Origin of the sequence: Amycolatopsis sp. NPDC058986 (assembly GCF_042741125.1) — a bacterium.
Lineage (GTDB): Bacteria > Actinomycetota > Actinomycetes > Mycobacteriales > Pseudonocardiaceae > Amycolatopsis.
In genome coordinates this window covers 112656-168144 of sequence record NZ_JBHYJW010000006.1, presented here as the reverse complement: position 1 = coordinate 168144, position 55489 = coordinate 112656, and the positions used below count along the sequence as shown (strand labels likewise).

The following is a 55489-nucleotide window of genomic DNA, read 5'->3' as shown; positions in this document are numbered from 1 at the left end:
GGCCCCCCTCAAGTTCTCACTGTAGCCAAAGTTGAGGCTGCTTTCAACTTAGCTATACTCGACCCTGTGAGCACTGATCAGCGCCCGTTGCGCCGGGACGCCCGGCGCAACCGGGAAGCGCTGGTCACCGCCGCCCGCGAAACCTTTGGCACCAAGGGGCTCGACGCTCCACTGGAGGAGATCGCCCGCCGCGCCGGCGTGGCGATCGGCACGCTGTACAACCGCTTTCCCACCCGTGACGCCCTCGTCGAGGCCGCCTTCCTGCCGACATTGCGGACGTCCCTCACGCACACCGAGGAGGCACTGGCCGCCGACGATCCCTGGGACGGTTTCGTGCTCTTCCTGGAACGTTCCATCGCGATGCAGGTCGCCGACCGGGGTTTCACCGAGGTGTGCGTCCGCACCTTCGGGACCGAGTCCGAACTCGGCGCGACCAAGCTCGCGATCGGGGAACGGATGGGCCGGATCATCGCCCGCGCCCAGGAATCCGGCGCCCTGCGCGCCGATTTCCGGCTCGAAGACCTCGGCACGGTGTTCGCGGCGACGACCGGGTCACCGCGGTGGCGGCGTAGCCTCGGCCTGCTGCTCGACGGGTTCCGCGCCGAGGCGGCCCATCCGCTCCCCGAGGACTGATGCTTCGTTGGGCGCTGCGCGGGTGTCCTGAACGACGCGCAGGGGACGCCGATCGTCCCCAACGACGCGTTCGCGACATGCCCGCGTTCTGGCCACGCACTGCCAGGAACACCGAAAGCCGTGAGGGTCCTTCATAGCACTCAACGAACTGAAGAATCCCTTGGGCAACACCAGAGTCCATAAAGGACAGCAATGCGAGACATGAGTTTCCGCGACGAAACGCGAGAACCCCGCTACCTGCAGGGCTTGTGCGAAGATTTTTCCTTCGGCGATGGAAATTTTCGCCGGCTCAGGACAGGCGCTCGCCGACGAAGCGCAGCGCGTCGGGCAGGACCTCGCGCCAGTAGTCGTCGGTGTGCGCGCCGGCCGAGATCTTCCCGCCCGCCGGCTGAACGGCCTTGATGAGCTTGCGGTCCGCGGTCACGAACGGATCCCCGGTTCCGCACCACACCCCGGTGCGGGAGCCGACCAGGCCCTCGGTGTGCAGCAGCGGCTCGTTGTCCTCCCACTGCCGCTGGTCGGCGAACACCTTGCGCGAGCGGGCATCGGGCCAGCTGAGGAACAACGCGGCGCTGCACACGGCGACCGCGCTCAGTTCGCGATGGTCACGGGCGTAACGCAACGCGCCGAAGCCGCCCATCGAAATCCCCAGCGCCCCGGCGATCGGGCGCAACCCGCGCTGGGCGATCCAGCCCGGCATCTCCTCGGTCAGCATCCGCTGCGGATCGTCGCCGGAACCGAGGTCCACCCAGTAGTTGTCCCCGTCCACCGCGGCGATCGCGAACGGCTTCGTTCCACTGTGGACGATCTGCTTCAACGCCTCGGGCAGTCCCAGCTCGAGGAACGTACGCGCGCTCGCGCCCCGGCCGTGCAGCGCGAGGCACACCGGCAGCCCGGTCGTCGGCGTGCCTTCCGGGGCGATGAGCACGAGGTCGACGTCTCTGCCGCGGGCTTTGGACCGCACGCGCTCCACCGTCACCGGGCTGCTCAGCGGCGTCGGGCCCACCGGCGCCGACGACGCGGGCGGGCCCACCACCGGCGTGGTGTCCGGCGAACAGCCCGAGGCGAGCAGTGCCGCGGCACCGCCGAACAGCAGGCCGCGGCGGGAGAGCCCGGAAACCCGGTCAGGCTCGGTGCTCTCCTTCGGCGAACTCGTCATCGTCGACCTCTTCCCGAGGCGCCTTGTACGGGTCGACGTCCCCGGCGTGCCGCGCCCCCGTCGCCCGCCGAGCCACCTCCGCGTCCGCCTCGCGAGCCTTCTCCAAGAGGTCCTCGATGCGCTTCGCGTCCTCGGGAATGCTATCGGCCACGAAGGTCAGCGTGGGCGTATACCGGACACCGGTGCCCTGCCCCACCTTCGACCGCAGCACCCCGCGGGCGGACTCCAGTGCCGCCGCGGCGCCGGCGAGGTCCGGCTTCGCGTCGATGGTTTCGCCCAGCACCGTGTAGTACACCGTGGCGTCGTGCAAATCGGCGGTGATCTTCGTGTCGGTGATGGTCACTGAGTTCAGCCGCGGGTCCTTGACTTCGTGTTCGATCGCGGACGCCACGATCTGCGAGATCCGCTTGGCGAGCTTGCGCGCCCGAGCCGGATCGGCCATGTCTTTCTCCTTGCAGGAAACTTCTGTGCTAATCGTCCGGTCCGAGCAGCCTGCGGTGCGCGGAGAGCAGTTCGAACTCCGGCCTGCCCGCGACGTAACGCTCGCACGAGTCGAGCACGTCACGCACGTGCGTGCCCTCCGCGGCGACCACGGCCACTCCGATCAGGGTCCTGCGGTGCAGGTCGAGATGACCGGCCTCGGCCACCGAAACCGAGAACCGCTTGCGCACCTCGGCGAGCACCGGACGGACCACGGATCGCTTCTGCTTCAGCGAATGGACGTCGCCGAGCAGGATGTCGAGCTCCAAACTGCCTACGAACATGTCTCCTCGAAGGCCGAACGCGACCACAGCGGGGGTCCAGGGGGCTTGCCCCCTGGCGGGGGTTTGGGGGTTCGACCCCCAAAGGACACCGTGACGGCGGGGAGGGGCGAGCGCAGTGTGAGCACGCCCCTCCCCCAAACCAGCCGTCACGCGCGGGGCTTTTCCCGCTGCTCGTAGGTCTCGATCTGGTCGTCGACCTTGATGTCGCTGTACGAGCCCAGCGTCAGACCGCACTCGTACCCGTCGCGAACCTCGACCACGTCGTCCTTGAACCGCCGCAGCGAGCTGACCGGCAGGTTCTCCGCCACGACGGTGCCGTCGCGGAGCAGACGCGCCTTGGCGTTGCGCCGGATCTCGCCCGAGGTGACGAGGCAACCGGCGATGGTGCCGAACTTCGAGGACTTGAAGACCTCGCGGACCTCCGCCCTGCCGAGTTCGACCTCCTCGTACTCCGGCTTGAGCATGCCCTTCAGCGCCTGCTCGATCTCGTCGATCGCCTGGTAGATGACCGTGTAGTAGCGGACGTCGACACCCTCGCGGGCGGCCCGCTCGGTCGCCTTGCCCTGTGCACGGACGTTGAACCCGAGGACGATCGCGTCGGACGCGGTCGCCAGGTCGATGTCCGACTCGGTCACGCCACCGACACCGCGGTGCACCACGTTCAGCTCGACGTCGTCGCCGACGTCCAGCTGGAGCAGCGAGGCCTCCAGCGCCTCGACCGTACCCGAGTTGTCACCCTTGATGATCAGGTTGAGGCTGTTCGTCTCCTTCAAGGCGGAGTCGAGGTCCTCGAGGCTGACCCGCTTGCGGCGCGACGCGTTGAGCGCGTTCCGCGTCCGGGCCGAACGCCGCTCGGCGATCTGCCGGGCGACCCTGTCCTCGTCGACCACCAGGAAGGTGTCGCCCGCGCCGGGCACCGAGGTGAACCCGATGACCTGGACCGGACGCGAGGGCAGTGCCTCGGTGACGTCCACGTTGTGCTCGTCGACCATCCGGCGCACGCGGCCGTAGGCGTCACCCGCCACGACCGAGTCACCGACGCGCAGCGTGCCGCGCTGGACCAGGACGGTGGCCACCGGACCGCGGCCGCGGTCGAGGTGCGCCTCGATCGCGACGCCCTGGGCCTCCATGTTCGGGTTGGCCCGCAGGTCCAGAGCGGCGTCCGCGGTCAGCAGGATCGCCTCGAGCAGACCGTCGATGTTGATGTTCTGCCGCGCGGAGATCTCGACGAACATCGTGTCGCCGCCGTACTCCTCGGCGATCAGGCCGTACTCGGTGAGCTGCTGCCGGATCTTGTCCGGGTTCGCGCCCTCCTTGTCGATCTTGTTGATCGCCACCACGATCGGGGCCTTCGCGGCCTGGGCGTGGTTGATCGCCTCCACCGTCTGCGGCATGACACCGTCGTCGGCCGCCACCACGATCACCGCGATGTCGGTCGAGTTCGCACCGCGGGCACGCATGGCGGTGAACGCCTCGTGACCCGGGGTGTCGATGAAGGTGATCAGGCGCGGGGTGCCCTCGAGCTCGGTCTCGATCTGGTAGGCGCCGATGTGCTGGGTGATGCCACCGGCTTCACTCTCGCGCACCTTCGTCTTCCGGATCGTGTCCAGCAGCCGGGTCTTACCGTGGTCGACGTGACCCATGATGGTCACGACCGGCGGCCGGACCTGCAGGTCCTCCTCGCCACCCTCGTCCTCACCGTAGGTGATGTCGAAGGTCTCCAGCAGCTCGCGGTCCTCCTCCTCGGGGGACACGACCTGGACGACGTAGTTCATCTCGCCGCCGAGCAGCTCGAGGATGTCGTCCGACACCGACTGCGTCGCGGTGACCATCTCGCCGAGGTGGAACAGCACCTGGACCAGGGAGGCCGGGTTCGCGTCGATCTTCTCCGCGAAATCGGTCAGCGAGGCACCACGCGGCAGCCGGATCGTCTCGCCCTGGCCCTTGGGCAGGCGGACGCCGCCGACGCTGGGCGCCTGCATGTTGTCCATGTACTCCTGGCGCTTCTGCCGCTTCGACTTGCGGCCCTTGCGCGAGGGACCACCCGGGCGCCCGAAGGCACCCGCGGTACCGCCACGGCCACCGGGGCCACCACGGCCACCGCCGCCGCCACGGAAACCGCCGCCACCGGCCGGGGCGCCGCCACCGGGGCCACCGCCACCGGGACGGAAACCGCCACCGCCGCCGCCCCCACCGGGACCGCCGCGGAACCCACCGCCGCCGCCACCGCCACCGGGGCCGCCGCGGAAACCGCCGCCGCCACCGGGACGACCGCCGCCACCGGGACCGCCACGAGCGCCGCCACCGGGACCACCACGGCCGCCACCGGGACCGCCGGCCGGACGGGCCGGGCGGCCCGGCATCATGCCGGGGTTCGGGCGCGGGGGCATGTTGCCCGGGCTCGGGCGGTTGCCACCGCCGGAACCGCCACCGGGACGCGGTGCCGGCCGGTCGCCGCCACCGGGACGCTCCGAGCCACCACCCGGACGGGGCGCACGGTCACCGGAGGGACCCGAACCCGGCCGCGGTGCGGGCGGGCGCGGGGCCGGCGCGCCGGAACCGACGCCGAACGGGTTGTTGCCGACCCGCGGCGTGCGCGGACCGGGCTTGGGGCCACCGGGCTTGGGGCCCTGCGGCTTGGGCGGGACGACCGTGCCGGAGGACTGCTGGCCGGACGGCGCGGGGGTGTCCTGCTTGGGCGCGGCGGGCTCGGCCTTCGCGGCCGGGACCTGCTGCTGCGGTTGCTGCTGGGGCGCCGGGCGCGGACCGGGCCGCGGGCCGGGACGGGCACCGCCCGGCTTCGGCGCGGACGGCGCGGGGGCCTGCTGCTTGGCCGCCGGGGCCTGCGGAGCGGGCGCGGCGGGCTTCGGCGACGCGGGGGCCGCGCCGTTGGCCGCGGGCGGCGCGGGACGCGCCGGCGGGCCGGGGGTGGGCGCGGGCTTCTTGGCCGCGCTCTTCGGGGAGTACGCGTCCCGCAACCGGCGGGCGACCGGCGCCTCGACCGTGGAGGACGCGGACTTCACGAACTCGCCCTGCTCCTTGAGCTTGGCGAGAACTTCCTTGCTGGTGATGCCGAGCTCCTTAGCGAGCTCATGTACACGGGCCTTGCCTGGCACAGCTCTCCTCATCTAGGGGAGGCCAGGCGGCGGACCCGCTGACCTCGTCCTTATCGTCGCGCGTTCATGGCTTCAGCTTCACGGCTGACTCATGACGGGTCGACCTGCTTCCTTCATTCCGTGCGGACCCGGGGATGTCCCGGCTCCGTGTCTCGCTCGGTGCGCCGCCTAGGTGCCCGTGAGGTACTCGCGGACCGCTTGGGCGTCGAGCGCCCCAGGATCGCGTAACGCCCTGGGGAAGGCTCGCCGCCGCTCGGCCTTGGCCAGGCAGTCCGGCCCGGGATGCAACCACGCTCCCCGGCCCGGCAGCCGCCGACGTTCGTCGACGACCAGCCGCCCGTCCTTCACGACCACTCGGAACAGCTCACCGATCAAGGCCCGCTGCCGACAACCCACACATGTGCGCACCGGAGATTCCCGGTGCGCCTGGTGCTCGGATGCCCGCCGCGGACTTCGAACCACTCCTGAGTCTAGCGCTTCGACCTTCACTCAGCCGAACCGGTTGTCGCGGCGGGCCGCGGATCTTCGGAGTGGCCTTGATCACCCGCCTCGGCGGGGGCCGCGTCGCTGCGGATGTCGATCCGCCAGCCGGTCAGCCGGGCGGCGAGGCGGGCGTTCTGCCCCTCCTTGCCGATGGCCAGCGACAGCTGGAAATCGGGCACCACGACACGGGCGGCCTTCGCCCGCTCGTCCACGACCGTCACCGACACAACCTTCGCCGGGGACAGGGCATTCCCGACGAACGTGGCGGGGTCGTCCGAGTAGTCGATGATGTCGATCTTCTCGCCTGCCAGCTCGCTCATCACGTTGCGCACGCGCGCGCCCACGGGCCCGATGCAGGCGCCCTTGGCGTTGACGCCCGAAACGGTGGACTTGACCGCGATCTTCGTCCGGTGTCCCGGCTCGCGCGCCACCGCGGCGATCTCGACGGTGCCGTCGGCGATCTCCGGGACCTCCAGCGCGAACAGCTTGCGCACCAGGTTCGGGTGCGAGCGGGACAGGGTGATCTGCGGGCCGCGGTTGCTGCGGGAGACGACGAGGACGTACGCCTTGATGCGGCTGCCGTGCTCGTAGGGCTCCCCCGGCACCTGCTCACCCGAAGGCAGGACGCCCTCGGTGTCGCCCACCTGGACGACGACCATGCCGCGCGCGTTGGCGCGGGCGTCGCGCTGCACGACCCCGGCGACGATCTCGCCCTCCTTCGCGGAGAACTCGCCGAAGGTCTTCTCGTGCTCGGCGTCGCGCAGGCGCTGCAGGATGACCTGGCGCGCGGTGGTCGCGGCGATCCGGCCGAAGCCCTCGGGCGTGTCGTCCCACTCCTCGTCGACCTGGCCGTCGGGAGTGAGGGTGTGCGCGAGGACGCGGACCAGGCCGGTCTTGCGGTCGATGTCGATCCGCGCGTGCGGCTGGTGGCCCTCGGTGTGCTTGTACGCGGTCAGCAGCGCCGTCTCGATGGCCTCGATGACCGTTTCGAAGGGGATGTCCTTGTCCCGCTCGATGGCGCGCAGGGCGGCGATGTCGACGTTCACTTCTGCCCCTCCTCAGGTGCGGTCGGGGCGGGTTCGCCGCCGGTGGCACGGATCATGCCGGACGCGTCCTCCTCCAACAGTTTCAGTTCTTCGGCCGGTGGTTGCTTGAATTCGATCTCGACAACGGCCTTGGCCACCGAGGCGTAGCCGACGTCGGTGAGCTCGCCGCCGACCAGCATCCGCGCGGCCTTCTCGCCCGCGTGGCCGACGCGGCCGACGAACGCGGCGCCCTCGTGCGGCGTGACACGCACCAGGCGGAACCGGGCGCGGCGCCAGTGGCGCGGCAGGGTCAGCGGCCGGTCGAGGCCCGGCGAGGTGACCTCGAGGGTGTAGGCACTGGCCAGTACGTGATCGTTGTCGTCGAGTGCGGCCGACACGGCACGGCTCACCTCGGCGACCTCGTCCAGCCCGACGCCGTCGTCGGAGTCGACGACGACCTTGACCAGCCGGCGGCGGCCGGCCTGCTGCACCTCGAGGGCGTCGAGGTCGAAACCCGCGGTGCTGACGGCTTCGGCCACTATCGGCTCCAGCCGGCTGGCGAGTTCGTTGGGCACGTGGAGCACTCCTGTTCGGCTGGGTGAGCGGGCGGGCTGGTCACGACTGCGGTCGTAGTGGACCAGCTTATCTGGTGGGGCCGCCGTCACGCGCGAGCGGCGGTGCCGTGGGCGGACCTGGCAGGATGGGCCGACGTGACCGCAAGATCGATCGAGTTCAGCCGACGTGCCGCCCTGCGAGCGGGGGCGCTGGCCGCACTGGCCGTGCCGCTGGCCGCCTGTTCGGGGGGCAACGACGAGAGCCCCGATCCGCTGGCCCCGCTGCTCGCCGCCGCCGAGGCGGACGCCGCGGCCGCCAGGGCGCTCGCGACGGACGCCGTCGCCACTCAGGTCGCCGAAGCCCGTGCCGCGCACGCCGCGGCGCTCAAGTCCGAAGTGGACCGATTGAACCGGCCGAAGGCGGCCGCGCCGTCCTCCACGCCGGTCCCGCCGAGCGGTGTCGACGGGTTCCGCGACCGGCTGGCGGAGGCACGCAAGCAGGCCGCGGACCTCGTCGGCGGGCTGCCGAGGTACCGAGCGGGCCTGGTCGCGTCGATCGCGGCGGGCTGCGCGGCGCTCCAGCGTGTCGCCCCGCCGCTGGGCCCCGGTGAGGACGCCCCGGACCCGGCCGCGCCCACCGGCGCGCTCCCGCCGGAGGCGATCGACCCGCTGCAGAAGGCCCTCGCCGCCGAGCACGCGGCGGTCTGGGTGTACGGGCTGGTCAGTGCCTTCCTCCCGGCCGCGTTCGGCGACGCGGAGAAGAGCGGGATGGCCGAGCACGCCGAGCGGCGCGACCTGTGCCGGAAGATGATCTCCGCCGCCGGGACGTCCCCCGTGGCGCCGGAAGCGGCGTACGTGCCGCCGAAGCCGGTCACCGACAGCGGCTCCGCGGCCGTGGTCATCGCCACGGCCGAGTCGGACACGGCGGCGGCCTGGCTGAACGTCCTCACCCGCACCGATGACGCCGCGCTGCGCGGAATGGCACTGGCCGCGATGGTCGCGGCCGCCCGCCGGGGCACGCCGTGGCGAGCCGAAGCGGGCGAGAAACCCACCGCCGTCGCCATGCCGGGCCAAGCCCAGTCACGCTGAGACCGTGTAATGCCGTTAAGGCCACCTTGCGGGCATCTGACGCCCGCAAGGTGGCCTTAACGGCACTCGGGCCCAGGGAGGCGGCGAGGTCGGGCGCTACTGGCGGAGTTGGGTGGAGAGGCGGACGGCGTCGTTCGCGATGCGCTTGAGCAGCGGGGCGTCCTTGTGCCCCGCGAAGAAGTCGGTGAGCACGATGGTCACGTCGGTGCCATCGGCCTTCGACGCGTACGCCGCCTTCTCCGCGCTCACCCGGGGCGCGCCCGGCGCCTTGTACGTGCCGTCCTTCACCAGATCGGTGACGTTCCCGGTGCCGTCGTTCTCGGTCAGCGTCTTGAGCTGGGCAGCCGAGGCGGCGTCCGGCATGGTCACCAGCACGACCGACACGAGCGCCTTCGCCCCGCCGCTTTCGGTGGTGTACAACGCGCGGGACAACGACACACACGGCGTCTGCTGGAAGAGCTTCTGCGTCGTGCCGTAGGACTTCGCCGCGCAGTCACCCGACTTGAGCGGGCCGTTGACGAGGCCGAAGGTGAACTCGCCGGTGTTCGCGGGCGGCTGGGCGACCTGCTCCGGGGCACTCTTGTGCCGGATCAGGAACCAGATCAGCCCGGACACGATCGCGATCGCGACCAGCCCGGCTCCCTTGAGCAGCAACGCGCGCCTGTCCCGCGCGGGAGCGGGCGACGGCCCCGGACGGGCGCCGACCGCGCCCAGCGGGGCGGTGTCCGAAGGTCCGGGGGTAAAGGGTGCACCAACCACGGGCACATACGGTAGTTCACCGCCCCTGCCGGGTTCACTCGAAGGCGCGAAGTACGCGTTCGACGTCGTCAGCGGTGTTGTAGAGGTGGAAGCCGACCCGGACCTTGCCGTCCCGCACGCCGGACACGACTCCCGCCGCGGCCATCCGCCCGGCGTCGGCGGCCAGCGACACGATCGCGGTGTCCCGCGCGGGCAGGCCGAGCGCGCCCAGCAGCGAGTTCGCCAGGCCGACGTTGTGCGCGCGGACCTCGGCGAGGTCGAGCGAGCCGAGGTAGTCCAGTGCCACGGCGGCGCCGACATGGGCCAGCCACACCGGGGAGAGGTCGAACCCGCGCGCGTCCCCGGCCAGGCGCAGCGGCAGGCCGTAGATGCTGTTCCACCGGTCGTCGCCGCCCGCGTACCAGTTCGCCGCGGCGGGGCGGGTCCGTTCGTGTGCCCGCGGGTGCACCGCCATCCACGCCGAGCCACGCGGCGAGAGCAGCCACTTGTACCCGGCGGCGATCACCCAGTCGGCCCACGCGACGTCGAGCGGGAGCCAGCCGGCGGCCTGGGTGGCGTCGAGCAGCACGGCGGCGCCGGTGGCCTCGGCGGCGGCACGCAGGGCGGCGAGGTCGGCGATGCTCCCGTCGGCCGACTGGACGACGCTCACCGCGACGAGGTCGTGTCCCTCGACCCGGCTCGCCAGCTGGTCCGGCTGGACCTCGGTCACGGTGATCCCGCGGTCGGCGTGCGCGGCGAACGGGAAGGTGACGCTGGTGAAATCGCCCGCGGCGACCAGCACCCGCGCGTCGTCCTTCAGCCCGGCGGCGACATTCGCGATCAGCTGGGACACCGACGCGCCGATCGCGACCCGGTCCGCCGGGACGCCGGCCAATCGCGCGAAACCCGCGCGGGAGCTGTCGACGATCGCGTCGAAGTCGTACGGCCGGGCCTCACCGCGACGCCATTTCTCGACGCTTTCGGCGACGGCGTCGGCGGCAGCGGCGGGCGGGACACCGATGCTGGGTGTGTTGAGATATCCGGGCGGGGCGGCGAATTCGGCTCCGAAGGCGTGCATGGCCCCGACCCTAGACAGCCACCCCGCCCGGATTCACCCCCTTATCCCACCAGCGCGGCGATCTCGTCGAAGGTCAGCGGCTTCGCGGGAAGCTCGCCGCCGTCCCGGACCGCGCGCACGGTTTCGAGCGCCGAGACCAGCGCTACCCGGTACGGCAGCGAGCCGACACTCACGCGTGCGACGCCCAGATCTGCCAGCCCGGCGAGCGTGACCGCCCCCGGGATGAACAGCAGGTTCACCGGGACCCCGGCCGCGGAAACCACCCGCTCGACGTCCTCGGGCGCGACGAGCCCGGGGACGAACACGCCGTCCGCGCCCGCACCCGCGTAGGCCCGTACGCGCTCCGCCGCGGTGTCCGCCGAGTGGTCGCCGCCGAGGTGGGTGTCGGTGCGCGCGTTGAGGAACAGGTCCGGCACGCGGTCCTTGACCGCACGGATCAGCGCGCACTGGGCGTCGACGTCGGCCAGCCGCCCGTCCGCCACCCGCCAGTCTTCGAGGTTCACGCCTGCGACGCCGATTCCGGCGAGTTCCTCGACGAGGTCGGCCACCTCCCCGGGATCGGCGCTGAACCCCTCCCCGATGTCGACCGTGAGCAGGACGTCCAGCCTCGCGAGGGTCCGTGCGAGGGCGACCGTGGCCGCACGGCCCGAGGGCACGCTGTCCGGCTCCCCCGCCGCAGCCGCCACCCCGAGACTCGTCGTGGCGATGGCCGGGAACCCTTGCTGGGCAAGGAGAGCGCCGAAGCCGAAGTCCCAGGTGTTCGGCAGCAGCAGCGGGGTGCCGGGAACGTGCAGGTCGCGGAACGCGGTGAAGTCGGTCATGCCCCGAACCTAGAACCTGGACCGTTCGGCGGCGGCCGAACCTTCGGGCGCGGCGAGGAACGGCGTCAGGATGCCGGGAGTGGCGGTGTCCGCGAACTCCAGTGCTTCGTCCGTGGCGGCGTCGAAGACCGAGTACGCGCCGGAGCCCGCCGCCGTCGTCGCGGTCAGCGTCACCAATCCCTTGCGCCGCTGGAAAACGGACTGCTTCACGACGAGGCCGATCACCCCGTCCCGTTCCAGTGCGACGGTGCTGCGCCGGACGGCACCGCTGCGCGCGACCAGATAGCGGCCGGTGATCCCGTGTCCCAGGTTGCGATAGGCCTCGAACGCGAGCAGCACCGCCACCGGGAACGCGACCACGGCCAGCGCCACGCCGATGATCAGCAGGACGTCGGTGAGCAGCAGGCCGAGCACCACGAGCACGAGTACCGGCAGCGCGGCCCCGATCAGCGCCCACCGCAGCCGCCGTCCCCTGGCCGCCACCGGATGCGACCGCAGTCGCACGGTTTCGGTCGGCGACACCGGTTCCCGCAGCACCAGCGCGGCGACGCGGTGGGCCTCCGCGCGCGGCGCCGCGGGCAGCAGTGTGTGGTAGTCGGTCTTGTCGTCGTCGTTCTTCTGCCGCATGCCCGTCGCGACGGCGTCCACCCGCGCGGCCCCGACGAGCCGGTTGCCGAGCGGCTCGACCAGGTCGATCCCGCGCAGCCGCCGCTCCTCGACGGTGATCGACCGCGTGGTCAGCAATCCGCGTCGCACTCGCAGCGTGCCGCCCGGTTCACGCTCCAGCCGGTAGTTCCACCACATCTCGACGAACAGCGCGAGCGCGCCCACGACGCCGACCACCAGCGCGGCCGCGAGCAGGACCAGGATCGTGACCACCAGCGGGAATTCGCGGAACCGCTCGAAAACCCACGCGATGAAGCCCTTCTGCGCGCCGAACCAGTCGGCGACCTTGAACAGCGCGCCGAACGCGGCGAGCCCCAGCGTGGGCGCGAGGAACGACATCGGCGCGTACCGCAGCCACTGCCAGTCGAGCTGTGCGAGGACGTTGTCGTCGGCCACCGCTGCCGGTTTGCTTTCCGTGCGGTGCAACAGTTCCGTGCGCAGGCTTTCGGCGTCGGCGCGGGCGAGCGGGTCGAGCTTGATCCGGCCGTGGCCGGACTTCTCGTGCTGCCCGGTGCCGATGGTGAGCACCGCGACGCCGAGCAGCCGGTGCAGCGGGTTCGCGGTGAGATCGACACTGCGGATCCGTTCGCGCGGCAGGGATTTCCGCGAGTGGATCACCAGGCTGAACACCACTTCGAGGCGTTCGGGCGTACACCGGTAACGGGTCCCGCGCCAGCGCAGGTAGTCGCCGAAGACGATCGCGCCGACGAACACGATCGCCGCGGGCACCACGAACAACAGCGCCAGCCACCACCGCGTGCCGCCGCCGATGATGCCGATGGTGGTCGGGATCGCCGCGCCGAGGGCGACTCCCGCCATGGTCAGGGCGCTGACGCCGAGCGTGCGCCGGTCGAGACGGTGCCAATCGGCGAACTCCTGGCTGTCGAACCGCGCGGTCACGTGGCATCACCCGGCGTCGCCTGGGTGAGCTCGGTGAGCTGCTCGGCCACCCGCGCGGCGACCTCCGCGTCGAGACCGCGGATCTTGATCGCGCCGCGTGCCGAAGCGGTGGTGACGGTGAGCGTGGCGAGACCGAACAGCTGCTCCAGCGGCCCGCGCAGCGTGTCGACGGTCTGGATGCGGGACAGCGGCGCGACCCGCCACTCCTGCCAGACGAACCCGGACCGGGTGTAGACGGCCGTTTCGGTGTTCTCCCACCGGTGCACCCGGTACCACCACAGCGGCAGCGCGATCACCCAGGCCGCCCCGAGCACCGCCAGCACGACACCGGGGACCAGCAGCGGCACCCTGGCGTCCGGGAGCAGAAGGCCCAGTACCACCAGCGCCACCACCGGGATCCCGAAGACCAGCGCGCTCTGGGCACGCCACCAGGCGATGGCCCGCCGGTCCAAGGCGTGCCGCGGTGGCCGCAGCGCGACCCGCTTTTCAAGAGCAGAGTTTGTGTTCACCATTCCCCCCGAAGAGCTGGTTACAATGCGATCGCATCGTAACGGACAGCGGGAAAGCTTCGCAATGCGGTCGCATGGTGAAGCCGGACGGTAACTTTCAAGAGGGCAGGACACACCGTGCCGAAACAGGTGGACCACGACGAGCGGCGGTCGCAGATCGCCGAAGCCTTGCAGCGGCTGACCACCCGGCGCGGGCTCGAGGGCGTGAGCCTGCGTCAGGTCGCGGCCGAGGCCGGGATGTCGATGGGCCTGGTGCAGCACTACTTCAAGAACAAGGACGAGATGCTGTTGTACGCCCTCGAACACCGGGCGAAGCTGCGCGAGGCCCGCATCGCCGAGAAGGTCACCGCCACCGGCGACCCGAGCCCGCGGACCATCCTGCGGACCTGCCTGCTCGAAATGCTCCCGCACGACGAGCGGACCGAGGGCGACTACCTGATCGGGATCGCCTACTTCGTGCGCGCGCTGGCCGACCCCGCGATGGCCGCGGTGTTCAGCGAGGGAGTGCCCGACGTGTTCCGCTTCTTCGCCGACATGATCCGCCAGGGCCAGGCCGCGGGCGACGTCGCACCGTCGATCGATCCCGACCAGGAAGCCGCGATCCTGTGGGCACTGGCGGACTCGCAGGGCTCCAACATCCTCCTCGGCCATCGGACCGCGGCCGAAGCGGTGTCCACAGTGGACTACCACCTCGACCGCGTCTTCACCCCGCCGGGCTAACTTCGCGAGTCCCGCATTCGCGCGCCCGAGTTCAACACTCGCGTGCCGAACCGAACGTCCGCGTACGCCGACTATTCGCGATGTCGCGAACGCTCCGTTGCCGACGATGAGCGTCCCGAACGGAGCGTTCGCGACACACCGGCCGGGCCCACCGCATACTGTGAAGGCCTCCTTCACCGCACCACAACGACCCCGGGAAAGCACCCACCAGCGAAGCCGCACCCCCACCTACCGAGACACCTCAACGTGGAACTCGGGCGCAGGAATGCGGGACTCAGCCGCCGTGGTTCGAGGCGTTGGACACCGCCGCCGCGCGGGCGGCTCGCAGCTCCCGGAACACCTTCCGGAGAGCGGGAACGGCGGCACCGGCCCGCTCCTCCAGCTCGGCGATCCGGGCCCGGTGACGCCGCCGATCGCGGCGGGAGACCACCGTGCGCAGCTCCGCCGCGGCGACGAGCGCGGCCAGCGCCGCGGCCGCCGAGTCCACTTCGGACACTGCTGTCGCGCCACGCACCGCGTCGTCGACGGCGCCGCGAAGCCGGTCCGCCGCACCTCGATCCAACACCAGCGGACGCCGTACCGTGAACAGCCCGAGTGCGCGGGAGACCTTCAGCTCGATCGTGCCCGCCGCGTCCAACTGGGTTTCGAGCGACCGCACCGTATCCCTCGCGCCCCGCCGGACCCACGACCGCCATGAACGCCGCCGATCCCCCGCCACCTCGGCGAGTACGTCGTCGAGGACGAGATCCCCCGTCCCGCGTTCGTCGACGGCGACGGCCTTGCCGTCATCGTCGGCGATCCGGCCACGCTGCACCAGATCCGTGAGCGCGGCTGCGCGGACCAGCAGGCTCACCCGCTGCCGGTCGCGCAACCGCCCGCCCCCGGGATCGCAGGCCAGCAGATAGGCCTTGGCCGGTAACGACAACTCACTCATCGCGTTCCTTCCGTTCACTGCCGTTTCACCGACGGCCAGATCTCCGGCCACGGCACCTTTCTGCCTTCGTACCGCCACACCAGCCCGTCCACGACCGGGGTCACGCGGTCGAAGTACGGCCGTAACAACTCCGGGTCGAATCCCACGAAGACCACACTCGTCACCGATTCCGGCGGCCGGTCGAAGCACCAGTACCCTCGGTGTCCACTGTAGACATCCGGGACGCCGTACTGCCTGCCGTAGTACTCGACGGCCGCCGCCATCGGGTAGATCTCGGCGAACACCGCGGTGTGTTCCCGTTCCCCGGGCGGCAGGCCGGCATACAGCTTCCCGATCTGCTCGCCGAGTTGGGCCTGCGGCAGCTCGCCGGGCGCGAAAACGCTGCCCAGCGGCAGGAAACCGATGCTGGTCTTCGCCATCGTCGCCGGGAAGACCGGAAGAGCGGAGACAGTGATCACGGCCGAGAGCACGAACACCGGCCAGACCACCGCGCGCCACCAGCGCACCAGGTTCCGCCGCGTCAGTTCGGTCGCCGCGGCCGCGAACGGCAACGCGAGCACGCTGAACACGTAGTACGAACGTCCTTGTGCCACAGCGAAAGCGACGATCACCGCGAGCAACGCGACGCCGAGAAACCGATACGCGCGCAAGTCCGGCGAGCGCAGCAGCCGCCAGAAACCGTACAGCAACGCCAGCATCCCGGCGCCGATGCCCGCGCTGGTCAGCACGTCGCGGAAGAAGGCCCCGTAGCCAGGGAATTCGGCGGCCACGACGTCGCTCATCCGCGCGTACGGCCAGCCGTGCGTCGCCTGCCAGAGCAGCGTCGGAATCGTCGCGATCACCGCGATCGCACCACCGAGGTACAGCTTCGGCCGGGTCAGCAGTTCCCGCGGCCCGAACACCGACGCGCTGAGCAGCACCAGCGCCCACAGCGCCGGGATGAGGAACTTCGTCTCCAGCGAAACCGCCGTCACCACACCGGCCCAGACGAGCAGCCCGTCGCGGCGCGTGCGAACCCAGCGGACCAGCAGCCACACGACGACCGTCCACAGGAACGGGTCGAGCGTGTACGTCGCGATCCAGTGGCTGAGGATCACGAGCCCCGATGTCGCGTACGCACCTGCGGCCATCGCTTGCGCGGCCCGTCCCCCGCCGAGCTCCCGCGCGATGAGCGCCGTGACGACGACACCCGCCGCGGCGGCCAGCGTCACCGGCAGCCGCAGCGCGATCAGCGAGCCGGGGAACAGCGCGTCCATTCCGCCTGCCAGCAGCGGGACGAGCGGTGGCTGGTCGAAATACCCCCAGGCAGGATGATCTCGACCGGCCACCAGGAAATACAGCTCGTCGAACCCCCTGGCGTACCGGCTGCTGGTCACCAGCAGCACGCCGCCCGCGAGCGCCGCGATCACCAGCACGGGCACCCGGGCGAATCCGGGCAACGGCGGCGTCCCGAGTCGTGTTCGGACGGTCTGCATCTCCCTGGCCCCTCTCCCTCGCCGGTACCGCCAGTCCACCGCGCCGGGCGGGGTGCGGATAAGCGGGCAAGGAGGGTGATCACGGCGACGAAAGTTGCCGATCCCGTCGCGAGTCGCAACTTTCGTCGGCATCGGGATCGCCGCGGATGCGGATCGGGCGCGCCGGGACACGCCAGCCGTTACCGTGACGACGTGGCGGAGAGAGCGGGGCACCGGCCGTTGTGGCCGAGTCGGAGCGACGGCTTCTGGCTCGTTTTCGCCGCGCTGGCCTTCTGCGGCCTCGACGTCGTGATGTACATCTTCGACCCGCCCACGACGGGCGCGCTCGGCCCGGCGGCGGGGCTGGTCCTCCAGCTGATCTCGGACCTGTCGCTGATCCTGTTGTTCCGGTTCCCGGCGCAGGTCGCGGGATTCGTCGTCGTGGTGGCGCTGCTGATGCTCGCGTCCAACCTCTTCACCCCCGGCCTGCTCGTGCCGGTGGATCCGGTGGTGACGTCGCGGACGGTGCCGACCATCACGCCGGTGGTGCTCAGCCAGCTCGCCAAGGTGCTGGACCGGCGAACCGTGCTGATCGTCGCCGGGATCCTCGCGGTGATCGCGACCCGGCCCTGGCAGCCGAGCTGGAACATCACGCCGTTCGGCCTGCTCAGCACCGCGCTGCCCGCCGTCGTCTCGCTGTACTTCGAGGCGCGGAAGCAGCTGCTGCGTTCCCTGCGCGACCGCGCCGAGCGGGCCGAACGTGAACAGCATCTGCTCGCCGAACAGGCCCGCGCCGAGGAACGGCGACGGCTGGCGAGCGAGATGCACGACGTCGTCACCCATCGCTTGAGCCTGATGGTGCTGCACGCCGGCGCGCTCGGCGTGACCTCGCAGGACGACGCCGTGCGCGGTGCCGCCGAGGACATCCGCCGGGAAGGGGCCCTCGCGCTGGACGAGCTCCGAGATCTCGTCGGCGTGCTGCGCAACGGCGCGAACCTCGACGCGCGCACGCTCAGCCCCGCGCCGACCGGCGATCCGGCGACGCTGGCCGAGGAATCGCGGTCGGTGGGCGTGCCGACGGAGCTTTCGGTGACCGGCGATCCGTCGCAGCTTTCGCCGACCATCGCGCGGACCGCGTACCGGGTCGTGCAGGAGGCGCTGACGAACGTCCGCAAGCACGCGCCCGGCTCGTCCGCGACGGTGGACCTGCGGTATCACACCGGCGGGCTGGAGGTATCGGTCCGGAACACCGCGGCGGCGTCCCCGCCGGATCCGGCGCTGGCGGGCAAAGGCTCCGGCGCGGGTCTCGCCGGGCTCCGCCAGCGGGTCGAGCTCATCGGCGGGCGGTTCGACGCGGGCCCGGTACCCGGCGGCGGGTTCCGGGTCGGTGCGATACTGCCCGCCTACGTCCCGACGACGGAAGGCGCGCACAGTGATCCCGGTGGTCGTGGTCGATGACGAGCCGATGGTCTGTGCGCATCTCCGCTCGATCCTCGGCTCCGCGGACGACATCGACGTCGTGGCACAGGCGCAGGACGGCGCGGAGGCGGTCGAGGCGGTGGTCCGGTACCGGCCGCGCGTGGTGCTGATGGACCTGCGCATGCCCGGTGTCGACGGGTTGACCGCCATCGAACGCATCGCGGCCCTGCCGGACGCGCCCGCGGTGGTGGCGCTGACGACGTTCGACGCCGACACGTACGTGATCCGGGCGCTGCGCGCGGGCGCGGCCGGGTTCCTGGTGAAATCGACGCCGCCGGAGGATCTGATCGGCCTGGTCCGGGTGGCGGCGGACGGGCACACCGTGCTCTCGCCGGAAGCCGCGCGGCGGCTCGTCGCGTTGTCGTCCGACGGCCGCCAGCGCGGTGAGGACGCGCGGCGCAAGACCGCCGGGCTCACCGAACGCGAGACGGATGTGCTGGCGTGCCTGGGCGAAGGACTGTCCAATGCGGACATCGCGGCGCGGCTGCACCTCGCCGAGGCGACCGTGAAGAGCTACGTGTCGCGGATGCTGGTGAAACTCGACTGCACGAACCGCACCCAGGCGGGCCTGCTCGCCCACGAAGCCGGTCTCGTCCCCCGTTGAGAGGCTCAGGCCGAGACCGGGGTGTTTTCGCGGTCGTAGGCGTCGCGGGCGCGTTCGACCTCGCCCATGTGGCTGCGGGCCCAGCGATCCAGCATGTCGAGCGGCTCGGAGAGGTTGCGCCCCAACGGAGTCAGCTCGTACTCGACACGCGGCGGGATGACCGGGTAGGCGGTGCGCGTCAGGATGCCGTCGCGGACCAGGCTGCGCAGCGTCTGGGTGAGGACCTTCTGCGAGATGCCGTCCACCCGCTTGCCGATCTCGGTGAACCGCAGCGGACCGTCGACGAGAGCGCCGACGATGAGCACCGTCCACTGGTCGCCGATGCGGTCGAGCAGCTGGCGGGTCGGGCAGTCCCGGTTGAACGGGTTCGGGCTGAGGTCCACGGCAACCCCTCCTCACTCTCCCAGAGAGAGTAACACCCCCGCGCGCAGGTCAGTGTGACGTCGCGGGTGCCATGAGCGCGGTGAACAGCACCCGCAGGTGCCCGCGCGCCCGGTCCCAGCGTGCCTCCAGCTCGGCCTGGTCCCGCGTGGCCCAGCTCGCGATGAGGATGCCCCGCACGACGTCCATCGCCGTGTACACCGCGTGCAGGAACTCCGGGTGTCCCGAATAGTCCGGCAGCAGCGCCTTCCCGAACTCGATCAGGCTGCTGGTGGCGATCGGTTCGACCAACGCCATCTGCCGCCGCAGTTCGGGGTCGGTGCGCGAAGCCACCCACAGCTCGACGGTCGCGGAGAACACCGGCCCCTGGTGCATCTCCCACAGCAGTTGCAGCGCGTCGCCCACCGGATCGGACGACGCGCGGAGCCGGTCCAGCTCGGCCATCGCGACCTGGGTGCGCTTGGCCGCCAGATGCCGGATCGCGGACGTCACCAGATCGGCCTTCGTCGGGAAATGGTGCACCTGCGCGCCGCGGGTGACCCCGGCCCGGTCCGCGACGCGGGTCGTCGTGGTACCGGAGTAGCCGTACTCGACGAGGCAGTCGACGGTCGCGTCGAGCAGGCGCGTCCGCATCGCGGCGCTGCGTTCCTCCTGGGTCCGTCCGGTCGATCCCCGTCGTGGCGCTGACATGCGCCTACTCTATGGGGCGGGCCGCACCCCGGTCGCGCTGGTCGCCGCGACCAGCCCGTCGACGCACCGCCGGATGAACGACGCGAGCGTCCGCCGGTACAGCCATCCCGTGCCGGGGATCTTCGCCGTGAACGCCGAATGCCAGTGGATTTCGGTGCCGCAGTCGTCCGGCGTCAGGTCGACGTCGGCGCGGTAGCCGCGCAGCGGCAGGCCCGAGCGCAGCGCGTACGAGAACCGGCGAGCCGGCACGAGTTCGACGATCTCCTCGCAGCTCTTGATCCGCCCGGTGCGGAAGAGGCGGAGCGCGCCGAGGCCCTCGGGCGCGTCCTCCCCTTCCCGGGTCAGGCGGAACGAGCCGAGCGGAGACCACTCCGGCCAGCTCGCTCCGTCCCTCAGCAGCGCGTAGACCTCCTCGGGCGACGCCGTCGTGTGACCCCGCACCGATATCCGCTGAATCCCCATCGGACCCTCTCCCTCGCCGTACCACATGGTACACGTACCATGTGGTACATGATTGCGGCAAGCGCCGATCCCCGGGCGAAGCTCCTGGAGGCGGCGATCGAGCACATCGGACGGCACGGCGGCGCGGACCAGAGCCTGCGGACCCTCGCCGGCGCGCTCGGCACGAGCCACCGGATGCTGATCTACCACTTCGGCTCCAAGGAAGGCCTGCTCACAGCGGTCGCGAGCGAGGTCGAGCGGCGTCAGCGCGAGGTGCTCGCCGATCTCCCGGCCGACGTCCCGATCGTCGAACTCGGCCGCCGGTTCTGGCGCCGGCTCACCGACGACACCCTGCGGCGTAACGAAAGACTGTTCTTCCAGCTCTACGGCCACGCGCTCGGCGGCACGCCGGGAACCACCGCATTGCTCGACGGCGTCGTCGACGACTGGCTGCCGCCGCTGACCGAGCTGCTCGCCCGCGCCGGTGTCCCGGAAGGACAGTGCGCGGCGCAGGCCCGGCTCTGCCTGGCCGTGGCGCGAGGCCTCCTGCTCGACCTCGTGACGACCGGTGACCGCCGTGCCGTCGACGAGGCGATGGACCTGTTCGTTTCGACGCATTTCGCGGCGTTCGAACAGGCGCGCTGACCTGCCCCGGCTAGGCTGGCTCGGATGGAGATGCTGCACCTGCGCTACTTCGTGGCCGTGGCCGAGGAGCTGAACTTCTCCGCGGCGGCGCGCAAGCTGCACATGGCCGCGTCCCCGCTGAGCCAGCGCATCAAGGACCTCGAACACGAACTCGGCCGGCAACTGTTCGACCGCAGCACGCACCACGTGACCCTCACCCCCGCCGGGAACGCGCTCCTGCCGATCGCGCGGGACATCCTGGAGCAGGTCAACTCGATCCCGTGGCGGCTGCGGGAGGCAACCAAACCGCAGCGCAGCACGCTGTTCCTCGGCATACCCGCCGGGGTGCACCCGGATCTGCGCGAGCGGGTCAACGAGCTGGCCCGGCGCTGCGGCGACCGCTACGAGCTCAAACGGTGGCCGGGCAGCTCGGCCGATCTCGTCGCCGCCGTCCACGACGGAAAGCTCGCGTTGTCGGTGGTACGGCTGCCGGTCGCGGATCCCGCGCTGGACGTGCTCACGGTCATGTCCGAACGCCTGGGCGCGGTGGTGCCCGCCGACCGGTTCGCCGGGCGGGATTCGGTCAGCCTGGCCGAACTGTCCGAATTCGCCTATGTCGCCTCCCCGGAGGAAACGCGGCCCGCGTATTTCGAACAGCTCGACCACGAGCTGACGTCGCGGGGCATCAAAAAACGTATCCGGCTGACCAACACCGGCTACGGCGGCGTCACCGAAATCATTTCCAGTGAAAAGGCTTTCTCGGTTTCGATGCTCGACGAACGCAGCCCGATGCACGGCTACCGGCTGGAGAACGTGACCGTCCTCCCGTTCACCGACTTCCACCCCCAGCTGGACACCGGGCTGATCTGGCGTGCCGACCGCGCCGACGGCGGCGATCTCGAAGAGCTGATCGGCATCGTCCACGACGTCTTCGGCGACCCCATCGCCCACTGAGATTCGCGCGCACAATTCGCCGAAACTGCGTCCACCAATGGTATGACCGCTGCGATCATACCATTGTTCGCCACTTGATCATTCCGTTTTCCCGAATGCGCCACTAACTTCGAAAGCAGAGAACGAAGCAAGGCGCAGGAGGAGAAATGACGGACGGCACGACGAAGGCGGGCCCGCTCGACGGGGTCCGCGTGATCGACCTCTCCACCGTGGTCATGGGCCCGTACGCGGCGCAGATCCTGGGCGATCTCGGCGCCGACGTGATCAAGATCGAGTCGCCTGCGGACACCGTCCGAAACGGACGGTACCGCACCACACCGGGCATGACCCCGCTCAACCTGAACGTCAACCGCAACAAGCGAAGCGTGGCATTGAACCTCAAGGACGACGCGGAACGCGAGCGCGCACTCGAACTGATCGACGGCGCCGACGTCCTGATCACCAACATGCGCCCCGGCGCACTGGCCCGGCTCGGCATGACCTACGAGGACCTCGCCGATCGCAACCCCGGCCTGGTCTACGCCCACGCCCAGGGTTTCCGCGGCGATTCGGACCGTGCCGGGAACGCCGCCTACGACGAGACCGTGCAGGCCGCGTCCGGGCTGGTCGACATCGCGAACCGCGCGCTCGGCAAGCCGGTCTACCTGCCGACGATCCTCGGCGACAAGGTCTCTTCGCTCACCATCGCCTACAGCGTCCTCGCCGCGCTGGTGCACCGGAACAAGACCGGCGAGGGGCAGTTCGTCGAGATCCCGATGACCGACACGTTGATCGCGTTCAACCTCGTCGAACATCTCGCCGGGCACGTGTTCGAGCCACCGCTGGCCGCCACCGGGTTCCCGCTGTCGATGTCGCCGGGTCACCACGCGGTGCGCACGAAGGACGGCCTCGCCTGCGTGATCCCCTACAACCCGCAGAACTTCCGGGACTTCTTCCACGCCGCCGGGCGCCCCGATCTCGCCGAGGACCCGCGCGTCAACGGTCCCGCCATCGACTCCGCCGACAACGAAGGCCTCGCCGAACTGATCGACGAGTGCGCCCCGGCGCTGACCACCGGGGAATGGGCCGAGGTGTGCGCCAAGCACAGCATCCCGATGGCCCCGGTGCTGGAACTGGATCGCGCGCACGACGACGAGTACGTCCGCGAAGGCCACCTGCTCGACACCGTCGAGCACCCGACCGAGGGTCCGATCCGGACGGTCGGCATCCCGGTGCGGTTCTCCGCGACCCCCGCCTCCGTTCGGCGCCTGGCACCGACGCCGGGCCAGGACACCGAAGAAGTCCTCCGCGAGCTCACCGCTCGCTGAGGTTCGCAGGAAGAAGAAAGCCATGAGCACCAACGAAGTGCGCACCGAACGGATCGGCCCCACCCTGCTGATCACGATCGACCGGCCCCGGGCACGCAACGCGGTCGACGCCGCCGTCGCCGCCGGGCTGGCCGCCGCACTGGACCTGCTGGAAACCGACCCCGGGCTGCGCGCGGGCGTACTGACCGGCGCGGACGGGACGTTCAGCGCCGGGATGGACCTCAAGGCCGCGCTGCGCGGCGAATCGCCGGAGATCCCGGGACGCGGGTTCGGCGGGCTGACCGAGGCCGCGCTGACCAAGCCGCTGATCGCCGCGGTCGAGGGCGCCGCGATGGGCGGCGGGTTCGAACTCGCGCTGGGCTGTGACCTGATCGTCGCCGCCGAGGACGCGACGTTCGGCCTTCCCGAGGTCAAACGCGGGCTGGTCGCGGCGGGCGGCGGCGTCATCCGGCTGCCGAAGCGGGTCCCGCACCACCTGGCGATGGAGTTCCTGCTGACCGGCGAACCGGTGAGCGGCATCCGCGCCGGGGAACTGGGCCTGGTCAACCGGGTGGTCCCGGCGGGCGACGCCGCGGCCGTCGCGCTGAAGCTGGCCGGACAGCTGGCGGGCAACGCGCCGCTGGCGCTGGCCGCGGTGAAGAAGATCGTGCGTGCCGCCGACGGCGTGCCGGACGCCGACGCGTTCGCCGCGCAGCGCGAGGAAATGGGTCACCTGATGGCTTCGGCCGACGTCCGCGAGGGCATGCGGGCGTTCGCCGAGCGCCGCGATCCCGTGTGGACAGGACGGTAGAAACCATGAACCAGCAAGAAGTTCTCCAGCACGTCACCACCCCGTTGGTGAACCCGGCGTACGCACCGGTGGTCCCGCGGTTCACCGACCGCGAGTACCTCAACATCGTCTACCGCACCGACGCCGACGCGCTGCGCGCCGTCGTCCCGGAACCGCTGGAGATCGACGAGCCGCTGGTGCGGTTCGAGGTCATGAAGATGGGCGACGTCTCCGGTTACGGCCCCTACACCGAGTCGGGTCAGGCCATCCCGGTCACCTTCGACGGCGAACGCGGCGAGTACCTGCACGCGATGTACCTCGACAACTTCCCGGCCACCGCGTCCGGCCGCGAGATCAGCGCCTATCCGAAGACCGCCGGGTCGCCGAACCTCTATGTCGACAACGGCGCACTGGTCGGCACGCTCGACTACGGCTCGCTGCGGGTCGCGACCGCGACCATGGGCTACAAGCACTACGAGCTGGACGAGCGGGAAGCCGAGGCACAGATCACCGTGCCGACGTTCATGCTCAAGAAGATCCCGGGCTACGACGGCTCGCCGCGCGTCGCCGAACTGGTCCGCACCGAGATCACCGACGTCGTGGTCAAGGGCGCGTGGACCGGTCCCGCCCGGCTGCAGTTGTTCGAGCACGTGCTCGCCCCGCTGGCCGATCTGCCGGTCCGCGAGATCGTCTCCGCGAGCCACATTCTCACCGACCTGACGCTCGCCCCGGTCAAGCCGGTCCACGACTACCTCACGGGAGCGCGCTCATGAACACCGGATTCCGCACCGCCGCGGTGATCGGCGCCGGGACCATCGGACTCTCGTGGACGGCGTTGTTCGCCGGGCACGGGCTGACCGTGCGGGTCAGCGACCCCCGGCCGGATCTGGCCGAGGCCGTTCAGTCCGCTTTGGACGAATTCGCCCCGCATCTGGCCCAGCAGGGCTTGGCCGTCGAGGGCATCGCCGACCGGGTCGTCATCGCGGACGACGTCGCCGACGCCGTACGGGACGCGGACATCGTGCAGGAGAACGGGCCGGAGAACGTCGACTTCAAAAAGGACCTGTTCGCCACGCTGGTCCGCGAGTCGCCTTCGCACGCGCTGCTGCTGAGCTCGTCGTCGGCGATCCCGGCGACCGCGTTCACCGGCGAGCTGGCCGACGCCTCCCGTGTCCTCATCGGACACCCGTTCAACCCACCACACCTGATCCCGCTGGTCGAGGTCGTGCCCGGTGAACGCACCAGTGACGAATCGGTGGCGGCCGCGGTGGACTTCTACCGCCTGGTCGGCCGCACACCGGTGGTGGAGCGCAAGGAAATCCCGGGCTTCGTCGGCAACCGGCTGCAGAACGCGCTCAGCCGTGAAGCGATCTACCTGGTCGAACAGGGCGTCGTCACGCCGGAGGATCTGGACGAGGTGATGACGAACTCGCTGGGCATCCGCTGGGCCACGGTCGGGCCGTTCCTCGGCTCGCACCTGGGCGGCGGCCCCGGCGGCTACCGGCACATGGCCGAGCACATCGGCAAGTCGATGAAGAAGATGTGGGACGGCCTCGGCAGGCCCTCGCAGAGTCCCGAAGAGCAGGAACGGCTCATCGAAGCCGTCGAAAAGGCTTACGGCTCCTCCACGTACTCGGAACTGGCCGAGGCGCGCGACCGCAGGCAAATCGCCGTTCTGTCCGCTTTGGACAGTGTCCGCAAGGAGGAGAACTGAGATGACCACCACCGTGGAACCGCTCGAAGACCAGCTGACCGCCGACTTCTACGACTACGAAGCGCTGCTCCCGGACGACGAACGCAAGGTGCTGCTCAAGGTCCGCGACTTCATGCGCACCGAGATCAAGCCGCTGGTCAACGAGGCGTGGGCGAAGGGCGAGTTCCCCCGCGAGTTCATCGGCAAGTTCCGCTCGCTCGACCTGGCGGGTCTGGCCTACGAGGGCTACAGCGAGTACAAGCCCGCCGCGAGCAACCTGCTGATCGGCATGACCGCGATGGAGATGTCGCGTGTGGACGCTTCGAGCGCCACCTTCTTCGGTGTCCACAACGGACTCGCGATGTACAGCATCAAGGCGGGCGGGAGCCGGGAGCAGCAGGACCGCTGGCTGCCCGCGATGGCGGCGATGGACAAGATCGGCGCGTTCGCGATGACCGAGCCACTGGGCGGATCGGACGTCGCGGGTGGCATGCGCACCACGGCACGGCGCATATCCAAAGAAGGTGACGGCGACACCTGGATCCTCAACGGTGCCAAGAAATGGATCGGCAACGCGACCTTCGCCGACCTCGTCGTCGTATGGGCACGGGACCTCGACGACAACAACGTCAAGGGATTCGTCGTCGAGCAGGGCACGCCCGGCTTCAGCCCGGTCAAGATCGAGAACAAACTGGGTTACCGGATCGTGGAAAACGCCGAAATCACCCTCACCGATGTGCGGGTTCCGGAGACGAACCGGCTGCAGAACATCAATTCCTTCCGGGACGTCGCGGAGATCCTGCGCGCCACCCGCGGTGGCGTGGCCTGGCAGGCGCTGGGCGTGATGATCGGCGCCTACGAACTGGCGCTGGCCTACGCGAAGGAGCGCAAGCAGTTCGGCCGCCCGATCGCGCGATTCCAGCTGGTGCAGGACAAACTGGTGCGCAGCCTCGGCAACATCACCGCCTCGTGGGGCATGCTGGTCCAGCTCGCGCGGCTGCAGGACGCCGGGATCTTCCGCGACGAACACTCGTCGCTGGCGAAGGCGTTCGTCACCTCGCGGATGCGCGAGGTCGTCGCGTGGAGCCGGGAGATCTTCGGCGGCAACGGAATCGTGCTCGACTACGACATCGCGCGGTTCTTCAACGACGCCGAGGCGATCTACTCCTACGAGGGCACCCGCGAGATGAACACCCTCATCGTCGGGAAGTCGATCACCGGGCAGAGCGCGTTCGTGTGAGCCGTTTCACCGCGAAGCCGCCCCGGATGTCCGGGGCGGCTTCCGGCTTGGGAAATCGGTGTCGCGCGGTGCCGGACCGACCTAGAATGATCTTTGTTCGACCGCGTCACCGAGGAGACCGTATGACCACCCGCCCGTTCCGTTTCGGCGTCAACCTGCTCACCAGCGATTCACGAACCGAGTGGCAGGCCAAGGTACGACAGGCCGAGGATCTGGGCTATCACGTGCTCAACGTTCCCGACCACCTGGGCAGGCCCGCGCCGTTCCCGGCGTTGACGGCGGCCGCGGAGGTCACCACCACGGCACGTCTGGGCACCTATGTACTGAATGCCGGTTTCTACCGTCCGGCCCTGCTCGCGCGGGAAGCCGCCACGGTCGACCTGCTCAGTGACGGCCGCCTCGAAATCGGCCTCGGCGCGGGCTACGTCCAGTCCGAGTTCGAAGCCGCGGGTCTCCCCTTCCCGAGCGCGGGTGAGCGTCTGGACCATCTGGTGCGGACCGTGACCGAGCTGCGCGCCCTGCTCGGCGCGGACCACCAGCCCGCGCCCGTCCAGCGCCCGGCGCCGCCGATCATGATCGCCGGACAGGGAAAGCGGCTGCTGCGCGCCGCCGCCCAGCACGCGGACATCGTCGGCATCGCGGGCGCCCTGCCCCTCGACGACAACGACACCGGACACGGCGCGCTGGCGGAGAAGATCGAACTCGTGCGTTCCGCCGCCGGCCCGCGCGCGGCGGACCTCGAACTGAACCTGCTCGTCAAGGCCGTCGCCCGGGACGCCGCGGCGATCGATTTGTCCTTCCAGCGCAGGTTCGCCCCGGACCTGTCGGACGAACGGCTCCTCGCGCTGCCCGGCGTCCTGTGCGGCAGCCCTTCTGCGATCGTCGAGACCCTGCACGAATACCGGGAGAAGTACGGGATCACGTATTTCACGGTGCTCGAGTTCCACAGGGACGCCTTCGCGGAGGTCATCGCGCAGCTGCGGTGAGCCGGACGGCGCCGGGAAGCCTTCAATCCTCGTCCATTCAGGGCCTTTCGGCCAGTTTTCGATGTCCGGAAAGCCGGTGCCGCACCCTGGGAAGCTGCCTAAGATCGTTCTCGGGGATGTCCGCAGACCAGAGGAGAACGTATGTCCGCCCGTCCATTCCGTTTCGGCGTGAACATGGCCATCTGCGAATCGCGCGCGAAGTGGCGGGACAAGGCACGGCGCGCGGAAGATCTTGGCTACGACGTGATCCAGGTGCCCGACCATCTCGGCCTTCCCGCGCCGTTTCCCGCGCTGGCGGCGGCCGCGGAGGTCACCACCACGGCTCGCTTGGGCACCTATGTGCTGAATGCCGGCTTCTACCGTCCCGCCTTGCTCGCCAGGGAAGTCGCCACCACCGACCTCCTTGTCGACGGACGGCTCGAACTCGGCCTCGGCGCGGGCTACGTCAAGGAAGAATTCGACGCCGTGGGTCTCCCCTTCCCCAACGCGGGGGAACGCGTGGATCACCTGACACACACCGTGACCGAACTGCGCCGCCTGTTCGCCGACCACCAGCCCCCGGTGGCCCAGCAGCCCGGCCCGCCGATCATGATCGCCGGAACAGGCCCCAGGGTGTTGCGCTTCGCCGCCGAGCACGCCGACATCGTCGGCATCGCGGGTGCCCTCCCCCTCGACGACAACGACACCGGGCACGCCGCGCTGGCGAAGAAGATGGAACTCGTGCGCGCCGCGGCTGCTCCGCGCGAGACGGAACCCGAACTGAACCTGCTCATCCAGGGCGCCTTCCCGGACGCCTCGACGGCCGACCTGTCCTTCCAGCGCCAGCTCGCCCCCGGCCTGTCCGACGAGCGGATCCGAAAGCTCCCCGGCATTCTGAGCGGCAGCGCTTCGGCGATCGCCGACACCCTGCGCGAATACCGGGAAACCTATGGACTGACGTATTTCTCGGTGGTCGAGCTCAGCATGGACACCTTCGCGGAGGCCATCGCGCTGCTGCGGTGAGCCGCGGCCCGCTTTCGTGGTCCGTGAATGCCCCATTGAGGGACTCTGAGTCCCTCAATGGGGCATTCACGGTAGGTGTGGGGGTGCGGCTTTGCTGGTGGGCGCTTCCCCGGGGCGCGTGTCGCGAACGCTCCCGTTCGGGACGTTCATCGTCGGCAACGGAGCGTTCGCGACATCGGGCGATGGAGTCGGCTCGTGCGCGGCCAGTCCGAGGGACGCCCTAGGTGCATCCACCGCACCCAGGGACGCCCTTGTCACACCCCAGACCAGCGCACCGAAGGCGTCCTACAACACCTCCGGCAACACACGGCCCCAGCACCCTTAGCGAGAAAACCTCAATGTGGCATTCACGGACTTGGCAATCCGGCTTCGCGGCGTGCGAGGTGCGAGCTGTCTACTGTGGTCGCCGGTACACGAGGACGAGTCTCCTCGAAGGCATCGTGACCGGTCAGCATGTAGTCCTCTGTGGACAGAACCGACCACGGAGCCCACTTCACTCGTTCGTGTCGCACATATGTTCTATCGGCGCGGTATGATGGTGGCGTGTCCGGGAATCTGTCCACTCTGGAACCGTCGCAGGAGCTGTGGCGGCGATCCGGTCGTGAACTCGCCGACGAGGTGCGTACGCGACTGAAGTCCCTGTGGCGCTTGGACGCCGAGCTTGGCCAGTTCCTGATGGAGATCGAGTCGCGTGGTGTGTCCGAGCTGTACGGGTATGGGTCGACAGCGGCATGGTTCGCGCACATGGCACGAATGTCGCGCGGTGAAGCCAAAAAATACCTCGACCGAGCCCACGGACTGAACCCCGGCCGCAACATCGACGGTACCGAACTCCCCGCCACCGCACCAGCAACGCGTGCCGCCGCACTCGACGGTGAGATCGGCCCGCACCACAGCGACCGGATCCTCCACTTCCTGAAGAAGGCCCCCAGCTTTGTGTCCGACGAGGACAGAAGCAGCGCCGAGAAAATCCTCGTCGAACTCGCCCGCCACGCCACACCACAGGAAGTAGTCAAGGCCGCCGACGAGATCCTGGCACGGATGGACCAGGACGGAAAAGAACCAAAAGACCCGGACCCGCCGGAACGGAAGCCCGAGTTACGACTGCGGCAGCGCAAGGACGGCTGGTACGACATCGACGGACAACTCGACCCCATCACCGGCACCCGCCTCAGCACCATCCTCGACCCGCTGGCCACACCACGGCCCGCCGGGGAAGACAGGTGGCCGGATCTGCGGTCACCGTCCCAGCGCTACGGGGAAGCCTTCGGCGAAGCCATCGCCATGCTCGCCAACGTGCCCGACGTCCCCGGCGGCAACCGCGCCCAACTCCTGGTCACGGTCACGCTCGAAGACTTGAAGTCGAAGCTGGGCACCGCGTGCCTGGACATGGTCAGCACCATCACCGCCACCGAAGCCCGCATGCTCGCCTGCGACTGCCACGTCATCCCCGCCGTCCTCAGCACCAAGAGCGAACCCCTCGACCTCGGCAGAGCCAAACGACTCGTCACCCCAGCACTACGAAAAGCACTGGTAATCCGAGATGGCGGCTGCGCCTTCCCCGGCTGTCACCGCAAACCCCGACACTGCGACGCCCACCACATAACCCTGTGGACCCACGGCGGACACACCATCCTCCGGAATCTCGTCCTGCTCTGCGGCGCCCACCACCGACTCCTCCACAAAGCCAACTGGACAGTCCGCATCGCCGAAGACGGACTCCCCGAATTCATCCCGCCCGACTACGTGGATCCGCTACGCACACCCCGAAGAAACAACCTTCACGTCCCCACCATCGTCTAGCGGATGTCTCGTAAAATGAACGATCGTGACGATTGTCTTGTCCGTACCGAACAGCGAGTCCGCGGCCGTCCTGCGGCTGCGCCCGTGGCGGCTGGACGACCTGCCGGCGCTGGTCGCGGCACATCGCGATCCGGCACTGCGTCGTTGGCTGGCCAACTCTCTGGCCGACGAAGCCGAGGCGCGACAGTGGTTGGCTGTACAGGCTGCCGGCTGGGATTCCGCGACGCGGTTCAGTTTCGCGGTGGTGGCCGAGGAGAACGACTACGCACCCGTCGGCCACGTTGTGGTGAAGGTGCGGACCGCCGGTGTGGCTGAAGTCGGCTACTGGACGACGGCCCAGGTCCGGGGGGCCCGGCTCGGCGGGCAACAGGCACGTGCACTCGCCGCCGGGAAGCTGACGAGGACACCAGGTCCTTGAACGACAAGCTCAAAGAAAGAAGCCCTGCACATAAGGATCTGCGAGAGCACGCATCTCGGTAGGTGACCCCGTGGCGACGGTGCGGCCATCACGCAGAAACACCATCTGGTCGGCGACCCCGGTTTCGGTCAGCAGCGTGACGTCGTGAGTTATGGTCAGCACGGCGGCACCGGTATCGGCGTAGGCGCGTAGAGCGGCCCACACCTCCCAGGCGGTGTCCCTGTCGAGGGACGCGCTGGGTTCGTCCACGACAAGGAGGTCGGGGCCGGGTAGCAAGGCAGCGGCCAGCGCGGCCCGCTGGATCTGCCCGCTGGAATGCTGGTGCGGATACAGATCGAGCACCTCCGCCGGGTACGACGCCGCCGCGCAGGCCTCCTCGACACTCCGGCCGCGATGCAGCCGTTGGCGCTCGTGTAGCTGCGCGCCAACGGTTTGCTCGGCCGCGAAGGCCGTGACCCCGAACTGCGGCACGAGGCCGACGGTTCCGGCGCGGAGCTGTCGCCACTGCCGCTCGTCTCGCACGGCCGTGCCGATGATGCGCACGTCCCCGGTGCTGCGCGCGGCCGAGGGAAGCTGACCCGTCAGCGCCGCGGCGACGATCGACTTACCGCACCCGGATTCTCCCAGCAGCGCGGTGATCCGCCCTGCCGGGACCACGAGGCGCACCGAGTCCAGGATCGTCCCGCTCCACCGGCCCGTGTCGACCCGAACGGTCAGATCGCTCAGCTCGGCGATCACACCCGGCTCATCGGTACTCGGCCGGTCGGAAGACTCGATGGACGCCGTCTTTTCCCACCGCGTCAGCGTATTCGGCGAAGTCCAGGTTCACCAAGGAAAGAGTGGCGTCGATCGACGCGAGTTCCGAGACCAGGGCACGGAAGATGCGGCCCGGTTCTTCTTCGTCGTCCAGATCGACGATGGCCACGCTGCGGTCTTGCGGGCGTTTCGCCGCCGACGCCATGGTGAGCCCGTCCGCAACGGCCAGGTAGGCATACTCGCCGCCGCCCGGGACGAGGGTGAGCAGCTGTTGCGTCGTCATGCCTTCGAAGTGCGGATCGTCGACTACCCGCACGTCCGTGAGCAGGCCCTCGGGAGCGTAGCCGCGAAGTAGCGCACACAACTCGCCCCAGGCCTGGGGATGAGTGAAATCGGTGCGGATCACGAGCGCGCCGTCACCGTCCGGGAGCATTTTCACTGGCCTCCGCCCTCCTGGTGACCGGCGCGCTGGTCGGCGCGACCTTAACCCCGCGGAGCGCGGAACCGGCCGATCCAGTGACCTTCGGGCAGCCAGAACTGCCTGACCGTCACCGCCAGGACGTTCAGTTCACGCAGCCCGCCGCGGAGCCGACCCGCGGCGAGGAGAGGGACGGCGGTTCCGCCGGAGTACTGGGCGTGCTGGTGTTGGCCACCGGCCGGACACCACTGCCGCCCTGGCTCCCCGTGCCCGAAGACGCGGTGACCGCCGGGGCGGCGAACGCCGTGCGCACGAATTCGCGCACCTGCGCCGGATCCACCTGGACGGCGTCGCCGTCGTAGGGCGTCGGCAGCGAAAGGCTTTGCACCGGGATGGTGGCGAAGCCGATCGAACCCGAGCTCAGCCCGCGCAGCTGACGGGCGAAGCTCAGCACGTCCCAGCCCTTGTCGAGCACGACCGAGCCTTGCACGGCCGACATCAGCGCATCCAGTTTGGCCGGGTTGGTCAGCGTCCCCGCGCCGAGGACCTTCTTGGCCATGCTGGACAGGAACGCCTGCTGCCGGGCGATCCGGTCGAGATCGCCGTTGGGCAGGTCGTACCGCTGCCGGACGAAGGCGAGTGCCTGCGCGCCGGACAGGGTTTGCGGACCGGCGGAGAAGTCCGCGCCGGAGTGGCTCTCGTGCACCGGCGCGTTGAGGCAAACCTCGACGCCGCCGACGGCGTTGCTCAGCGCGTAGAAGCCGGCGAGGTTCACGGCGGCGTAGTGGTTGATGGTGAGCCCGGTGAACTGTTCGACGGTCTGGATCGCGCTCTTCGCCCCGGCCTCGTTGGCCTGGACTTCCAGCTGTGGCCCGGAAATCCCGCGCGCGCTCAGCGTGGACTTCGCGTTCGCCTTGGCCCGGCTGTACGCCGAATTGATCTTGTGCTTGCCCAGCCCGCCCGCGATGTCCACATAGGAGTCACGCGGGATCGAGATCGCCGTCGCGGCTGCCCCGCCCACCGGGATGTGCACCACGATCATGGTGTCCGTGGTGTCGCCGCCGTCGGTGTTGCTCCCCGCGTGCAGCGCGTCGAGCACGTTCTGCGGCAGCGGTTCGCCGTTCGCGTCGGTGCGCGAGTCCAGCCCGACCAGCAGGATGTTCTGCGCCGTCTGGAGCGGCTGGCCGATCTGCTCGGCCGGCACCCGGCCGGACGGGGAGATGACGTCGGCGGTCACCAACGACGCGTCGAGGCGGCTGAGTTGTGACCACGCGTAACCGGTGGCGCCGAGGACGAGCGTCGACACCACTCCCAGCGCGACGCGGCCACCGATGCGGCGACCCCGAGACGTGAGCAGCACGACGAACTCCCCTTGCCTTCCCTGACGCGGATTCCCGACCCCGCATTCGAGGATCACCGCGTTAGCTGGGAAGAACCTGAGAAACCTGTCGCAAACCCGTGTGGACCGCCCGCACAGCCCAATATCACACAACGCTGGGTAATCGACAAGGCACTCCGTGCCCGGAAACCGCCCGCCGTCAGCGCGGCATGCGGCGCCAGATCGCGCGCGGCAGCAGCCGCAGGACCGCGAACATCGGCCGCAGGATGCCCGGCACCCAGACCGTGCCACGCCCACGGCGAAGGGCGGCGACCGTCGCGTCGGCGACCTGGTCCGGAGTGCTGGAGAACGGCGCGGGCGACATGCCCTCGGTCATCCTGCCGATCACGAATCCGGGTCGCACCACCAGGAGCCGCACCCCGCTGCCATGCAGCGCGTCGCCGAGACCGCTCGCGAAGCCGTCGAGACCGGCCTTCGCCGAACCGTAGACGTAGTTGGCCCGCCGCACCCGCACCCCGGCGACCGAGGAGAACACGACCAGCGTGCCGTTCCCCTGCTCCCGCAGCAGGTTCGCCGCGTGAGTCAGCACACCGACCTGCGCGACGTAGTCGGTGTGGACGATCGCCGCCGCGTGTGCGGCGTCGGCCTCGGCCCTGGCCTGGTCGCCGAGGATGCCGAAGGCCAGCACCACGACGTCGAGCGGGCCGTGCTCGGCCGCGATCTTCGTCAGGAACGGCCCATGGGCGGCGAGGTCGTCGGCGTCGAACTCGGCGCAGGCCACGGATTCGGCCCCGGCTTCGCGCAGCAGGGCGCTTTCCGCCGTCAGCTCGGCGCTCCGGCGCGCGGCCAGCACGACGCGACGCGCGCCGCCCGCCACCAGCCGCCGCGCCACGACGAGGCCGATTTCACTGCGTCCGCCGAGGATCAGGACCGTTCCGCTCACGCCGGGCAGTCTGCCATTCCGCCGACCGGCCCAGCGGATCGGGCTGTGGTCCAGACCTCATCGGGCTACGAGGAGCGCAGGAGCCAAGTTCCTCCGAACGGCGGACTGACAGCAGCCGGTCGGCACGTTCTCATAGGAACCCCGGGTTTGTTGTGAGTCGCAACAAACCCGCGTACTGGACCGAGGGCTGACAAGGAGGTCACCCGATGCCCAGCCCGATCACCCTCCCCGCCCGCGTCGGAAGACGACGCTTTCTCCTGCTCATCGGTGCCATGACGGCCGCGGTGCTGATCACGCTCCCGCTGACCATGCGGGCGCAGGCCGCGCTGCCGCCACCGCCGTCCGGCTGGACGCAGGTCTTCGCCGACGACTTCGACGGCGCCGCGGGCAGCAAGGTCAACCCGGCGAACTGGCAGTACACCACCGGCACCAGCTACCCCGGCGGCCCGCCGAACTTCGGCACCGGCGAGGTCGAGACGATGACCGACAGCACGAGCAACGTCGCCCTCGACGGCCAGGGCAACCTGCGGATCACCCCGGTGCGCGACGGCGCCGGGAAGTGGACGTCCGGCCGGATCGAGACGGTCAGATCCGATTTCCAGCCGCCCGCGAACGGCACCCTGCGCGTCGAATCGCGGCTCCAGATGCCCAATGTGACCGGTGACGCGGCCAAGGGCTACTGGCCCGCGTTCTGGATGCTCGGCGCGCCGTTCCGCGGCAACTGGTGGAACTGGCCGGGCATCGGCGAGTTCGACATCATGGAGAACGTCCAGGGCCTCAACAACGAGTGGGCCACCGTCCACTGTGGAGTATCACCTGGCGGGCCGTGCAACGAGACCACCGGCATCGGCGGGCAGCACGTGTGCCCCGGCACCGCCTGCCAGGCCGGCTTCCACACCTTCGCGCTCGAATGGGATCGCGGCGTCAACCCGCAGCAGCTGCGCTTTTACGTCGACGACGTCAACTTCCACACCGTGCGCCAGGACCAGGTCGACGCGACGACCTGGAAGAACGCCACCGATCACGGCTTCTTCCTGATCCTCAACGTCGCGATGGGCGGCGGGTTCCCCGACGCGTTCGGCGGCGGACCGACCGCGGCCACGAAGTCCGGTGTCCCGATGGTCGTCGACTACGTCCGCGTCCTCTCCCGCGGCGGTGGGGCGACGACCACGACGCCGACCACACCGCCGAATTCCGGTACGCGGGACGCCTACGGCCGGATCGAGGCGGAATCGGCCGACACGCTGACCGGGCTGAGCACCGAACCGAGCGCCGACGCCGGGGGCGGGCAGAACCTCGCGCAGGCGAAGAACGGGCAGTGGGCGCTGTACCGGAACGTCGATTTCGGCGGTACCCCGGCGAGTCAGTTCAACGGCCGGGTCGCGAGCGGCGCGGGCAACGGCGTCAGCGGGCTGGTCGAAGTGCGGCTCGACAGCGCCACGGCCGCTCCGATCGGTAGTTTCGCCATCGCCTCCACCGGCGGCTGGCAGGCATGGAGAACCGTGCCGGCGAACATCACCGGCGTCACCGGAAAGCACGACGTGTACCTCACGTTCACCAGCGGCCAGCCCGCCCCGTTCGTCAGCCTCAACTGGTTCACCTTCGGGCACTGAAGACGAAGGAAACAGCAATGTCCACAAAGCACAGTCCACAGCGCACCGGACGGCGGCTGCGCCGCGCGTTCGCGGCGATACTCCTGCTTGCCGGTGCCGTCGCCGTCGCGACCCCGCAGGCACAGGCGGCAGCGGGCCAGTTCCCGTTGACACTCAAGAACAACACCGGCGGGAAGTGGAGCGACGCCCAGGTCCACGTCACGATTCTGGGCATGCCGGAGCCCGGCGGAAAATGGCACTACCTCAAACCCGACGGCACGTTCACCCCGATCAACCACAACGACGAGACCGCGCCGGGGCACCTGACCAAGAAGGGCCGGAACTACGCGAACATGTCGTTCACCCTGGCCCAGGCGTCGACGGTCACGATGCCGCCTAGCGTATACGGCGGCCGGATCTACCTCTCGCTCGGTTCGCCGACGTACCTGCCGATCGCCGCGGACGACAGCGGCTGGGGCGGCCCGGACCTGAACAACCCCGCCGATCCGAACGCCGACGTGTACCTCGACTGGTACGAGTACACCTTCGCCAACGGCAAGGCCAACTTCGGCGGGAACACCACACAGGTCGACATGTTCGGGTTCCCGATGACCGCGCGCCTGCAGCAGTCTTCGACCGGCTACGACCAGACGGTCGGCGTCACGGCGAGCCGCGACCAGGTGTTCTCCCGGTATTCCGGCGAGGTGGGCGCGGCGTTCAAACCGCTCGCCGGTACCTACCGGATCCTCGCGCCGAGCGCCTCGCCGCTGTTCTCCCCCGGTGGCGCGCAGGCGAACTATTTCCAGTCCACCATCGACCAGGCGTGGAGCAAGTACACGGGCGGGTTCACGCTGACCCGGCTCGGCCAGAAGTTCACCGGGAAGGTCTCCGGCGACACACTCACCTTCACCAAGGACGGTTCCGCGCCGCAGTCGCTCAAGAAGCCGACCACGAAGGACGTCGTGACGTGTTCCGGCGCGCTCGCTTCGCCGGGAATGAGCGGCATCGAACTCGAACTCGGCGCGGAGTTCTGCGCGGCCTTCAACCGGGGCGTCGCGCAGGACACGGCGAAGTGGTACACGCCTTCGGCGTATTACACCGGGGCAACGCAGAACGACTACGCGAAGTTCTTCCACTCCGTCGGCATCGATCACCGTGCGTACGGGTTCGCCTACGATGACATCAACGACCAGAGTTCGGTCAAGATCCTCGGCAACAGCAATCCGCCGAGTGCGCTCACGCTGAGCGTCGGCTGGTGAGCCGCGCGCCGGAGTGGCCGCCCGAGAAAGGGACGCCACTCCGGCGCGCCGGAATTCCCGGTGAATCGCCGGGAGAAACATAAAGGAACACCGCCGGGGAACACCGGCGACGTCAAGCCGCGTGCCGTCCGACACCGGCCAGGCGGGTCAATTCGCGACGCTCCGCCGCGGTCGTACCGCCGAACACGCCATGGTCCAGCCCGTTGCGCAGTGCGTGCGAAAGGCACTGCGCGCGTACCGGGCAGCGGGCGCACACGGCCTTGGCCTGCCGGGTCTGGCGAGCTCCCGGCCCGACCTCGGAGATCGGGAAGAACAGTTCCGGGTCCTCGTTACGGCAGGCAGCTTCGGCCTGCCATTCCGTCGTCATGGCATCCATTTCCGTCATTCACCTCCTCAGTTCATTGTCTTTTCGCGTCAACCGACTTCTCGAATCGCACAGACCCCGGCCACCACGGCGAGGCGGATTTCGCCGGGCGGGACGGGAGAGGCCGCCGAAGAGCGGCCCGAGTCCCAACGCACGGGCACCTGGTTTTACTCCCCCGGTCACGCTGTCGGCTCGGTCACCTTCCGCGCGAGCGCATCGTCCAGTGTCACCCGTACGAGCCCCGCTGCCAACCGGGCCAGTGCTTTTCCCTCGACCTTCCGGGCAAGCTCGGAGGTGTCCTGAGGCAGCCCCAGCTTCTTCGCGCCCTGTAACGCCTTCGTATCCAGCTGTGGCCGGAACTCCGGCCACACCTCCTGGACCTCCCTGGCGAAGATGGCCGCGCCCACCGGGCCGATGCGGGGGAATTCCGTGAGCCGGTCCCGCAGCACGTCGATGTCCCCGTCCGCCGCTTCGCGTACCCGGCGGAGGTCGCCGTGGTAGCGGTCGAGGAGTAGTTCCGCACCCTCCCCGAGAGCGGTCGCGGTCTGCTCGTCGTAACGCCGGTAGTGCGCGCGGCCCAGCGCGTCGACGCGGTCCTGCCAGCTCGCCTCCGCCATCGCCCGGGGCGTCCCGTACCCGGCCGCGTGCAGTTCCCGCGCCGCGGCGACCGCGATGTCGGCCTTGATCCGCGTCGAGAGCAGCAGCGAGAGCGTCAACAGCCGGTACAGCGGGGAAGGCTTGTCGGCAAGGTTGATCCCGGCCTCGGCGGCATACGTCCGGCCGGCCTCCCGCAGGAGCCGGTCCACCGTCTCCTCAGTAGTCATTCCGATCGGCTACCCGATGTTCCGCGCCTCATACACGTGCCGCGCGATCAGCCTTGACCAAATCGTTACCACCTGGCGGCCCGCTCACCGCACCTGTCAAGAGACAGGCGACACGCGGCGCGAGGGGACGGTGAGGGAACGCGTGCGTGCTGACGACGACTTCGACACGTTCTTCCGGGCCGAATTCCCAGCACTGGTGGGCTTTCTGTGCAAGATCGGCACCGAGGTGATCGTGGCGCGCGACGTGGCCGCCGACGCGATGCTGCTCGCCTACGAGTCCTGGTCGTCGATCGAGCACCCTCGCGCCTGGGTACGGGGCGTGGCGGGCAGGCTCGCCACCGAACGGGCCCGCTTCGACGCCGGTCCGCGGGCCGACTGGTTCCCGCCCGCCGAGCCCGCCGACGACAAGCTGGTCACGCTCGTCGCCCAGCACGCCGAGATCGTCGACCTCCTTTCCGTACTCCCCCGCCAGCAACGGACCGTGCTGGCGTGGCTGCTCGACGGATTCACCCCGGCCGAGACCGCGCAGGCGCTGAAGATCTCCCCCGCGACGGTCCGCTCCCACCGCAGGCACGCGCGGGAACGATTGAGACAGCGGTTCCCCGCCGCCCGGCGACCACACGACAAGAGGTGAGGCAGAGATGCCGGAAACCGCCTACGGCGATCAGGCGATCACCGAAGCACTGCGCACCGCGGACGCCGCACTGGCCGACACGCTCCACACCGGCGTCGACGTCGAGGGCGCGCTCCTCCGGCTGAAGAACCGCGCGCTGGTACGGGAACTGGCCTCGGCGGGCCGGCCCGCCGATCCCTTTCCGTCACACTGGCGCCTGCTCGACGCGCCGGTCGCCGACGCGATCGAGGGTGATCCCTTCGCGGTCGAACAGCTGCTGGCGGCGATCCGGCCGCTGGTCGTGCGGTACTGCCGAGCCAGGGTCGGCAGGCTGGAAAGGTCCTACGCCTCGGCGGACGACGTCGCGCAGGAGGTGTGCCTCGCGGTGCTCACGGCGTTGCCGACCTACCACGACCAGGGCCGTCCCTTCCTCGGCTTCGTCTATGGCATCGCGCAGCACAAGGTGGCCGACGCGCACCGCGCGGTGGCACGCAACCGCGCCGACCCGGTCGCCGATGTGCCCGAAGCGGCCGAGGCGGCTGTCGGGCCGGAACAGTACGCGTTGCAGAACGAGCTGAACGAGCGCATGGCCCAGCTGCTGAGCGTGCTGCCCGACCGGCAGCGGGAGATCGTGGTCCTGCGGGTGGTCGTCGGCCTGTCCGCCGAGGAGACGGCGGACGCGGTGGGCTCGACGCCCGGCGCGGTCCGGGTCGCCCAGCACCGCGCGCTGGCCCGGCTGCGGAAGATCCTCACCACCGGGACGCGCTGAGCCCGGTCAGGACCGCCGGGTGTCGCGCGAGACGCTCACCCGGTCGACGATGAACTCCGCGAGCGCCACCGCGGGTTCCTCCGCCGTTTCCCGGGACAGCAGCATGAACTCGATGTCCCCGGGGTCCGGCAGGCCGCAGTCCGGCGGCAGTTCGGCGAGATCGGCCGGGATGAGGCTGCGCGCGTGCAGGCTCACACCGAGCCCGGCGGTGGCCGCCGCGCGCAGGCCGGTCAGGCTCGAGGTCTGGCAGGCGGCCCGCCAGTCCAGCCCGGCGCGTTCGAGGCATTCCACCGCGATCTGCCGGGTGATCGACGGCATCGGGTACTGCACGAGCGGCACCGGCTGACCGGGCTCGATCACCGTCGCCGCGGAACCGATCCACACCAGGGGTTCGCGCCACAGCAGCCGTCCCCTCACCGCTCCCGGCCTGCGTTTGCCGAGGACGACGTCGAGCTGCCCGGCACCGAGCCGTTGAGCCAGCGTGTCCGACAGTTCCACGGTGAGTTCGACGTCGACGAGCGGATGACTGTGCCGGAGCCTGCGGAGGATGTCCGGAAGCTCGCCGAGCGCGAAGTCCTCCGACACCCCCAGCCGCACCCGGCCACGCAGCTCGGCGCCGCGGAAATGCCGCTCGGCGCGGTCCTCGGTGTCCACGATCGTCTGCGCGAAGCCGAGCATCGCCTGCCCGCGCGCGGTGAGGTCCACGGCGTGGGTGTCCCGCGCGAAGAGCAGCCCGCCGACCGCGTCCTCCAGCCGCCGGATGTGCTGGCTCACCGTGGGCTGGCCCACACCCAGCCGCCGGGCCGCGGCGGTGAAGCTGCGGGTCTCGGCGACCGCGAGGAACGACCGGCACAGGCGAGGATCCAGCACGCGGGAAGTTTATCGCGTTCCCCGATAACAGTCAGTGCGGTCATCGGGGTTCACAATGATCATTCGCGCGGCGAGAATGAACAGGGAAGGGAGATCCATGACCACCGTATTCGCGACGCTGACCAAGCCCCTCACCGCCGTGCTGGCCAAGCTCCGTATCGACCCGTTCATCGCGGGGATCCTGGCCACCGTGGGCGTCGCGTCCCTGCTCCCCGCCTCCGGCGTGGTCGCGCAGGGCTTCGGGGTGGCGACGAACATCGCGGTCGGGCTGCTGTTCTTCCTCTACGGCGCGCGGCTGTCGACGCAGGAGGCACTCGACGGGCTGCGGCACTGGCGGCTGCACACCCTGGTGCTGTGTGCCACGTTCGTGCTCTTCCCGCTGCTCGGGCTCGCCACCGCCGTGCTGTCACCGGGCCTGCTGAGCCCGGACCTCTACACCGGCGTGCTGTTCCTATGCGTCCTGCCGTCGACGGTGCAGTCGTCGATCGCGTTCACCTCGATCGCGCGGGGGAACGTCGCGGCCGCGATCTGCAGCGCGTCGCTGTCGAACATGCTCGGCATCGTGTTCACCCCGCTGCTGGTGGCGTTGCTGCTGTCCACCGACGGCGGCGGGATCAACGGCTCCGCGGTGCTCGACATCGTCCTGCAGCTGCTGGTGCCGTTCGTGGCGGGGCAGCTGGCGCGCCGCTGGATCGGCGACTGGATCACCCGGCATTCCGCGCCGCTCAAGATCTTCGACCGCGGCTCGATCCTGCTGGTCGTGTACACCGCGTTCAGCGCGGGGATGACCGAGGGCATCTGGCACCGGATCGACCTGCTGAGCCTGCTCGTGCTGGCCGCGGTGTGCGCGGTGATCCTGGGCCTGGTGCTCTCGGTGACCGGCGCGGGCGCGAAGCTGCTCGGCTTCGGCCGCGCGGACCGCATCACGATCCTGTTCTGCGGCTCGAAGAAGAGCCTCGCCAGCGGCCTCCCGATGGCGACCGTCCTTTTCGGACACGACAGGGTCGGGCTCATCGTGCTGCCGTTGATGCTCTTCCACCAGATCCAGCTGATCGTCTGCGCGGCGCTCGCCCGCCGGTACGCTCGGGAGGACGTGCCCGAACCGGACGACGCGCTCGTGCGCGCCGCCTGAGCGGTCCCCTGCTCAGCAGCTGCCTCCTTCACCGAAGCTGCTGCACGCGTCCTGCTGGTACGGGGCCGCTCGCCACTCGTCGAACGTCAAGCCCCGCGAAGGATCGTGGGCGACAAAGGTCCATGGCCCGTAGTACTTGTTGTCACGCCACTGGTTTTCCTGGTGGAAGGTGATTGCCTCCGAAATCACCGCGCCCTTGTACGGCGACCACGCCGGGTACGTCCCGTAGTTCGAGAGCACCGCCATCCGCCCGCACAGCGACGAGCATCCCGGGATGGCCGGGTCGAACTCGAAGGTGTTGTCGGACACGACGACCCCCTTCGTCTTCCACCGGCAGTCGCTGTACAACGGTTCCGTGGCGATCCCGGGCTGGACGCAGTCCGAGGCGGATGTCACCAGCCGCGTGCAGGACAGCGTGGACGTGTTGGCCGGGCTGTTGCAGAACCGGTCCGCGTTCTCCCACAGGGTGATCCCGGACCAGTTGTCCGAGAACATGTTGCCGCGGATCTCGATCTTGTCGGTCCTGGCGGGCAGCCGCGGTTCCCCGCCCGACTCACTGATGTACACCGAGGCGACCGGGAACTTGTCACCCCGTTCCGCGCGCCAGCGGCCGCGCGTCCAGGCGTTGCGGTTGAAGGTGTTCCCGCTCAGGACGAGGTTGTACGAGATCTCGTAGAACAGGCCCTCGGCCTCGTTGTCCTCGATCAGGTTGTCCTCGATCAGGAAGTCGTTGTTGTTCGTGTCGGCCCACAGGCCGGCGCCGTGGTTGTGGTGCACCCAGTTGCCGCGGATGTCCGCGCCGTCGACTGCCCAGAACTTCGCGCCCCCACTGCATCCGCAGCCGGGCACCTTCGTCTCCCAGTCGTCGGTGTTGTTCCCGGTGATCTCGTTGCCTTCGACGACCAGATCACGGACGCCGCCGCCCGAGCGGTAGGCGTTGATCCCGTACTGGCCGTTGTTCCGCAGGCAGTTCCCGCGGACCCGCTGCCCGGCGCCCGCCATCATCGCGGCGCCCCGGTTCTCCTCGATGACGTTGCCCTCGATCACCCAGCCCGGCGCCGAATCGTGGTTGACCACACCCTGGTCCGGCGGCGCGACGAAGCCCCGGATGGTCAGCCCCCGGATCACCACGCCGGCGGCCTGCTGGGTGAAGGCCGCCCGGTTGGTCCCACCGCCGTCCAGCACCGCCCCCGGCGCGCCGAGGTAGACGTCGCCGTCCTTCGGGATCACCTGGCCGAACTGGTCCGGCGCCAGGTGATGGGTGCCAGGGCTCAGCCAGAAGGTCGTCCCCGGTGGGCTGCTGCGGGTCCTGGCCGACAGGTCGGTGCCCGGCTCCACCACGTCGGCTCCCTGCGGGGCCTCGGCGACGCCGAACACGCCGTCGCACACCCCACCGGTGGCCGCCGCCGTTCCCGAAACGACCACCTGCGAGACGAGCAGTATCAACACCACGGGCAGGACGCGCGCCTTCATCATGCCTCCGGAACACCGATTCGCCCGCCTGCCCATGGCGGCGGGGAGCCTCTTCGGACAGCGCGCTGCCGACCACACAGGATGGTCCAGGCACCCTCGCCGTTCGCCGGTGCCGAAGGAAAATTCCCTGGCTCGCCTCACGCGTCCCAGAAGTCGCTGCCCGGGTCCCCGTCGTTACACGGTTACGCCGAGTGCCGTCCCGGGTGTCACTCGGGCTGTACGCCAGGCAGCGTACGAACCGCGGCGAGGTATTCGGCGACGAGCGTGCGCACGATTTCGCCCGCGGGCCGGATGTCGTCCACCAGACCGGCGCTTTGCCCGGCTTCGATCTTGCCGTTGTCGACGTCCCCGTCGAAGGCCGCCATTTTCAGGGTGGACTTCCCGAAGCGGAGCCGGCGGTCCTCCACGCTCGCGCCCTCGCGTTCGAGCTTGGTCATGTCGCGGGTGAAAGTGTTGGGCAGCGCCCGGATGACGCCCAGTTCCCGGCCGACCGGCTGGGCGTCGGTGACCGTCGCGGACAGGACCGCCCGCTGGTAGGCGGGGTGGACGTTCGCCTCGGTGCTCGCCAGGAACCGGGTGCCGAACTGCGCCGCCCCTGCCCCGAGCGCGAGTGCTGCGGCCAGCCCGGCGCCGTCGGCGAAGCCGCCCGACGCGATGAGCGGCAGATCCGGTACGGCACGGGCGACCGCCCGGACGATCACCAGTGTCGAGACCAGGTCCGGCGGCGGATGCCCGCCCGCTTCGGCACCGACCACGATCAGGCCGTCCACTCCGGCATCGGCGGCTTTGCGCGCGTGCTCCGGGCTCGCGACGACGTGCAGGCAGACGGTGCCCGCGGCGTGGAACCGGTCGAGATAGCGCCGCGGCCCGCCTTGCGAGGCGATGAGGACCGGGACCCGTTCCGCCAGCAGCAGGTCGATCGTCTCCTCGACGCCCTTGCGGTAGAGCGGGAGGTTGACGGCGAATGGGCGGTCGGTGCCCACGTGCAGGGCACGGACCGCGTCGCGCAGGTCGCCGGGACGCATCGGCCCCGCGGCGAGCACGCCGAGGCCACCGGCGTGGGACACCGCGAGTGGCAGCTCCGGCGAGGACGAGGCCCAGGACATCCCGGCCTGCACGATCGGCAGGTCGATGCCGAGCAGCCGGGTGACGTCGGTTTCGATCGCTGTCATCGGCCGTCCAGGAGCCGTGTGGCGTGTTCGGCCAGCTGGTTCTTCTGGATCTTCGCACTCGCGGTCATCCCGATCCCCTCGAAACCGTCGACGATCCTGAGGTGCCGCGGGACCTTGAACCCCGCCATCTCGCCACGGCACCACTCGATCAGCTCATCGGGCGTCGGAGCAGCGCCGGTGTTGAGGACGACAAAGGCGAATGGGACCTCCACGAGCCGTTCGTCGGGGACGCCGACCACCGCGGCCTGGCGGATCGCCGGATGCCGATGCAGCACCGCCTCGACCTCGGTCGGCGCGACGTTCTCCCCACCGACCCGGATCAGTTCCTTCGCGCGTCCGGTGAACAGCAGCCGCCCGTCGGCACGCAGGACGCCGAGGTCACCGGTGGACAGCCAGCCGCCGGCGTCGAGCACCGCCGCGGTCTGCTCCGGCATCGCGTAGTAACCCCGCATGACGTTCCAGCCGCGGACCAGGATCTCGCCCGGCTGCCCGGGCTCGGCGTCGTCTCCGGTGACGAGATCCCTTACGCGTACGGAAACTCCGGGCTCCGGCGGCATGCTGCCGTCCACCCGCAGGTCCTCGTCCTCCCACCACGCCGACTGCGCGACGTTGGGAGAGGCTTCCGACAACCCGTAGCCGACCACGGCCTCGACGGCGCCCAGTTCGTCGATCACGCGCCGCACCACCGTCGGCGACGCCGCGAGCCAGGCACCGCGGAGGCTGAGCCGGTATCGCTCGCGATCCGGGTGATTGAGCAGCATCAGGGCGATGGTGTCGTTCCCGGCGAAGTGCGTGCATCTCTCGTCGGCCAGCAGGCGCAGCGCCGTTTCGGGGACGAACCTCTCCGCGGTGACCAAAGTGGACAGTTGCTGGATGCAGGCCAGGATCGACAACGTCGTGCCCGCCACGTGGAAGAACGGCCGTCCACTGTAGAACCGGTCGCCCGCGCGCAGCCCGAGCCGGGTGGCCGAGAAGAACGCGTCGGCACACATGTTCCGGTGGGTGAGCAGCACGCCCTTGGGAAACGACGTGGTCCCCGAGGTGTACTGGACGAGCGCGACGTCGTCGGGTTCGGCGCTTGGCTCGACCGGTTTTCCCGTGCCCGCCGCGAACTCGTCCCAGCTCAGTGCTCCCGCGGGCACGTCCTCGCCGATCACGACAATCTGTGCCAGCCGGGGAAGGTTCGGGTCGGGCAGCTCCTTGTCGACAGCGGGGCAGATTTCCCGGAGCATCGTGACGAAGGCGGAGCTGAGCACCTTGTCCGCCACGAACAGCAGCTTGACGTCCGACTGGCGCAGCGTGTATTCCAGTTCCGGCGCCTTGAAGCGGGTGTTCACCGGCACGGTCACCGCGCCCAGCGAAGTGATGGCCAGGAACAGTGCCACCCAGCGAGGCCCGTTGCCGAGGCACAGTCCGATATGGTCACCCCGATCGACACCCGCGTTGTGCAGCGCCGAACGCAGCACCGCGACCTGCTCGGCCAGCTCGGCGTAGGTGACGCGCTCGTGGGCGTTGACGACGGCTTCGACGTCGGGGACCACGGTCGCGGCGCGGCGCAGGGCGGCGTCCGTCGTGAGTGGACAGATGCCCGTCAGGTCCAGTTCTCTCGGGTCCACTGTGGTCACTCTCCGATCCGGTCCGCGAACTCGGCCACGCCCCGCCGCCACCCGCCGTCGGCGAGATTCCGTTCGATCGCGGCGAGCTCGATACGGATCCCGGTGGTCAGCGCCGCCTCCTCGCCGAGATCGACCGACTGCTTGGTCAGGCTCAGCGCGAGCGGCGGCGCCGCCAGGATCGCCTCGACAGTTTCCGTCACCAGTTTCGCCAGTTCACCGGCGGGCGCAAGCCGGGTCACCAGGCCGAGGCTCGCGGCCTCCTCCGCGTCCACCACCCGACCGGTGAACAGCAGTTCCTTCGCGCGCCGTTTGCCGATGACGCGCTGCAGCCGCTGGGTGGCGCCGATCGTGCCCCAGTGCGGTTCGGGGAAGCGGAAGGTCGCGGCCCCCGAGGCGAGGACGAAGTCGCAGCTCATGGCGATCTCGCCGCCGGAACCGACCACCGGGCCGTCCACCACGGCGAACACGGGCTTCCCGCAGCGTTCGATCGTCTCGTAGGCGGCGAACGAGGCGAGCCGCCGCCTGCGAACCCAGGTCTCGTCCTTTCCCTTGCGCTCCTTGAGATCCGCGCCCGCGCAGAAGACCGGGCCGTCGGCCTTGAGCACGACGACGCGGACGTCGTCATCGGCGTCGAGGTCGGCGAAGACCTCCCGCAACGCCGTGCACATCGGGAGATTCAGCGCGTTGCGTGCCTCGGGACGGTTCAGGGTCACCTCGGCGACCCCGGCGTCCTTGCGCACCAGCACCGGGTCCACTTCAGATCACCTCTTCCGCGCGCAGCGTTTCGATTTCCTTTGTGGACAGACCGAGGTAGGCGGCCAGCACCGCGTCGGTGTCGGCACCCAGCCGTGGTGGCACCGCGGGTTCCGGATCTTCGTAGCCGTCGAGCCGCAGCGGGGTGCGCAGCGCGGGAAACCGGCCCTCGGCCGGATGGTCGAAGTGCCCCACCATGCCACGTGCGACGGTGTTCGGGTCTTCGAGCGCCTCACGCACGGAGTTGACCTCGCCGACCGGGACGTCGCGCTCACGCAGCGCACGGGCGAGTTCCGCCCGGGGCCGCTGCGCGAAAGCCGCGCGGAGTGCGCCCAGCACCCGGTCACGCTCCCGGAGACGTCCGGCGTTGGCGGCCAGCTCCGGATCGGCCGCGAGGTCGGCGAGCCCGAGGACCTCGCACAACGGAAGCCAGTGCTGATCGCTCGCGCTGAGGTGGAGCCAATGACCGTCCCGGCACTGGAAAGCCGCCGAAGGCACGCGGCCGGGGTGCTGCGTGCCCTGCCGGACGGGATCCTCGTCGTAGGCGAAGAGCCGCGCCGCGGCCAGCGCCAGCAGGCTCACCTGGACGTCCATCATCGCGACGTCCACATGGGACCCCCGGCCGGTGCCGCCGCGCCCGACGAGTCCGATGAGGACGGCGATCATCGTCCACAGGCCGGAAGCGAGGTCGGAGACCGGGACACCCGCCTTCGCCGGGGGCGTGTCCGGGTGGCCGGTCAGGTGCATGATCCCGGACAGGGCCTGGAAAATCGTGTCGTAACCCTTGCGGTCACGGTACGGCCCGTCCTGGCCGAACCCGGTGTTGGACACGTAGACCAGGCCGGGGTTCACCGCGGACAGTGCTTCGTAGCCGAGCCCCATTTTGTCCAGTGTGCCGGGGAGGAAGTTCTCGACGACGACGTCGGCCTTGGCGGCCAGGTCACGGGCGAGTTCACGCCCGCGTTCGGTCTTGAGATCGAGGGTGATCGAGCGTTTCCCGCGGTTGAACGCGAAGAAGTAAGCGCTTTCGCCCGCGGGCAGGCGGGGTTCCCAGCCGCGGGACTCGTCTCCGCGACCGGGACGTTCCACCTTGAGCACGGTGGCCCCGAGTTCGGCGAGCCCCTGGGTCGCGAAGGGCCCGGCCAGCACCCGGGAGAAATCGAGGATCGTGATGCCGGACAACGGTTTCATCGGCGCTCCCGGAAGCCGCGCATGATCACGTTGACGTCCCGGCCCGCGCGCATCGCCTCGGCGTAGGGCAGATCGGCGACGCGATGGAACAGCGTCTTGGTCGCGGCCATCGCCAGCGGGCTGGACTCGGCCCACCGGCGGGCGATCCGCAGGCCCTCCTCCAGCAGGTCCCCCGGTTCCGCGACGCGGTTGGCGAGCCCCAGATCGAGCATTTCCGGTGCGGTCAGCATCCGGCCGAGGCTGATCAGCTCGAAGGCCAGCTTCGGCCCGAGCTGCCGCTGCAGGCCGGTCATCACGACCGCGGGGACGATGGAGTGCTTCATCTCGGGGTAGCCGAACTTGACGTCGGTGGCCACGACGGTCATGTCGGCGCCGATCGCCAGGCCCGCTCCCCCGCCGACCGCCGCGCCCTGCACCACCGAGACCACCGGGGTCGACAGCTCGCGCAGCAGGGACTGCGTCCGGCTGGTCAGTTCGGCCCGTTCCAGGACGGCGGCCGGGTTGTCCGGCGTCAAATGTCCGAACTCGGAAAGGTCGGCACCGGCGCAGAAACCGCGTCCGCTGCCCGCCAGTACCAGCGCGCGGACCTCCGGGTCGCGGTCGGCTTCGAGCAGCGCGTCGTGCAGCGCTCCGGTGAGCGCCGTGTTGAGCGCGTTGAGTTTTTCGGGACGGTTGAGCCGCAGGACGCGCACCGCCCCGTCGTCCTCGCTGAGCAGTACCTCAGGCATCGAGTTTTTCCTTCCGCCCCTTGGCGATCATGCTGTAGAGCTCGCGGCCCAGCGCCCGCTCACAGAGTTCGGACGCCGCCACGACGCGGTCGGCGTCCAATCCGGTGTCGACGCCCATCGCTTCGAAGAGGGCGACCAGGTCCTCGGTGCAGGCGTTCCCGGTGAGTCCCTGCCCGTAGGCGATCCGGGCGGGATGACCGCCGACGCCGCCGAAGGCCGTGTCGAAGTGACGGCAGCCCGCGTCCAGCGCCGCGACACAGTTGGCGAGCGCGGTCCCGCGCGTGTTGTGCATGTGCGCGACCACGGGCACTTCGACCCCGGCCCGCTCGATCCGCCGGTAGAGATCGGCGACGGTCCTGGGCGTCGCGGCGCCGATGGTGTCCCCCAAAGTGATCAGGCCGGCGCCGAGTTCGGCGAAGCGGACGATGTCGGCGACGACCGAGCCGGGATCAACGGCCCCTTCGAAGGGACAGCCGAACGCGACCGAAACCACCCCGACCACGGTGAACTTCCCCTGCGCGAGCCGAGCCATCTCCGCGACGTTCTCCCACTGGGCCGCCCGGGTGGTCCGCAGGTTGCGTTCGGTGTGTCCCTCGGTCGCCGACACCAGGAAGCTCAGCTCCTCGGCGCCACGACCGGCGTCGAGGTCGGCGATCGCGCGCTGCACGGCCCGCGGGTTGGGGCAGGTCGCCTTGTACGCGACACCGTCGCGCCGGGGAAGACCGGCGAGCACGTCGGAAGCGTCGGCGAACGCGGGCACGTGCCGCGGGTGGCTGTAGCTCGTGGCCTCGATGCGGCGGAACCCCGCCGCGGTGAAGGCGGCGAGCAGCTCTAGCTTGGTTTCCGTGGGCACGAACCCGGCCTCGTGCTGCAGCCCGTCCCGGGCGAAGCACTCGCAGATCGTCACACGGTCTGCCATCGGTCCACCTCCTGAGGATCATTCACCCCAGGACTACCCGAGCAGTGTTGATAATGTCAACACTTAGAGAGACTGCTGACTTTCCAGTGCCTTCGCGAGCTTGCCAAGCTTGTCCAGCGCCGAATCCAGCGCGTCACGCTCGGCAGGCGTCAGGCAGACCAGGAACGCCTCGTTGCGCTCGTTGGCCGCCTCGATCAGCCCCTGATAGAGGGATTTCCCCTTGCGGCTCAGCGACAGCCGCGTGCTGCGCCCGGCGCCGGACTCGCGGACCAGCAGCCCGCGTTCGTCCAGTTTGGCCACCACCCTGCTCATCTGCGCCTTGTCCAGCCCGGCCCGCGCGGCGAGCTTGTTCAGCGTGAGCGGGGAATCCTCGCCCAGCAGGGCCAGCGTGCGCCACTCGCCGAGGCTGACGTCGAAGTCGCGGCGGTACCGGGTCGCGGCGCTGCGGGAGATCGCGTTGGCCACCCGGTGCATCCGGTAGGACAGCAGCTCGGAGATGGAAAGCAGCGTGGTCATCCGGCGATTCTAGGCCACCGGCGGGAGTCGCGGCCCGAAAACCGAGTGTTGACCTTCTCAACACTCGGATCAAGACTCGGGGCGGCACCGGAGGCGCGTGCCTTCCTCTCGATCCCGGAGTAAGACAGTGACGTCGACTTCACAGAGCGACCCCGCCGTTCCCCGCGACCGGCTCTACCGCAAGGTCGCGTGGCGGATCATGCCGTTGCTGCTGGCCTGCTACGTGGTGAGCTTCATCGATCGGACCAACGTCGGGGTGGCACAGGTCCGGCTGAAGGCCGACCTCGGGTTCAGCGAAGGCGTCTACGGTCTGGCCGTCGGGCTGTTCTTCGTCGGCTTCATCCTCTTCGAGGTGCCGAGCAACATGCTGCTCGCGCGGATCGGCGCCAGAAAGACGCTGGTGCGGATCATGGTGTCGTGGGGCGTGGTCACGTTCCTGACCGTCTTCGCGACCACGCCCGCCCTGTTCTACGTGGCCCGCTTCCTGCTGGGCGTCGCCGAAGCCGGGTTCTTCCCCGGCGCGTTGTTCTATCTCGCGCAGTGGTTCCCCTCGGCCCGGCGGACCCGGATGACCGCCCTGTTCTTCCTCGGGGTTCCGCTGTCGGGCATCCTCGGCCCGCCGCTGTCCGGCTGGATCATGCACACCCTCGGCGGCGCGCTCGGCCTGAAGGACTGGCAGTGGCTGTTCGCGCTGGAAGCGCTTCCACCCATCCTGCTCGGCGTGCTGGTCATGCTGTTCTTCCAGGACAAACCGGCACAGGCGCGCTGGCTGAGCGAGCCCGAAAAGCAGGCGATCGCCGACGACCTCGGCGCCGACCAGGACCGCAAACAGACCGGGGCGAAGCACGGCGGGATGCTGCGTGCGCTGCGCGATCCCCGGGTCTACATCCTCGGTCTCGTCTCGTGCGGCTGCTACACCCTCGCCAACGCGGTCTCGTTCTGGACGCCGCTCGTGATCAACAGTTCCGGCGTCGGCAATGTGCTGGACATCGGCCTGCTCGCGGCCATCCCGCCGGTGCTGGGCATGGGCGTCATGCTGCTCATCGGCCGCCACTCCGACCGCACGCTGGAACGGCGATGGCACGCGGCGGGCGCCGAGTTCTTCGCCGCCGCCTGCCTGATCGGCCTGTCGTTCGTGAGCGGCAACCCGTACCTCGTGATCGTGTTGCTGGCCTTGATGACCGCGGCGCACTACTCCGGTCTGACCGTCTTCTATTCGATCCCCTCGATCTACCTCTCCGGCCCGGCCGCGGCGAGCGGCATCGCCATGGTGACGACGATGGGTTCGCTCGCCGCGGCCACCAGCCCGGCGCTGCTGGGCTGGATCAAGACGAGCACCGGCTCCTTGGACCTCGGCCTGCAGATCAGCGCCGGGGTGGTCGTGCTGGGCGGGGTCATCCTCCTGCTCGGCATCCCCGCGTCCGCGCTGCGGGAGAACACCCTCGGCCCGTCCGTCACCGCGCGTTCAGGATCCGGTCGTTGAGCTGCCTGCGGATCGCGTCCACGTCGACGGGCGCGTCCTCCCCCAGTACCTCCATCAGTTCGGCGGCGGCCTGAGCGGCCGCGGCAGAGCGCGGGATCATGACGCTCTCGTAGGCGCGGACGGCGTCATCGAGGTCGGTGTGCGTGGCGATCGCGTCCGCGAGGGCCGTGCCGTCGAGCATGGCGAGATTGGCCCCGACGCCGACCGGCGGCATGAGGTGCGCGGCGTCGCCGAGCAGGGTGATCCCGGGTACGTGCGCCCAGATGTGCCCGACCGGGAGCACATGCAGGGGCCGGTTGGCGAACCCGCCTTCGCTCTCGCGCAGCAGGCCGAGCAGATCGTCGTGCCAGCCGTCGAAGACACGCAGCAGGTACGCGCGCACGGCCTCGGCGTCGCCGAGATCCAGACCAGCGGTGACGTGCCAGTCCACCGGAACCGCCAGATCGGCGTAGACGCGGACGTGACCGCCGCTGTTGCGCTGGGCGATCAATGCCTGGCCGCCTGAACTCGCGACCATGGTCCCGTTCCCGACCAGCCGCGCCAGCGCGGGGTGCCGGGTGTCGACGTCGTCGAGGTACGTCTCGACGAGGGTGTTGCCGGTGTACGCGGGCGTCGCGGCGGAAACCGCCGGACGGATCCGGGACCAGGCGCCATCCGCCCCGACGACCAGATCGAAGTCCTGCGTAGTGCCGTCGGCGAAGAGGAGTCCGGCGGTGCCGTCGCCCAGCGCCTCGACCCCGGTGACGGTGTGTCCCCAGTGGACAGTGCCTTCGGCGAGCGAGTCGAGAAACATGTCCCGCAGCTGGCCGCGGTCGATTTCGGGCGCGTAGTCGTCGGTTTCGGCGGGCTGGTCGTGACGCAGCAGTTCGGTCGTGACCGGGTCGAGTGTGCGCTGCTCCTGGCCTTCGGGCCGGGCCAGCGCGTGGAACCGGTCGAACAGGCCCGCGGCGCGCAGGGCGGCCTGGCCGGTGTCGGCGTGCAGGTCCAGGGTGCCGCCCTGCGAACGGGCGTGCCGTGACGGCTCCCGTTCGAAGACGGTGACGGACCTGCCGTGGAGCTGGAGGCCGCGGGCGCAGGCGAGGCCGCCCAGCCCCGCGCCGACGACGGCGATACGAGTGGTGGTGTCCATGCCCTCAGAAGACCACACTCACTTCAAAAGTGCAATCACTAGCTTTTTGACTTCGCTGCGCGTTGGGTTAGAGTGAGCGGGTGAACGAACCGATCGGCCGCCGGGAGCGGAAGAAGGCCCAGACCCGCCAGGCACTGGCCGACGCCGCGTTGAAGCTGTTCCTCGAGCGCGGCTACGACAACGTCAGCGTCAAGGAGGTCGCCGACGCCGCGGACGTGGCCGTGACCACGTTGTTCAAACACTTCCCCCGCAAGGAAGCCCTGGTCTTCGACCTCGAAGACGACATCGAGGCCGCGCTCGTCGCGGCGGTCCGCGATCGGCCCGCCGGGCAGTCGATCCCGGCCGCCCTGTGCGAGTACTTCCGGCACCGGGCGGCCACGGCCGACGGGAACGCGGAAGTCGCCGCGTTCCTCCGGATGGTGGAGGAAACCCCGGCATTGCTGGAATACAGCCGCCACATGTGGTTACGCCACGAGACCGCGCTGGCACGCGCCATCGCCGAGGACCTCGGCGCGCCCGCGGACGACGTCGTCTGCACGGCACTGGCGCGGTTCGCGCTCGAAGCGGGCGACATCGTCTACCGGCGCCCCAAGCCGGAACGCGACGTCCAGACGATCTTCGCCCTGCTCGAAGACGGCTGGACCGCGACCGTCCCGAAGAGCTGAAGGGGACTTTCGTCTCGTTACATGCGAGGAAAGTCCCCTTCAGCCCACCACTACGCGGCCGCCGACGATGGTCAGTACCGACCGCAGGTTCAGCAGTTCGGAGGCGGAGGCGGTGACGGGATCGGCGTCGAGCACGGCCAGGTCGGCCAGCCGTCCGGGGGCCAGCGTCCCCTTGACGCCGTCGGCGTTCTCCATCCAGGCGGGCCCCGACGTCCACAGGCGCAGCGCCTCTTCCCGGCTCAGCCGGTCGGCGGGCGCCGGGGGTCCGAAGGGGTTGGGGCCGGGAGCGCCGGTGAAGGTGGCGACGCCGCGCCGCCAGTCGGGCTGGGTGACTGGGGCGTCCGAACTGTCTGCAGTGGACACTCCGTGGTCCAGCAGGGCACGCGCCGGGAAGGCCCGTGCCCATTGCGCTTCGCCGACGGTGCGCACCATCGATGGGCCGCTGTAGGTGCGCATGAGCGAGCTGGTGATGACGCCGATTCCGTGCCGTGCCAACCGTTCGTGGACCGCGGGCGAGAGGAACGTGCCGTGGATCAGCACATGTCGTGCCTCCGGCCACGGGTCGGCGGCGGCCGCGGCCTCGATCGCGTCCACCACGGCGTCGGCGGCGCGATCGCCGGTCACGTGCACCTGCGCTTGGACGCGTTTCCGGTGTGCCGCCGCGACGAGCGCGCGCAGTTCGTCCACTCTGGACTCGGTGCTGTCCCCCACGGTGACCAGATCGCCGTGGCTGCCGTCCGGGTAGGGCTGGTGCATCCACGCCGTGCAATGGGTCGGCACGCCGTCGGCGAACAGTTTGATGCCCCCGGCGCGCAACAGGTCGTCACCGCCGAACGACGCGCTTTCCAGTGCACGGCGCAGGCTCGCGGCCGAAGTGATCGGAGAAGGCCAGTCCCAGTGCAGGAGCGCGTTGACCCGCACGGTCAGCCTGCCCGCGGCGTGCAGGTCCTGGTAGTCCCGCCACAGCTCGGGCGTCACGATCGGATCCGTCACGCTGGTGACGCCGAGCCCGTTGAGACGCCGCATCGCGCGGACGATCACGTCGAGCCGCTCTTCCCTGCCGGGCCGTGGAATCAGTCGCGCTACGAGGTCCTGCGCGCTTTCCACGAGCAGCCCGGTCGGTTCGCCGTGCTCGTCGCGCACGATCTCCCCGGCGGGCGGATCCGGTGTGGCGGCGGTGATCCCGGCCCGCCGCAGCGCGGCGCTGTTGACCCACACCGAATGCGACGAGGCGTGGTGGAGCACGGCCGGGCGATCGCCGGTGACCTCGTCCAGCCAGGAACGGGACGGAACCGCGCATCCCGCCGCGAACTCCGCGATGGTCGTCTCCCGCCAGCCGCGGCCGGCAATCCACTCGCCGTCCGGCGCGGTGGCCAGCGCCGAAGCGACCGCGGCCAAGTCACCGGCAGCCGAGAGGTCCACGCAGAACTCCGGACCGCTCAGCGCGTGCCAGGCCAGATGCAGATGCGCGTCGTTGATCCCGGGGACGACCGCTTTCCCTTGCAGCTCAACCACTCGGGCGCCGGAGTTCGCGGCCGCGGACACCGTCTCGTCGTCCCCGACGGCGTGGACGACACCATCGCGGATCAGCACCGCGCTCACGACGCCGGGACCGTCGAAAGTGCGGACGATCCCGCCCCGCAACAGCAGATCGGTCATGACGCGACGCTTCCGGCAAGACCCGCGTCCGGGACGACGGCCTGGTGTTCGGGATGCCAGGCCACCACGACGTCGGCGCCGGGCCGGTGTTCGTGGACCGCACCGGCGGGGAGGATCGCGCACCCCCTGGTGCCGTCGCCGTAGCGGAGCCAGACCCGGCTGTGGGGCCCGAACGAAACCAACACGGTTACCGAACCGCCCGCCCCCCGTTGGACCCCCGGGCACAAGCAAAACACCAAAAAAAAAAACCCATAAGGTCCCCCGAACATCAA

Annotated in this window: 58 protein-coding genes; 23 read left to right on the top strand and 35 right to left on the bottom strand. The window is 69.8% G+C overall.

The window, feature by feature from the left end:
• Positions 1-66 precede the first annotated feature (66 nt).
• Positions 67-633 (top strand): TetR/AcrR family transcriptional regulator, encoded by a 567-nt coding sequence (locus ACFW0G_RS08365; RefSeq protein ID WP_378324184.1) that lies wholly within the window; start codon positions 67-69, stop codon positions 631-633.
• A 289-nt stretch (positions 634-922) separates the two neighbouring features.
• Here ACFW0G_RS08365 and ACFW0G_RS08360 read toward each other — a convergent pair whose 3' ends face one another.
• The 7 genes from ACFW0G_RS08360 to rimP all read right to left on the bottom strand — a co-directional run bounded on the left by ACFW0G_RS08360 (position 923) and on the right by rimP (position 7755).
• Entirely contained in the window at positions 923-1792 is an 870-nt protein-coding gene (locus tag ACFW0G_RS08360) for an alpha/beta hydrolase (RefSeq protein ID WP_378324183.1), read from the bottom strand.
• Entirely contained in the window at positions 1758-2234 is a 477-nt protein-coding gene (gene rbfA / locus ACFW0G_RS08355; protein ID WP_378324182.1) for a 30S ribosome-binding factor RbfA, read from the bottom strand. The genes ACFW0G_RS08360 and rbfA overlap by 35 nt, the downstream gene beginning before the upstream one ends.
• A gap of 28 nt (positions 2235-2262) precedes the next feature.
• Positions 2263-2556, bottom strand: coding sequence for a DUF503 domain-containing protein (locus tag ACFW0G_RS08350; protein ID WP_378324181.1), 294 nt, complete (start codon positions 2554-2556; stop codon positions 2263-2265).
• 146 nt (positions 2557-2702) lie between these two features.
• Positions 2703-5672 carry a translation initiation factor IF-2 gene (gene infB / locus ACFW0G_RS08345; protein WP_378324275.1) on the bottom strand — a complete coding sequence of 990 codons (2970 nt, stop codon included), beginning with the start codon at positions 5670-5672 and terminating at the stop codon, positions 2703-2705.
• Between the two features lie 168 nt (positions 5673-5840).
• Positions 5841-6026, bottom strand: a complete 186-nt coding sequence (locus ACFW0G_RS08340; RefSeq protein WP_378324180.1) for a YlxR family protein — start codon at positions 6024-6026, stop codon at positions 5841-5843.
• A gap of 131 nt (positions 6027-6157) precedes the next feature.
• Positions 6158-7201: a transcription termination factor NusA gene (gene nusA, locus ACFW0G_RS08335; RefSeq protein ID WP_378324178.1), complete on the bottom strand. Its 1044-nt coding sequence runs from the start codon at positions 7199-7201 to the stop codon at positions 6158-6160.
• Positions 7198-7755, bottom strand: a complete 558-nt coding sequence (gene rimP / locus ACFW0G_RS08330) for a ribosome maturation factor RimP (RefSeq protein WP_378324177.1) — start codon at positions 7753-7755, stop codon at positions 7198-7200. Before rimP ends, nusA begins: the two co-directional genes overlap by 4 nt.
• A gap of 135 nt (positions 7756-7890) precedes the next feature.
• Between rimP and ACFW0G_RS08325 the strand changes: the two genes are divergently transcribed.
• Complete coding sequence (locus ACFW0G_RS08325) at positions 7891-8823, top strand: ferritin-like domain-containing protein (protein WP_378324176.1); 933 nt, start codon at positions 7891-7893, stop codon at positions 8821-8823.
• Between the two features lie 96 nt (positions 8824-8919).
• Here the strand turns inward: ACFW0G_RS08325 and ACFW0G_RS08320 are convergent, their stop codons facing one another.
• The 5 genes from ACFW0G_RS08320 to ACFW0G_RS08300 form a co-directional block, all read right to left on the bottom strand.
• Positions 8920-9582, bottom strand: a complete 663-nt coding sequence (locus ACFW0G_RS08320) for a hypothetical protein (protein ID WP_378324175.1) — start codon at positions 9580-9582, stop codon at positions 8920-8922.
• A 34-nt stretch (positions 9583-9616) separates the two neighbouring features.
• A complete protein-coding gene (locus ACFW0G_RS08315; protein WP_378324174.1) occupies positions 9617-10639 on the bottom strand; it encodes an aminotransferase class V-fold PLP-dependent enzyme in 1023 nt (340 codons plus the stop codon).
• Positions 10640-10680: 41 nt separating this feature from the next.
• Complete coding sequence (locus ACFW0G_RS08310; RefSeq protein WP_378324173.1) at positions 10681-11460, bottom strand: isocitrate lyase/phosphoenolpyruvate mutase family protein; 780 nt, start codon at positions 11458-11460, stop codon at positions 10681-10683.
• Between the two features lie 9 nt (positions 11461-11469).
• Positions 11470-12945, bottom strand: a complete 1476-nt coding sequence (locus ACFW0G_RS08305) for a PH domain-containing protein (RefSeq protein ID WP_378324274.1) — start codon at positions 12943-12945, stop codon at positions 11470-11472.
• A 77-nt stretch (positions 12946-13022) separates the two neighbouring features.
• Complete coding sequence (locus ACFW0G_RS08300; protein ID WP_378324172.1) at positions 13023-13535, bottom strand: PH domain-containing protein; 513 nt, start codon at positions 13533-13535, stop codon at positions 13023-13025.
• Between the two features lie 117 nt (positions 13536-13652).
• Here ACFW0G_RS08300 and ACFW0G_RS08295 point away from each other — a divergent pair, with 117 nt between their 5' ends.
• Complete coding sequence (locus tag ACFW0G_RS08295; protein ID WP_378324170.1) at positions 13653-14255, top strand: TetR/AcrR family transcriptional regulator; 603 nt, start codon at positions 13653-13655, stop codon at positions 14253-14255.
• Between the two features lie 274 nt (positions 14256-14529).
• On the opposite strand, the gene ACFW0G_RS08290 is transcribed toward ACFW0G_RS08295, so the two are convergent.
• Both ACFW0G_RS08290 and ACFW0G_RS08285 read right to left on the bottom strand, forming a co-directional pair.
• Positions 14530-15189, bottom strand: a complete 660-nt coding sequence (locus ACFW0G_RS08290; protein WP_378324169.1) for a GPP34 family phosphoprotein — start codon at positions 15187-15189, stop codon at positions 14530-14532.
• 14 nt (positions 15190-15203) lie between these two features.
• Positions 15204-16664, bottom strand: a complete 1461-nt coding sequence (locus tag ACFW0G_RS08285) for a glycosyltransferase family 39 protein (RefSeq protein ID WP_378324168.1) — start codon at positions 16662-16664, stop codon at positions 15204-15206.
• 192 nt (positions 16665-16856) lie between these two features.
• On the opposite strand from ACFW0G_RS08285, the gene ACFW0G_RS08280 reads away from it, so the two are divergent.
• The gene (locus ACFW0G_RS08280) at positions 16857-18101 is read left to right on the top strand and encodes a sensor histidine kinase (RefSeq protein WP_378324167.1); all 1245 of its coding nucleotides are present in this window, start codon (positions 16857-16859) and stop codon (positions 18099-18101) included.
• Entirely contained in the window at positions 18076-18726 is a 651-nt protein-coding gene (locus ACFW0G_RS08275; protein WP_378324166.1) for a response regulator, read from the top strand. The genes ACFW0G_RS08280 and ACFW0G_RS08275 overlap by 26 nt, the downstream gene beginning before the upstream one ends.
• A gap of 5 nt (positions 18727-18731) precedes the next feature.
• Here ACFW0G_RS08275 and ACFW0G_RS08270 read toward each other — a convergent pair whose 3' ends face one another.
• The 3 genes from ACFW0G_RS08270 to ACFW0G_RS08260 all read right to left on the bottom strand — a co-directional run bounded on the left by ACFW0G_RS08270 (position 18732) and on the right by ACFW0G_RS08260 (position 20259).
• Positions 18732-19109, bottom strand: coding sequence for a winged helix-turn-helix transcriptional regulator (locus ACFW0G_RS08270; RefSeq protein WP_378324165.1), 378 nt, complete (start codon positions 19107-19109; stop codon positions 18732-18734).
• 49 nt (positions 19110-19158) lie between these two features.
• Entirely contained in the window at positions 19159-19740 is a 582-nt protein-coding gene (locus tag ACFW0G_RS08265) for a TetR/AcrR family transcriptional regulator (protein ID WP_378324273.1), read from the bottom strand.
• Between the two features lie 66 nt (positions 19741-19806).
• On the bottom strand, positions 19807-20259 hold the full coding sequence (locus ACFW0G_RS08260) for an SRPBCC family protein (protein WP_378324164.1): 453 nt from the start codon (positions 20257-20259) through the stop codon (positions 19807-19809).
• Between the two features lie 48 nt (positions 20260-20307).
• Between ACFW0G_RS08260 and ACFW0G_RS08255 the strand changes: the two genes are divergently transcribed.
• The 11 genes from ACFW0G_RS08255 to ACFW0G_RS08205 all read left to right on the top strand — a co-directional run bounded on the left by ACFW0G_RS08255 (position 20308) and on the right by ACFW0G_RS08205 (position 31034).
• Positions 20308-20883 carry a TetR/AcrR family transcriptional regulator gene (locus ACFW0G_RS08255; protein WP_378324163.1) on the top strand — a complete coding sequence of 192 codons (576 nt, stop codon included), beginning with the start codon at positions 20308-20310 and terminating at the stop codon, positions 20881-20883.
• A gap of 24 nt (positions 20884-20907) precedes the next feature.
• Entirely contained in the window at positions 20908-21816 is a 909-nt protein-coding gene (locus ACFW0G_RS08250) for a LysR family transcriptional regulator (protein ID WP_378324162.1), read from the top strand.
• Positions 21817-21962: 146 nt separating this feature from the next.
• A complete protein-coding gene (locus tag ACFW0G_RS08245) occupies positions 21963-23123 on the top strand; it encodes a CaiB/BaiF CoA transferase family protein (RefSeq protein WP_378324161.1) in 1161 nt (386 codons plus the stop codon).
• A 22-nt stretch (positions 23124-23145) separates the two neighbouring features.
• Positions 23146-23913 (top strand): crotonase/enoyl-CoA hydratase family protein, encoded by a 768-nt coding sequence (locus ACFW0G_RS08240; RefSeq protein ID WP_378324160.1) that lies wholly within the window; start codon positions 23146-23148, stop codon positions 23911-23913.
• Between the two features lie 5 nt (positions 23914-23918).
• Entirely contained in the window at positions 23919-24665 is a 747-nt protein-coding gene (locus ACFW0G_RS08235; RefSeq protein WP_378324159.1) for an acetoacetate decarboxylase, read from the top strand.
• Entirely contained in the window at positions 24662-25606 is a 945-nt protein-coding gene (locus tag ACFW0G_RS08230; protein ID WP_378324158.1) for a 3-hydroxyacyl-CoA dehydrogenase NAD-binding domain-containing protein, read from the top strand. Before ACFW0G_RS08235 ends, ACFW0G_RS08230 begins: the two co-directional genes overlap by 4 nt.
• A 1-nt stretch (position 25607) precedes the next feature.
• Entirely contained in the window at positions 25608-26825 is a 1218-nt protein-coding gene (locus ACFW0G_RS08225) for an acyl-CoA dehydrogenase family protein (protein WP_378324157.1), read from the top strand.
• Positions 26826-26947: 122 nt separating this feature from the next.
• Complete coding sequence (locus ACFW0G_RS08220; RefSeq protein ID WP_378324156.1) at positions 26948-27811, top strand: TIGR03621 family F420-dependent LLM class oxidoreductase; 864 nt, start codon at positions 26948-26950, stop codon at positions 27809-27811.
• A 141-nt stretch (positions 27812-27952) separates the two neighbouring features.
• Entirely contained in the window at positions 27953-28813 is an 861-nt protein-coding gene (locus ACFW0G_RS08215) for a TIGR03621 family F420-dependent LLM class oxidoreductase (protein ID WP_378324155.1), read from the top strand.
• 543 nt (positions 28814-29356) lie between these two features.
• Positions 29357-30616, top strand: a complete 1260-nt coding sequence (locus tag ACFW0G_RS08210; RefSeq protein WP_378324154.1) for a DUF222 domain-containing protein — start codon at positions 29357-29359, stop codon at positions 30614-30616.
• Between the two features lie 25 nt (positions 30617-30641).
• Positions 30642-31034 (top strand): GNAT family N-acetyltransferase, encoded by a 393-nt coding sequence (locus tag ACFW0G_RS08205; RefSeq protein ID WP_378324153.1) that lies wholly within the window; start codon positions 30642-30644, stop codon positions 31032-31034.
• Between the two features lie 9 nt (positions 31035-31043).
• Here ACFW0G_RS08205 and ACFW0G_RS08200 read toward each other — a convergent pair whose 3' ends face one another.
• From ACFW0G_RS08200 to ACFW0G_RS08185, 4 genes are all read right to left on the bottom strand, one after another.
• The gene (locus ACFW0G_RS08200) at positions 31044-31772 is read right to left on the bottom strand and encodes an ATP-binding cassette domain-containing protein (RefSeq protein WP_378324152.1); all 729 of its coding nucleotides are present in this window, start codon (positions 31770-31772) and stop codon (positions 31044-31046) included.
• Positions 31773-31779: 7 nt separating this feature from the next.
• Entirely contained in the window at positions 31780-32223 is a 444-nt protein-coding gene (locus ACFW0G_RS08195) for a DUF6924 domain-containing protein (protein WP_378324150.1), read from the bottom strand.
• Positions 32224-32353: 130 nt separating this feature from the next.
• Positions 32354-33568 (bottom strand): LCP family protein, encoded by a 1215-nt coding sequence (locus ACFW0G_RS08190; protein WP_378324149.1) that lies wholly within the window; start codon positions 33566-33568, stop codon positions 32354-32356.
• A 178-nt stretch (positions 33569-33746) separates the two neighbouring features.
• On the bottom strand, positions 33747-34490 hold the full coding sequence (locus tag ACFW0G_RS08185) for an SDR family NAD(P)-dependent oxidoreductase (RefSeq protein ID WP_378324148.1): 744 nt from the start codon (positions 34488-34490) through the stop codon (positions 33747-33749).
• A 206-nt stretch (positions 34491-34696) separates the two neighbouring features.
• Here ACFW0G_RS08185 and ACFW0G_RS08180 point away from each other — a divergent pair, with 206 nt between their 5' ends.
• Both ACFW0G_RS08180 and ACFW0G_RS08175 read left to right on the top strand, forming a co-directional pair.
• On the top strand, positions 34697-36103 hold the full coding sequence (locus ACFW0G_RS08180; RefSeq protein ID WP_378324147.1) for a carbohydrate-binding protein: 1407 nt from the start codon (positions 34697-34699) through the stop codon (positions 36101-36103).
• Between the two features lie 17 nt (positions 36104-36120).
• A complete protein-coding gene (locus tag ACFW0G_RS08175) occupies positions 36121-37341 on the top strand; it encodes a glycoside hydrolase family 64 protein (RefSeq protein ID WP_378324146.1) in 1221 nt (406 codons plus the stop codon).
• 112 nt (positions 37342-37453) lie between these two features.
• Here ACFW0G_RS08175 and ACFW0G_RS08170 read toward each other — a convergent pair whose 3' ends face one another.
• Both ACFW0G_RS08170 and ACFW0G_RS08165 read right to left on the bottom strand, forming a co-directional pair.
• Positions 37454-37717 (bottom strand): WhiB family transcriptional regulator, encoded by a 264-nt coding sequence (locus ACFW0G_RS08170; protein WP_378324272.1) that lies wholly within the window; start codon positions 37715-37717, stop codon positions 37454-37456.
• A 167-nt stretch (positions 37718-37884) separates the two neighbouring features.
• Positions 37885-38529 carry an endonuclease gene (locus ACFW0G_RS08165; RefSeq protein WP_378324145.1) on the bottom strand — a complete coding sequence of 215 codons (645 nt, stop codon included), beginning with the start codon at positions 38527-38529 and terminating at the stop codon, positions 37885-37887.
• Positions 38530-38671: 142 nt separating this feature from the next.
• Between ACFW0G_RS08165 and ACFW0G_RS08160 the strand changes: the two genes are divergently transcribed.
• Both ACFW0G_RS08160 and ACFW0G_RS08155 read left to right on the top strand, forming a co-directional pair.
• Entirely contained in the window at positions 38672-39163 is a 492-nt protein-coding gene (locus ACFW0G_RS08160; protein WP_378324144.1) for an RNA polymerase sigma factor, read from the top strand.
• 196 nt (positions 39164-39359) lie between these two features.
• A complete protein-coding gene (locus ACFW0G_RS08155) occupies positions 39360-39911 on the top strand; it encodes a sigma-70 family RNA polymerase sigma factor (RefSeq protein WP_378324271.1) in 552 nt (183 codons plus the stop codon).
• Positions 39912-39917: 6 nt separating this feature from the next.
• Here the strand turns inward: ACFW0G_RS08155 and ACFW0G_RS08150 are convergent, their stop codons facing one another.
• Positions 39918-40781 carry a LysR substrate-binding domain-containing protein gene (locus tag ACFW0G_RS08150; RefSeq protein WP_378324143.1) on the bottom strand — a complete coding sequence of 288 codons (864 nt, stop codon included), beginning with the start codon at positions 40779-40781 and terminating at the stop codon, positions 39918-39920.
• A 97-nt stretch (positions 40782-40878) separates the two neighbouring features.
• Between ACFW0G_RS08150 and ACFW0G_RS08145 the strand changes: the two genes are divergently transcribed.
• The gene (locus ACFW0G_RS08145) at positions 40879-41913 is read left to right on the top strand and encodes a bile acid:sodium symporter family protein (RefSeq protein ID WP_378324142.1); all 1035 of its coding nucleotides are present in this window, start codon (positions 40879-40881) and stop codon (positions 41911-41913) included.
• A 12-nt stretch (positions 41914-41925) separates the two neighbouring features.
• Here ACFW0G_RS08145 and ACFW0G_RS08140 read toward each other — a convergent pair whose 3' ends face one another.
• From ACFW0G_RS08140 to ACFW0G_RS08105, 8 genes are all read right to left on the bottom strand, one after another.
• A complete protein-coding gene (locus ACFW0G_RS08140; protein WP_378324141.1) occupies positions 41926-43386 on the bottom strand; it encodes a right-handed parallel beta-helix repeat-containing protein in 1461 nt (486 codons plus the stop codon).
• A 206-nt stretch (positions 43387-43592) separates the two neighbouring features.
• A complete protein-coding gene (locus tag ACFW0G_RS08135) occupies positions 43593-44558 on the bottom strand; it encodes an NAD(P)H-dependent flavin oxidoreductase (protein ID WP_378324140.1) in 966 nt (321 codons plus the stop codon).
• Entirely contained in the window at positions 44555-46183 is a 1629-nt protein-coding gene (locus tag ACFW0G_RS08130) for an AMP-binding protein (RefSeq protein ID WP_378324139.1), read from the bottom strand. The genes ACFW0G_RS08135 and ACFW0G_RS08130 overlap by 4 nt, the downstream gene beginning before the upstream one ends.
• The gene (locus ACFW0G_RS08125; RefSeq protein WP_378324138.1) at positions 46180-46929 is read right to left on the bottom strand and encodes an enoyl-CoA hydratase/isomerase family protein; all 750 of its coding nucleotides are present in this window, start codon (positions 46927-46929) and stop codon (positions 46180-46182) included. The genes ACFW0G_RS08130 and ACFW0G_RS08125 overlap by 4 nt, the downstream gene beginning before the upstream one ends.
• 1 nt (position 46930) lies before the next feature.
• Positions 46931-48118 (bottom strand): CaiB/BaiF CoA transferase family protein, encoded by a 1188-nt coding sequence (locus ACFW0G_RS08120; RefSeq protein WP_378324137.1) that lies wholly within the window; start codon positions 48116-48118, stop codon positions 46931-46933.
• Positions 48115-48846, bottom strand: coding sequence for an enoyl-CoA hydratase/isomerase family protein (locus tag ACFW0G_RS08115; protein WP_378324136.1), 732 nt, complete (start codon positions 48844-48846; stop codon positions 48115-48117). The genes ACFW0G_RS08120 and ACFW0G_RS08115 overlap by 4 nt, the downstream gene beginning before the upstream one ends.
• A complete protein-coding gene (locus ACFW0G_RS08110) occupies positions 48839-49765 on the bottom strand; it encodes a hydroxymethylglutaryl-CoA lyase (RefSeq protein ID WP_378324135.1) in 927 nt (308 codons plus the stop codon). The genes ACFW0G_RS08115 and ACFW0G_RS08110 overlap by 8 nt, the downstream gene beginning before the upstream one ends.
• Before the next feature lie 63 nt (positions 49766-49828).
• Positions 49829-50281: a MarR family winged helix-turn-helix transcriptional regulator gene (locus ACFW0G_RS08105; protein WP_378324134.1), complete on the bottom strand. Its 453-nt coding sequence runs from the start codon at positions 50279-50281 to the stop codon at positions 49829-49831.
• Positions 50282-50408: 127 nt separating this feature from the next.
• On the opposite strand from ACFW0G_RS08105, the gene ACFW0G_RS08100 reads away from it, so the two are divergent.
• Positions 50409-51764 (top strand): MFS transporter, encoded by a 1356-nt coding sequence (locus ACFW0G_RS08100; protein ID WP_378324133.1) that lies wholly within the window; start codon positions 50409-50411, stop codon positions 51762-51764.
• Here the strand turns inward: ACFW0G_RS08100 and ACFW0G_RS08095 are convergent.
• Entirely contained in the window at positions 51736-52893 is a 1158-nt protein-coding gene (locus tag ACFW0G_RS08095) for an FAD-dependent oxidoreductase (RefSeq protein ID WP_378324131.1), read from the bottom strand. The genes ACFW0G_RS08100 and ACFW0G_RS08095 overlap by 29 nt on opposite strands.
• Before the next feature lie 80 nt (positions 52894-52973).
• Between ACFW0G_RS08095 and ACFW0G_RS08090 the strand changes: the two genes are divergently transcribed.
• Positions 52974-53558, top strand: a complete 585-nt coding sequence (locus tag ACFW0G_RS08090; protein ID WP_378324130.1) for a TetR/AcrR family transcriptional regulator — start codon at positions 52974-52976, stop codon at positions 53556-53558.
• A 39-nt stretch (positions 53559-53597) separates the two neighbouring features.
• Here the strand turns inward: ACFW0G_RS08090 and ACFW0G_RS08085 are convergent, their stop codons facing one another.
• Both ACFW0G_RS08085 and ACFW0G_RS08080 read right to left on the bottom strand, forming a co-directional pair.
• Positions 53598-55217, bottom strand: coding sequence for an amidohydrolase (locus tag ACFW0G_RS08085; RefSeq protein WP_378324129.1), 1620 nt, complete (start codon positions 55215-55217; stop codon positions 53598-53600).
• Positions 55214-55486, bottom strand: a complete 273-nt coding sequence (locus ACFW0G_RS08080; protein WP_378324270.1) for a TOBE domain-containing protein — start codon at positions 55484-55486, stop codon at positions 55214-55216. The genes ACFW0G_RS08085 and ACFW0G_RS08080 overlap by 4 nt, the downstream gene beginning before the upstream one ends.
• Positions 55487-55489 lie beyond the last annotated feature (3 nt).

Coding starts and splice junctions, on each gene's coding strand:
- ACFW0G_RS08360 (WP_378324183.1), bottom strand. CDS start 1,792: ATGACGAGTTCGCCGAAGGAGAGCACCGAGCCTGACCGGGTTTCCGGG.
- rbfA (WP_378324182.1), bottom strand. CDS start 2,234: ATGGCCGATCCGGCTCGGGCGCGCAAGCTCGCCAAGCGGATCTCGCAG.
- ACFW0G_RS08350 (WP_378324181.1), bottom strand. CDS start 2,556: ATGTTCGTAGGCAGTTTGGAGCTCGACATCCTGCTCGGCGACGTCCAT.
- ACFW0G_RS08315 (WP_378324174.1), bottom strand. CDS start 10,639: ATGCACGCCTTCGGAGCCGAATTCGCCGCCCCGCCCGGATATCTCAAC.
- ACFW0G_RS08310 (WP_378324173.1), bottom strand. CDS start 11,460: ATGACCGACTTCACCGCGTTCCGCGACCTGCACGTTCCCGGCACCCCG.
- ACFW0G_RS08305 (WP_378324274.1), bottom strand. CDS start 12,945: ATGGCGGGAGTCGCCCTCGGCGCGGCGATCCCGACCACCATCGGCATC.
- ACFW0G_RS08290 (WP_378324169.1), bottom strand. CDS start 15,189: ATGAGTGAGTTGTCGTTACCGGCCAAGGCCTATCTGCTGGCCTGCGAT.
- ACFW0G_RS08285 (WP_378324168.1), bottom strand. CDS start 16,664: ATGCAGACCGTCCGAACACGACTCGGGACGCCGCCGTTGCCCGGATTC.
- ACFW0G_RS08265 (WP_378324273.1), bottom strand. CDS start 19,740: ATGCGGACGCGCCTGCTCGACGCGACCGTCGACTGCCTCGTCGAGTAC.
- ACFW0G_RS08260 (WP_378324164.1), bottom strand. CDS start 20,259: ATGGGGATTCAGCGGATATCGGTGCGGGGTCACACGACGGCGTCGCCC.
- ACFW0G_RS08255 (WP_378324163.1), top strand. CDS start 20,308: ATGATTGCGGCAAGCGCCGATCCCCGGGCGAAGCTCCTGGAGGCGGCG.
- ACFW0G_RS08250 (WP_378324162.1), top strand. CDS start 20,908: ATGGAGATGCTGCACCTGCGCTACTTCGTGGCCGTGGCCGAGGAGCTG.
- ACFW0G_RS08245 (WP_378324161.1), top strand. CDS start 21,963: ATGACGGACGGCACGACGAAGGCGGGCCCGCTCGACGGGGTCCGCGTG.
- ACFW0G_RS08240 (WP_378324160.1), top strand. CDS start 23,146: ATGAGCACCAACGAAGTGCGCACCGAACGGATCGGCCCCACCCTGCTG.
- ACFW0G_RS08235 (WP_378324159.1), top strand. CDS start 23,919: ATGAACCAGCAAGAAGTTCTCCAGCACGTCACCACCCCGTTGGTGAAC.
- ACFW0G_RS08230 (WP_378324158.1), top strand. CDS start 24,662: ATGAACACCGGATTCCGCACCGCCGCGGTGATCGGCGCCGGGACCATC.
- ACFW0G_RS08225 (WP_378324157.1), top strand. CDS start 25,608: ATGACCACCACCGTGGAACCGCTCGAAGACCAGCTGACCGCCGACTTC.
- ACFW0G_RS08220 (WP_378324156.1), top strand. CDS start 26,948: ATGACCACCCGCCCGTTCCGTTTCGGCGTCAACCTGCTCACCAGCGAT.
- ACFW0G_RS08215 (WP_378324155.1), top strand. CDS start 27,953: ATGTCCGCCCGTCCATTCCGTTTCGGCGTGAACATGGCCATCTGCGAA.
- ACFW0G_RS08195 (WP_378324150.1), bottom strand. CDS start 32,223: ATGCTCCCGGACGGTGACGGCGCGCTCGTGATCCGCACCGATTTCACT.
- ACFW0G_RS08180 (WP_378324147.1), top strand. CDS start 34,697: ATGCCCAGCCCGATCACCCTCCCCGCCCGCGTCGGAAGACGACGCTTT.
- ACFW0G_RS08175 (WP_378324146.1), top strand. CDS start 36,121: ATGTCCACAAAGCACAGTCCACAGCGCACCGGACGGCGGCTGCGCCGC.
- ACFW0G_RS08170 (WP_378324272.1), bottom strand. CDS start 37,717: ATGGATGCCATGACGACGGAATGGCAGGCCGAAGCTGCCTGCCGTAAC.
- ACFW0G_RS08165 (WP_378324145.1), bottom strand. CDS start 38,529: ATGACTACTGAGGAGACGGTGGACCGGCTCCTGCGGGAGGCCGGCCGG.
- ACFW0G_RS08145 (WP_378324142.1), top strand. CDS start 40,879: ATGACCACCGTATTCGCGACGCTGACCAAGCCCCTCACCGCCGTGCTG.
- ACFW0G_RS08140 (WP_378324141.1), bottom strand. CDS start 43,386: ATGAAGGCGCGCGTCCTGCCCGTGGTGTTGATACTGCTCGTCTCGCAG.
- ACFW0G_RS08135 (WP_378324140.1), bottom strand. CDS start 44,558: ATGACAGCGATCGAAACCGACGTCACCCGGCTGCTCGGCATCGACCTG.
- ACFW0G_RS08120 (WP_378324137.1), bottom strand. CDS start 48,118: ATGAAACCGTTGTCCGGCATCACGATCCTCGATTTCTCCCGGGTGCTG.
- ACFW0G_RS08115 (WP_378324136.1), bottom strand. CDS start 48,846: ATGCCTGAGGTACTGCTCAGCGAGGACGACGGGGCGGTGCGCGTCCTG.
- ACFW0G_RS08110 (WP_378324135.1), bottom strand. CDS start 49,765: ATGGCAGACCGTGTGACGATCTGCGAGTGCTTCGCCCGGGACGGGCTG.
- ACFW0G_RS08105 (WP_378324134.1), bottom strand. CDS start 50,281: ATGACCACGCTGCTTTCCATCTCCGAGCTGCTGTCCTACCGGATGCAC.
- ACFW0G_RS08095 (WP_378324131.1), bottom strand. CDS start 52,893: ATGGACACCACCACTCGTATCGCCGTCGTCGGCGCGGGGCTGGGCGGC.
- ACFW0G_RS08085 (WP_378324129.1), bottom strand. CDS start 55,217: ATGACCGATCTGCTGTTGCGGGGCGGGATCGTCCGCACTTTCGACGGT.
- ACFW0G_RS08080 (WP_378324270.1), bottom strand. CDS start 55,486: ATGTTCGGGGGACCTTATGGGTTTTTTTTTTTGGTGTTTTGCTTGTGC.